The sequence below is a fragment of the Paenibacillus sp. YN15 genome (assembly GCF_003285005.1).
GTDB lineage: Bacteria > Bacillota > Bacilli > Paenibacillales > NBRC-103111 > Paenibacillus_AR.
In genome coordinates this window covers 57672-115342 of sequence record NZ_QMFA01000015.1, presented here as the reverse complement: position 1 = coordinate 115342, position 57671 = coordinate 57672, and the positions used below count along the sequence as shown (strand labels likewise).

Genomic DNA, 57671 nt, shown 5'->3' with positions numbered 1-57671 from the left:
CCGTCATATGCCCCCGGCAGGGAGCGGACAGGCTCTCCCACGCCCAGAAGCAGCGCCTTGCTGCCGTGGTTCAGCCGTCCTCCCGTATAATCCAGGGTATCATGGGAGGTATGGTTGAAAATCAACAGATCGGTAACGGGGTTAAACCGCTCCAGCACCGTCTCCAGAAGCACATCAATCCGCTCCAGCTCCACCGGCCGGTCGGTAACAATCAGGAACTTGGTGAGGGTCAGCTGGCCCTGGCCGAAAATGGCGAAGGCGGAGGCCAGCGCTTCCCGGCGGTAGCTCTCCCGGACCACCGCAGCGGCCAGGGCGTGAAAGCCCGTTTCCGCGTAGGTCCACAGCTCCTTGACCCCCGGCATAGCCATAGGAAAAGCCGGAGACAGCAGCCGCTGGAGGAATTCGCCCAGATAATAATCCTCCTGCCGGGGCTTGCCCACCACGGTAGCAGGGTAAATCGCGTCCTTGCGGTGCCAAATATGGTTTATGTTAAACACCGGAAAATCATGCGTCAGGGAATAATATCCGTAATGGTCGCCAAAAGGACCCTCGGGCCGCCGGACATGGGGCTCGACTCTGCCGGAGATGGCGAACTCCGCCTCCGCCACTACCTTGTGGCCGCCCAAGGGGTTATCCGCCAGCTTCAGCTTGCCGCCCTGGATCAGGGAGGCCACCAGAAGCTCCGGCAGCTGCTCCGGCAGCGGCGCAATGGCCGAGGCGATCAGCGCAGGCGGGCCGCCCAGGAATACCGTTACCGGCAGGGCCTCGCCCCGCAGCTCGGCTTCGTGGTAATGGAAGCCGCCGCCCTTGTGGATTTGCCAGTGCATCCCCGTTGTATCGCTGTCGAACACCTGCATCCGGTACATGCCCAGGTTATGCTGATGGGTTGCGGGATGCTCCGTGTATACCAGCGGCAAGGTCACAAAAGGTCCGCCGTCCTCCTGCCAGCTGGTGATAACCGGCAGCTTGGACATTTTGTCCCTGCGGTCGCAAACCTGAAGCACCGGCGCCGCCGCCTGGCTGACGTTCCGGGTTCCCACCTTGACCAGGTCCAGCAGCAGGGAGCGCTCCTTCCACAAGGCTGCCGGCTTGGGGGGAAGCAAGGTATGCATCGCCTCCACCGCCTGCTGCATCAGCTGCTCCGGGCGTGTGCCGAAGGCCAGATTCACCCGCCGCTGGGTGCCGAACAGATTGGTAACCACCGGGAAAGCGCTGCCCTTCACATTGGTAAAAAGAAGCGCCGGCCCGCCTTCCTCAATGACGCGGCGGTGAATTTCCGCCAGCTCCAGATTGGGGTCCACGGCCGCGTCAATAATGGCAAGGTCCTTTTCCTTCTGCAAAACCTCAATGAACTGTCTCAAATTCTCAAACACCACGGACAAGGGCCTCCCCGCTGATTATGTATAGGGATATTATATCGGCTTTTGCCGGATGAAGCCAATTTTCACTCTGCTTCGCCCATATGCATACGCCAAAAAGCCCGCCTCCAAGGATGGAGACAGGCGCTCATGCCGGCGCATGACAACCGGCGCAGGTTATTTCCCCAAGGCTTCGGCAACCTGCAGGGACCGGTCCAGGAATTCCTCAATTTCCTCCCGGTTTTTCCGGAGCTTGGAGACGAAGCGGGTAATCTCCTGCCCTTGCCGGAACACGATAAAGCTGGGAATGCCCAGAATGTTCAGCTCGGAGCACAGATCCGGCAGATCGTCCCGGTCCACGTGGACAAAATCCAGCTTGCCTTCATATTGCTTGATCAAATCGGGCATAAAGGGCTCTATATAATGGCAGTCCTTGCACCAGGTGGTTTTGAAAACAGCCACCACCGGCAACGCTCCGTTGATGACGCTTCTGAATTGCGCGTCCTCTTTTATTTGCTGCATCTTTCATCCCTCCTGAACGCAGTGTGTGTTTACGCTTCTTTTATAGCACCGGACACCGGCGTTGTCAAATTTGGGTGATTTACAGTATATAGAAAAAGTGATATCATATAAATATCAAAATGATTTAACTTAACAACCATAACGGGAGGAATGTTCAATGACAGAAAGAGCGGCTTGGAAGGGGAACGGGTTTGTTGGTTTGTTGCTTTTTTTCCTGTTGGTGGGAGGCGGGATCTTCGCTTTTGTGGCGGGCTGGATCATTTTGGGTGTTATCCTGGAAGTGGCCGCCTTTGTGCTCCTAACCATGTTCACGGTAGTTCAGCCTAACCAGGCGGAGGTTGTAACGCTGTTCGGCGCTTATAAGGGAACCATCCGCACCAGCGGCATTTGGATTACCATTCCTTTCTCCGCCCGAAAGAAGGTGTCCCTGCGGGTCCGCAACTTCAACAGCGCCCGGCTGAAGGTCAATGATGTGGAAGGCAACCCCATCGAGATTGCCGCTGTTGTGGTTTTCCGCGTGGTGGACAGTGCCAAAGCGCTGTTTGACGTGGATAACTACGAGCAATTTGTGGAAATTCAAAGCGAAACCGCCCTGCGTCATGTAGCCAGCAAATACCCCTACGACAACTTCGAGCTTTCCGGCTACTCCCTGCGGGGCAATGCCGACGAGGTTGCAGGCGAATTGCTGCGCGAGCTGCAGGAGCGCCTGAAGGCGGCCGGCGTGGAGGTCATTGAGGCCCGCCTCACCCACCTGGCCTACTCCACGGAAATCGCCAGCGCCATGCTGCAGCGCCAGCAGGCGGCCGCTATCATCTCCGCCCGGCAGATGATCGTGGAGGGCGCGGTAGGCATGGTTCAGATGGCCATCAAGCAGCTTCAGGAGCAAGGCGTCATTGAACTGGATGACGAACGCAAGGCGGCGATGATCAATAACCTGATGGTGGCGATTGTCTCGGACAGAGCTGCGGCTCCCGTGATCAATACCGGCACGGTTTATTAAGCGGACAACGGCCCTGCCATGGCACCGAAAAAAAGCTTCCCCCTGCGTATTGATCCGAAGCTGTATGAAGCGCTGGAGCGTTGGGCCGCCGACGAGTTCCGGAGCGTAAACGGACACCTGGAGTATGTGCTGCGTGAAGCGCTGCGCAAGGCCGGGCGTCTCCCCGGCCAGCCTCCTGCTCCGGAGGAAAGCGGCGACAACTGAGCCGCCGAAGAAGTGCCGCGCAGCACACAATCATCCCGCGAATGAAAATGAGCCGTATGCAGCATTTTCGTAACAAAAAGCCGGCGCATCCGTCCTTTTTAGAAAGGGCAGGTGCGCCGGCTTTAACGCATAGATGGGGCTTCTTCTCCAAAGTTAGTTGCGGACGATGGTCACCACGTAGGTGTCCTGATTCCAGAGCACTTCCGCCCCGAAGGTTTCGGCGATGATCCGCACAGGGACATAGGTAGTGTCTCCGCCCAGCACGGCGCTGGCATCCAGAGTTTGCTCCACGCCATCCACCAGCACAGTGGTGCTGCCGATTTTGAACACGATTTTTTTGCCGGACCAGATGTCGGTCACCGTCACTTCATACGTGTCGGGATTCCATTCCACCTGGGCATCCAGCTGCTCGGTCACGAGACGCGCCGGCACCATGGTGAAGTCCCCTTGAAGATATGGACGCACTTCAGTTTGGGGCACCTCCGATCCGACGGGAGGAAGCTGGATGTGCTTGCGGTTCACCTTCAGCTCCTCCATGAGGAACTTGTAGGCGGTGGAGCTTTTGTCCAGCGCAAGCAGATACTTGGCCAAGCCGCCGTCTTCGGACAGCTTGATGGCCCCTTCTGCGGACAGCTTGTCAGCCGTTACGGCACCATTGATGTTCCATCTGTCGAAGGAGCCGGTGATGGTCACGCCGCTTACCCCGTTATCCAATTGGGGCAGGCCCTGCAGCCCCAGCTCAAACCCGATACGGCGGATTTGGGAAGCGCCATCCACATACAAATCCAGCTTCAGGACATTGTTGTTGTTCAGATAATCCTCCGCCGGAAAAATAACACCCAGAGCGGAAGCATCCTCAGCGAGACTTCTCAGAGATTCCTTGACCATAGCGAACGTAAAGGCATTGCTGGCATCATAACCCAGGTCTCCGATGATGGAGCGGATCAAGGCATCGCCGTTTTCCTGATCGGCCAGAATATTCGCCAAGGTCTTCTGGATGATCCCCGTCAGCTCGCCGCCCTTGAGCTCCGCGTGGATTTTCTTCAGGCTGAGCGCCTCGCCGTTTATGGTGGCGTTGGCGTCGGACACCGTCAGCGAATCAAGCGTTGGCGCGTAGCTCAATATAGAGCCGAGATGGTTCTGCAGCTTTTCCACATTGAGAGAGGACAAGTCCAGGCCAAAGCCGGGAGCGGCTGCGCTCTCCTTTTGCGCGTGGGCATTCTCAAGCACCAGCGGCTTGGACGCGCCTTCGGCCTGAATCACCCATTCCTTGTTGATTTGGACAGCTTCAAAGGGAATGTTGCCGGAGCTTGTTTTGAATACACCTGTTACGGAGCTGTTGTTCTTGTCCTGCTGCTTCATCTGGGTGAATTCCACCACAGCATTGTTCAGCTTCGCCGCATCGGGATACCCCTTTGCCGCTTCGCCTGCCGTCACCTGGAACGAAAGGGAGCCGGAACCCTCATAAGACGCTACCGCAAAGGCATTCTGCAATACCTTGTCCGGTTCCACACCGCCTGCCGCCACGCAGCCGGCCATAAGAGAGGAAATAAGGGCAATAGAACAGCCCAGGGCCGCAAATCGACGCTTCAACTTAAATCGCTCCTTTACGAATGATTTCATCACTTCTCCTTTATCTTACCACGGGTAAAGCGGGCATTAAAGCGAACCGAAAACCCTACGCCCGTTTCCCGGCGAGACGGCCCAGCTTCCCCAGTAGCTTGCGGACAGCCGGAGGCAGATCATCCGCATTCTCGCGGGTATAGACCCGGCTTACCATCAGCAGCAGCGGATACAGCAGGACAGCCACACCCCCGGTAACCGCGGCGCTGAGAAGCGCGTCCAGCTTGTCCGGGAACCAGGTGATGGTCCGGTGGGTCAGCCATTCCAGAGGCAGACACACGGCTACGATAATGCAGGTGGTGGCGATAATGCCCAGCCATTTGCGCAACGGATAAATGGCATATTTCACTTTCCGGCGCAAAATCCACAGATTCAGCACCATCATCACAATAAAGCAGAGGGCAGTAGCGGACATGATCCCGTAAATCCCGAACCAGGGCGCCAAGAGATAGCTGCCCGCCAGCTTACAGGCAAGGCCGATGAACACACTGACCACCAGCGGCCGCATGTGGCCCATTCCCATGAGAATGGAACCGGAGGTCTGCATGACAATCTGGAACAAGGCCGTAACTGTTAGGAACGCGATGATGCCGTTGCCGTTTTCGTTGAGCAGATATTTGAACTGGTCCATGGGGAACAGCATGGTATTGATGGGGCGGGCGGCAATGGCAATGGCCAGCACCACCGGCAGTCCGGTAATGACCGACAGCTGCAGAGCCTTGGCCGCTTGCTGGCGGACCTGCTCCATATCCTTGCGGGCATATGCCGAGGATACAATGGGCACTATGGACTGGCTCAGCGCTATAGCCAGAATAATCGGGATGCCCGCCAGGGACTGGGCCCGTCCCGTCAGAATCCCCAGCAGCTCCTTGGCGGAGCCGTTGCCCAACTGCCCTTCCAGCAGGGAAATCACCGTAGACGAGTCAATAAAGTAAATCAGCGGCACAGTCATGGAAAACAGAACGATAGGTACAGATACGCGGAAAATATTGGCGTAGATCCGCTTATAGCTGACGGCTTCCGCCGCGGTACGGCCTTCTTTGGCAGCCTCAATAATACCCTCCCGGGCATCCGCCTTGCGGAGTCTCAGCATGTACCAGATCAGGACGGCGACAGCGCCTACGCTGCCCATCACACCGCCGAAGGAAGCGCCGGCAACAGCCCATACATGGCCCCAGCCAATCTCCAGAAGCAGGAACGCCAAGCCAACGCCGGTGATAAGCCGGGCAATCTGCTCCACAATTTGCGACATGCCGTTGGGCATCATCATCTGGCGGCCTTGAAAATACCCCCGCATCATGGCGATCAGCGGGAACAGGAGCAGCGCAGGCGCCAATGCCCGGATGGACATAACCGCATCCGGGTCCTTGGAGACATGCTCCGCATACCAGGGAGCCAGAACAATCAGAAGGGCGGTCATGACCACACCCGCCACCAGCGCAAACCGTACGGCCGCCTGATAAATGCGGTCGGCCTCGGCGTATTGGCCCAGCTCCATTTTTTCGGAGACGAGCTTGCTTAATGCACTGGGGATGCCCGCTGTGGCAATGGTCAACAAGGGCGTATAAATATTAAAGGCAATCCCGAAGGTTGCCATTCCGGTATCTCCAATGAGATAAACCAGGGGAATCCGCTGGACAACCCCAAGAACCCTGGCCACCAGAGCAGCCAGAGCAAGAATCAGGGTGCCTTTTACAAGTGAATCCTTCGACATGTTGGTTTCCACACTTTCTTACCAAATTACCGCAATGATAAAGACAATGATCATCACAAGCTGCAGTACAATCTTGGCCGCGGTGCTGGAGAAGAACCCGACAAGCGCGCCAATGCCGGCCTTAAACGCCGCATTCCAATCCTTGACGACGATAAATTCCCCGATAGCGGCGCCGAGAAAAGGCCCCAGCAAAAGACCAAAGGCAGGGATAACGAAGGGGCCAAGGATAATGCCGATGGTGCTGCCGATGACAGATGCACGGGTGCCTCCGAATTTTTTCACTCCCCAGGCGCTTATGGCATAATCCGCCACAAATACCACTATCACAATGGTGGTCTGGATCAGCCAGAACCAGAAGCCGAAATCGCTGAACCGGATCATAAAGCCGTATACGAAAAACGCGGCATATATCGCCAGCACTCCCGGAAGCACAGGGAATATGGCGCCCGCCAGACCCACTGCAAAAAGCGCCACAATCAGAATCCACGCAATGACTGTCATGGTCATAAGCATCACTCCAGATGGAAGATGTATTTGCGGATAATTTCTGCCACGCCGTCTTCTTCATTGGTGGCGGTCACAACGTCCGCCTGGGCCTTGATCTCCTCCTGGGCGTTGCCCATGGCAACCCCAAGCCCCGCTTCCCGGATCATGGACAGATCATTGTAGCTGTCTCCCATGGCGATAACCTGGGACATATCCAGGCCTAACAGACTGCACGCCTGGCGCACCCCGCTTCCCTTGTCTGCCCCAAGGGGATTCAGCTCAATGTTGCAGGGATGGGAGTTGGTAATGGAAAGATCGCCGCGCTCTTCCAGACTGGTTCGGATGGCGGTCAGCTTCCTTCCGTTCTCCGTATAAAAGCCGAACTTGAGCCACGTCATGTCTTCTTCGGTCTCCGCTTTGGCAGGCCAATTATCCCGGTTCAGAACCCCTTCCACCGTGTAGGCCCAATACCATACGTCGTAGTCCAGCGCCATCTGCCGGAAGGCTCTTACCCAATCCAGCGGCATTTCCGTACGCTTAAACAGCGTATCGGGGGATTCCCAGATTTCACTGCCGTTCACCAGCACCAACGGGCTGTTCAGCGCCAGCTCCTCCACATAATTCATGGTGCTCTGGCGTCCCCGTCCGGTGGAAAGCATCACCGTTACCCCGGCCTTCCGGGCTTCCCCAATCCATTTCCGGTTTTCCTGGGAAATCTCCTTGGCTTCGTTCAGCAGCGTTCCGTCCATATCCAGTGCAATCAACCGGTATGAGCCGAGATTTGTTCCCATACTGCCTCCTTTCTCCATGCCTGTCTGCCCTTGCCCTTACCGCTACACAGCGGCAAAAGAAGCCTTGGGCTGCTCCTGAATATAAGTGGCGTGCCACAGAGCAAACATATAAATGACCCACAGCCGTCTGGCTGAATCCTGGGCGCCGTCCCGGTGGAGCTTGAACAGCTTCTCCACTTCCCCCATATGCACCAGCGTATCGATGCCGCTGGCCTTGATCTCCTCCAGCATCCGGCCTGCGTTGGGGCCCTTCAGCCAGTCGCGCAGAGGCACCGGAAACCCGAGCTTGGGACGGTTCAGGATAAAGTCGGGAATAATTCCCTCCATCGCTTTACGGAACACATACTTGGTGGTGCCGCCGGCAATGCGGTGGCTCACATGAATGCGCCGGGCCAGCTCGAAGAGCTCCTTGTCCAGGAACGGAACCCGCAGCTCCAGGGAGTGGGCCATGGTCATTTTATCCGCCTTCATGAGAATATCCCCAGGCATCCACAGGTTCAAATCAATGTATTGCATCCGGCTAACCGGGTCCAGATGGGCCGTCTTCTTATAATAATCACCGGCAATCTGCACCGGATTCCGGTAGCTGCGCAGAAGCTCGTTGTTCATGCGCACGATTTCGCCTTTCATATCCTCGGAGTAGATTTTGGCATTCCCCAAAAACCGCTCCTCCAGAGGTGTGGTACCCCGCAGCAGATAGTTGCGGCCTTTCATTCCGGCCGGCAGCATGGCGAACAAACGGTGCAGGGAACGCTTCATGCCAAGAGGCATCCATTCCATGGCCCGCAGCGCTTGCGGCTCCCGGTAAATCCGGTAGCCCCCAAACAGCTCGTCCGCCCCTTCCCCGGACAGCACAACGGTCACATGCTCGCTGGCCAGCTCGGCCACATGATACAGGGCGATAGCCGAAGGGTCGGCTACCGGCTCATCCTGATGCCACACTGCCGAAGGAATGGCATCGAAGAATTCCTTCTCCGTAATCACCTTGGAATAATGCTCCGTCCCCAAAGCCGCTGCCGTCTCCCGGGCGATCACCGTTTCGTTGTTGCTCCCTTCGAAGCCCACGGAGAAGGTACGGATCGGCTCGATGGCGCGCATATGGGCGGCGATGGCGGTGGAATCAATGCCGCTGGACAGGAAGCAGCCCCGCTCCACGTCGCTGACCATATGGTGAACCACAGAGTCCTTCAACCGCTCCCGAAGCTCCTCAATGTCCTCCGCAAGCGTTCGCTTGACCGGTTCAAACATCGGGTCCCAATATTTGTTCAGACGGTAGGTGCCGTCCGGTTTTACGGTAATCGTCGTGGCCGGAGGCAGCTTGGAGATGCCCTCGAACATGGTGTCCGGGTCCGGCACATACTGGAAGGTCAGGTAATTCAGGAAGCTCTCCGGACGGATGCTTCTGCGGACCTCGCCGGTGGCCAGAATGCTCTTGATCTCGGAGCCATACAGAAACTTCCCGCCGGAAATATGATAATACAAGGGCTTAATGCCGAAATGGTCGCGGGCAATAAACAGCTGCTTCCGGTTCCTGTCCCAAATGGCAAAGGTGAACATGCCCCGGAGCAGCTTCACGCACTCCTCGCCATGCTCTTCATAAAGATGCACAATAATTTCCGTGTCCGTATTGGTCCGGAAAATATGCCCCCGGGCCACCAGTTGGGCACGCAAAACTTTATAATTATAAATTTCACCGTTAAAGGTGATCCATACAGAGTCGTCTTCATTGGCCAACGGCTGATGGCCTTCCTTCAAATCGATAATGGACAGGCGCCTGAAGGCCAGTCCAATCCCCGGGTCGGTCCAGAATCCCACATCATCCGGCCCACGGTGCACTATACAATCGCTCATCCGGCGCAGCACGCTCATATCGGGAACACTACCATCGAACAGCATCATACCGGCAATACCGCACATGTACGCTTCCACTCCAAACTTTTCTACCGTCTCTTTTGCAGGACCGGTATCCATATTGATACATAAGTATACCACAGTTGAAGGCATACACCAAAGGTCCGGGGCGCCGCTTCCGGGCTTATACGGGGGATAATGGGGCGGGAGCGCGGCGTACCTCCCTCCGCCCCCTGTTTTTATACTATCCCGTCTCCTCAGGTACGGATAAAAACATGCTGTCTAAGAATTTGCCGTTGGCTGAGAAATGGCCTCATCCTTTCCGGCATGGCCTCCAAAGAGCAGGGAGGGGGGACCATTATGTATCGCTTTTGCAGGCCGCCCATATAAATACACACTATCCCCTTACCTCAGGAAATGAAACACAATGATGCGCTTACGCCCCCGCTCCGGCCCTAGGTCCACTGGCCTCGGTTCCACATCTCCTTCAGATCCACATTAACTTCAGCCCGCATTGGCCCCTAAACCCGCAATTAGTCTCGGCCCCGCAACGAACTTAGTCTCGCAAATAGCTTCAGCTCCATAATGAACCTTACTCCCGCAGTTAGCCTCGGTTCCATAATGAACCGTAGTCCCACAAGTAGTCTCGGCTCCATAATGAACCGTAGTCCCACAAGTAGTCTCGGCTCCATAATGAACCGTAGTCACACCAGCGCAGTCCCACATTAACCACTGGAATCAGGTATTCCTCCCGTATAAACACAAATAGCCTCATACCGGAGAGGGGCCATAGGCAGCCATCATCCCAAGCTTGAGGAAAGCAAAGTCCGCCTGATGAGGGGCTCACCAGTAAAAGCGGCAAACACCATCACACACGACCCTGTTATGCGGTGAAACAGCCGGTACAAATCCTGTTACGCAGCAGGATGGTCGACATGAATCCTGTTCGCGCAGAAACGGCTGGCACAAAGCCTGTATGCAGCAGAATGGCCGACATGAAGGCTGTTCGCAGCAGAAACGGCTAGCACAAAGCCTGTATGCAGCAGAACGGCCGACATGAATCCTGTTGCGGCAGAACGGGGCTGGCACAAAGCCTGTTACGCGGCGGAATGGCCGGCACAAATCCGGCTGATGGCCGGGAACAAGGGGGTGCCTGACAGTACCAGATTGGCACGGCAGCAAAATTCCAGAAGGTAGTTCTCCAGATACTTTCTTCCGATGCCATGGAAGGTGGAGTTCAGCCAATAACGCGCCTTCTTGAACAGGGGCATGGCTTTTTTGTTGCGCGGCGAAGTATAACCCCTGAACTGGCGTTCATCCAGCTCCGTATCCTGACTTAAGCGTGTTTCCTTAAAGTGCTTCAACCCCACAGGCAGGATATACCCCTCGGAGAGATGCTCCCGCTTTACCATCTGGAAAGTGACCCGTTCCGGTTCGCCGTTTTCCGCTACAGTCGCGCCAACCAATATCTTGGTTTCTCTGGCATGGGGAATCACTGAATTATGAAACACAGGACAGGCGTATGCAGCCGGATGGACCGCCACAGGCCCCTCAAGCGGAACGTCCAATTCATTCCGGGCCATAGCGGTTCGTATGCCGGTAAGCATACTCCAGGCGGTTTTATATGTGACTTCAAGTATTCGCGATAAAGCCACGGCGCTGATTCCCTGGTCTGTTTGGGACATGAGGCGAATGGCCGTAAACCACTTGACCAAAGGCGTCCGGGTGCCCTCCATCACCGTATCCGTGGTCAGGGAGGTTTGTCGGCGGCAGTTGGCGCATTCATATAGAGGCATGCGGCGGGTGGCAATGGTGTAAGCGCGGCTATGGCCGCAGACAGGACATACAAATCCGTTGGGCCACTTCATTGCGAACAAATAAGAGATACACTTCTCTTCGGTGTCCAACATATGCCCCTCTGCCGATTCGGCTTGTCTGGATGGCGGATTTGCCGGAAGCGAGTCCGTTTGGGCCGGTACGCCCTCGAACATCCTCAACCCTTTTGCCACATGGAAATCAGTCATGCCTCCACCCCTCCATTAGTCCAAACACCTCATTGAAATCGGGCTTATACAGGAACGTTTGTTCTTATTATACAGAACATTAGTTCTCGTTTCAAGTATTTTTTTCCTGTCGCCCATGTTCTCTGATCCTCTGATCATCTGCTCATACCTGAGCATATGGGATAGTGTCAGGATGCAGCGGGAGAGGCATATATCCACCCCAGGCGCCCCCTCCGCATGTAAATTTTTGTAAAACACAAAAAAGACCGGAGCATTCTCCGGCCTCATGATCCGCCAATCTATTGCTGGGGCAATCCCTTGGGGAGGCCGTCCAGCCCTATTTTTGCATCATAAGCATCAAATATCTTGCGGGCAATGGGCGCTGCGCCCCAGGAGCCGAAGCCCCCCTCCGGCACTACCACTGCCACGGCCAGCTTGGGCTTCTCCGCAGGAGCATAGGCGATCAGCACGGCGTTATCCACATTGCTGCCGGCAATGGATTGCTCCGAAGTGCCCGTTTTCCGGACAAAGGTGTAATTGACGCCGTCAAACCCCTGCACATTGGATTGCATGCCTTCCTTCAGCACATTCCAGTACGCTTCGGGGAACTTCACCTCGTCCAGCAGCTCCGGCTGGAAGGCTTTCACCACTTCCTGGTCGTAGGTGGTAATCTTTTCGACAAATTGGGGCTTGTAGCGCTTGCCGTGATTAGCCAGCATAGTCGCATACTGCGCAAGCTGAAGGGTCGTATATTTCCCCTGCTGCCCAAAAGAAGAGTAAATCAGCGTCGGCTGTGGACCGTCCCGCTTGGCGGCGGCAATGTAATCCGCCAGCCCTTCGCTTTCGCCGGGGAAGCCGCTGCCTGTCAGCACGCCCAGGCCGAATTTTTTCATATAGCTGTCCCACACATCCAGGGCGTTGCCGCTTTGCGGGTAAGCGGGATAATTTTTGCTGAAGTACAGCCGGTTTCCGATCATTTCCGCCATATAAGTATTGGATGATTTCTGGATGGCAGTGGCCGCAGTCAGAATGCCGAAGTAGCTTCTGTCCGAGTTGCTGACGCTGGATTTCCGGTCTTTGCCGAAATAAAAGGTAACGGGGTCTGTGTATTTCTCATTGGCTGTGATGATTCCCTCATTCAGGCCAACCAGCACACTCAGGGGCTTCATGGTAGAGCCCAGGTATACCAGGGAGCTGGGATGCTTCCGGAACTCCTCCGGATTGGAGAATTCGCCGAAGCGCTCCCTTACGGCCCCATTGGTGTAACGGTAATTGATGGCCGCCATATTCTCCGGAGAAATGCGCCCGCTCTCCCACAATGCCGGGTCATAGTCCGGGTAACTGGCCATGGCGATAATCTTGCCTGTATCCACCTCCATCGCTACGGCATAACCCGCCACCGCCTTGGCGCCTCTGGCAGGATAAGATCCGGCAGGCGCTTTTTTCATGGCGTCCAGCTGATCCGCAATGGCCTGCTCTGTAATGAGCTGCACATCCTTGTCAATGGTCAGATGGAGGTTATTGCCCTTCACCGGCGCAGTCAGCTCCACCTGCTCCATAATCTGGGCTTTGGAGTTAATGCGGTAGGTTTTTTTGCCGGCCTGGCCGCGCAGCACATCTTGGTACATGAACTCCAACCCGTCGAAGCCCACCAGCTCGTCATTCTGGTAAATATCCTTCATCCCGTCCGCCTTGTAGTAGTCCAGAAACGACTTGGGGAGGGAAGGATTGATGGCGGTGGAAAACTGGCGCAAGTATCCGATGGTTTGCACGGCGATGGTATTGCCGTCGTACTTGCGGGTGCTTTCCTCGGTGATTTCCACACCCTCAAACTCATCCCGGTGCTCGGAAAAATAGGCGATTTCCTTTTGCGTCAGATCCGTCTTAATGCGCCGCGGGCTAAAGGAATAGCCCATGCTCTTGTCGGCGGGGCTGCCGTCCAGCTTGAAGCCTGTATCCATCCGGAGCAGCACTTCTTCCGCGCTGGGCTGCGCCGCTTTTTTGCTATCCTCGGCCAGCATCAGGAAAGCATCGGCCAGCCGCTTGGCCAAATCAATGGTTTCTTCCGGCTTCTTATCCAGCCGGAGCTGGTAAAACAACGACTGGGAAGACATGGAGTATGCGAGGGGATATCCGTCTGCATCATAGATATTTCCCCGGATGGGAGCGATTGGGACATCCTTGTTCTGCCAGATTTTCTCCAGGGCGGAGAGCTCCTCCCCCTGCACAAACTGAAGTGTGGCCAGCTTTCCCAGCAAGGTGGAGAACAGCAGGAAAGTGGCGAAAAAGAACATGTTAATGCGTATAGAAAACTGGTTGCGCCTTTTGCGCTGCTCCAAATTGTCGTTTGTCTCCCCAGTGGTGAGCGGGGTTTTCATGCTTCGACCTCCCTCATAGTAGTGTCACCCTATATAGTGTAACAACTTCAAGGAAGGATTCCAACTGCTTCAAGGACCTACCTCCGGCTGGGAGACAGGTCCTTGAATAGGGCTTAAGGCTTTATTGGCCGTTTTTGGGCACGCCGTACAGACCGTAATGCTCGTCGTAAGCATCGAAAATTTGCCGGGCAATGGGGGCCGCGCCCCAGGAGCCAAAGCCTCCTTCGGGCACCACCACTGCCACCGCCAGCTTGGGCTTGTCCGCCGGAGCGTAAGCGATGAAAACGGCATTTTCCACAAATTGGCCGGCTACCTGCTGCTGGGAGGTTCCGGTCTTGCGCACTACCGAATAGCTTACCCCATCAAAGCCGGTGACGAATACCTGCTTCATTCCGTCCTCCAGCACCCTCCAGTAGGCTGCCGGAAACTCCTCCTGACTGAGCAGCTCCGGTTCTATACGGCGGACCAGTTGCCCGTCATAGGTGGTGATCCGGTCCACAAAGATGGGCCGGTATCTCTTGCCGTGATTGGCCAGCATGGACGCATACTGGGCCAACTGCAGAGTGGTGTAGCGGGCCTGTTGGCCGAAGGAGGCGTAAATCAGCACCGATTGGGCGGATTCCCGCTTGGCTGTTTCAAAGTAATAGGGGTCTCCCGCATACTCCCCCGGCAGTTGGCTGCCTGTAAGCTGGCCCAGACCGAATTTTTTCATGTAGGAATCCCAGACCTCGATGGCATTGCCCGCTTTGGGAAAGGACGGGTACTTGGAGCTCATGTACATGCGGTTGCCCACCATTTCCCCCATGAAGGTATTGGCCGAATACTGAATGGCCAGAGCTGGGGTCAGGATGCCGTAGTTGTGCTTGTCGGAGTTGCTGATGGAGCTTTTGTCCTTGCCGAAAACAAAGGTAGTGGGGTCTGCATACCGCTCATTGGGCCCGATAATGCCCTCGTTCATGCCCAAAAGCACTGTCAGCGGCTTGATGGTGGAGCCCAGGGGAACCAGCGAGCTGGGATGTTTGCCCCGCTCCTTGTTGTCCTGAATGTCGGCATAACGCTCCCGGATGGTGCCGTTGATATACTGGAACTGGATGCTGTTGTACTCCTCTTCGGGAATGCGCTCCTTGGACCAGAGGTTGGTATTGTAGTCGGGCATGCTGGCCATGGCCACCACCCGGCCCGTGTCCACCTCCATGGCGACGGCGTAGCCGGCCAGGGCGTTTTTGCCCAGGGCGGGATATTTCAGCTGCTCCGCTTCCCGGCTTTTCATATACTCCAGCTGCTTGATGATGGCATTCTCCGTGGCCAGCTGGACATCCTTTTTCAGTGTAAGGTACAGGTTATGCCCCTTGTCCGGCGGTGTAATGGTGACCTGCCCGATGATCTGGGAGCGAGAGTTGACGGGATAGGACTTGCTGCCGTTTTTGCCCCGCAGCTCATCCTGGTACAGGAATTCAAGACCGTCGAAGCCCACAAATTCCTCGTTCAGATACTCGCCGGGGTTGTCCTTATAGAAATTCAAGTAGGACTGGGTCTGGTTGCGGGCGGTGGAAAACGGGCGCAAATATCCGACCAGCTGTGCGGCGATGGTATTCTCATCGTATACCCGCGCACTTTCCTCCACAATGCTCACACCGGGCAGCTCATTCTGATGCTCTACCACATAAGCGATCTCCTGTTTGGTCAGCCCCGCCTTCAGCCGCCTGGGCTGGAAGGTGTAGCTGGGGTCCTTGGCAGGATTGCCGGCAATATCAAAGCCCACGTCCATCCGCTTGATAATCTCCGCCGCGTCCAGCGCACCGTATTGGGGATCGCCGTAGGTGGCGGCCAGTTCTGCGATTTTATGGGCGAGGGCGATTTTCTCCTCCTTGGTTTGTCTCGGCACAATTTGGTAAAACAGCGATTCGGCTGAGGTGGTATACGCAATGGGGTAACCGTCCAGATCGTAAATATTTCCCCGGATGGGGGAAATGGTGATTTTCTCCTTGGTCTGGCGGTCCTCCATGGCCGACAGCTCCTCCCCCTGCACAAACTGGAGGAAAGCCAGCTTCACAATCAACAGAGAGAACAGCAGGAAGGTGCTAAAAAAGAACATATTGATCCGGATGGAAAAGCGGGTCCGCCTGGACCGCTCCCGTTTTTCCTTGTTCTCTTCAGACTCATACGAGAAGAAGCGATTCATGGCTCTTAGCCTCACTTTAAAAGTTCCTGCAAACCGGTTATGCCTTCACCTGTCATATAATCGTAGCGTTTGATTTTAAGAGCGTCGATGCCAACCTGCCGCGGCGCCCAAAGGTCGTTCAGGTCATGGTCTCCCACATACAGCACGGCTGAGGGCGCAAGCCCCGCTTCGGCCAAAGCCAGCCGGAAAATGGCGGGATTGGGCTTTTCCAGCCCCACTTCGGTGGAAACAATCACCGGATCGAAATAATGGAGAATCCCCTTATCCCGGAGGATGTCCTTCAATGTCGGCGAGAAATTGGAGACAATGCCCAAGCGGAAGCCCCGCTCCCGGAGGGTATCCAGCGTTTCGACCACATCATCAAACAGCCGGTAATTGGCCGGACTGGTGAACATCTCATACAGCTCATGGCAGGAATGATGGATTTCCTCCTCTGTCCACTCCCCTCCGGCGCCCAGCTCATCCAGCATAAACCGGTATACCCCCGTCCAGAATTGGCGGTCGGATTCCGGCGAGCAGCATTCCTCGGGGTTCAGTTCCCGCTCGTAATAAAACTGACGGAAAGCCTGCTGGAATAGCCTGCCGATCTGCTCCTCCTCCCGAATGAGGGCCCGTTCCGCCAGATGTCTGTGGATCACCGCCTGGGCGGCCGGAATGAACATCAGGGTATCTCCCACATCGAAAAAAACGGCCTGATAACGGCCGGGTGACAACAGCATTGCACACTCTCCTTCATTTTCAATCCCCGAATGAAACCAAGCCAACCGCGGCTTATCCGTAGGCTTCCTTGATATGCGTCTTATAAAAATCGGCGGAATCAAACCAGTTGCCTCCGCTGGATACCCAGGTGGAATCCAGGGGTACCCAGGTTTGCTTTTCCGACAAATAAACCTCGTTCCAGGCATGGGAGCCGGTGCCGCCGCGGCCGTCGGAGCCCAGCCCGGTCACTACCTTCACGTCCAGGCCCACTGACCGGGCCATGGCCGCATACAGCCTGGAATAGTCGATGCAGACTCCTGCCCGGGTAAGAAAGGTATCCTCGGGAGTCTGCTCCTTCCAGATTCGCTTCTCCTCGTACAGCCGGACCTTGTCCCAGTCGTACTTGACCCGGGTGCCCACCCATTGGTACAAGGCTCTGGCCTTGTCCTCATCGGTCTCCTTGCCGGCGGTAATCTCCAATGCCGCACTGGCCACATCCTCGGGCACATGGGCGTCCAGCACCTCATACTTGCGCTTTAGGATCTGGTCGAATTCGGCCTGCACCGACTGTGTAAACACGGGCAGTCTGGAGAGCATATTGCCCGTTAAAGGGGCAATGATCCGCTCCGCCCCCTGGCGGTACAGCGGCGACTTGGCCGCCTGCCCGCTTACCGGCGAATCGGGGAACAGCACCGCCACCACCATCAGCGCGGCGATTACCAAAAGCCCGCGCACCGCACCTGTGGCAACGCCGATGGCTCCGCCCACAGCGGCGCTGGCCCACCGGGAGGCGGGCGAATCGCCGGAGCTGCGCACAGACTGGTCCAGCCGGACGTTCAGAAGCGGCAAGGCGATGCGGTTCAGCAGCCCTTTGATCCCGATATATACGATAGCAAACAGGATTGCCCCCCGCATCAGGGAAAAATCCCGCAGGCTGGTGACAAAGGTGTAATACAGCTGCTGCCATACATTCAGCTCACCGGAAGGGATGGCAATACCCAGGGAGACCAGCCAGTCACCGGCCCGGGGAGAGGCCCACTGGACCAGCCTCCAGGCCACAAGAATGGAGATGGCCGTACCGGCCCCCTCCAGCCCCAACGCCAGCAGCCGGCGGGATGAGCCCGCAGCGCCACGTTTGGCCCCTTGCAGCACAGACAGGCCCAGGACAGCAATCAGAATGACAGTAACCCAGTTCCAGCCGTCCATGGCTCTCCCTCCTCATTCGCAGTTCATGCAGGCATAAGGCCGCTTGGCCGCAGCTTATTGCCTGCTATTGGTTCCCGCGGGCAGCCTCCAGATAGGCATTCACCGCATCCACTGTCTTCATATTAAAGGACTGGCCTGCGATGGTCACCTTGACGGTATCCGATCCCGGCTTGCCGTCTACCTGGATAGTCTTGCTCTTCACCGTAAAGCTGCCATCGGCATTGGCGGTATAGGTGGCATCCTTGGCTTCATTGCGGATGGCCTTGGCCGCCTGCTCCTTCACCGCATCCGTCAAAGCGCCTCCCGCATTCTCCACCACCGCATCCTTGATATTGGTCAGTGTATCCTTGTAATTGGCCCCGTAAACGAAGATGCCCGCTACAATAAGCAGAATAATGGCCCATTTTATTGCGGTCTTCACCAGCTTGACCACCACAATCAGCACAACCAGCGCGATGACGACGATCATCCATTGCTCCTGCAAAAACCCCTGAAGCTGCTCCATTGTTTCCCTTCCCGCCCTTCCCTATGCATTTTTCCAACTTCATTGCACGCACGCTTATTTTACCATATCGGGCTGTCCTGTACAGGACCAACTTGCCGGGAGGAAGGCGGCATATTGGGTGGACAACGGACGTACACATGTACATAAGCAATGCTTGTCAGGAAAGGATGGGGGACCGGTGAAAACCGCTATATGGCTGTACTTGTTTATGTTCGTCGCCTTCTTTGATCTGCACGCACAATATCCGATTCTCTCCCCGTACGCCATTTCGCTGGGTGCTGCTCCGTCCTTCATCGGGCTGATTCTGGGCCTGTACTCCATCACCCATCTGCCGGGAAACCTGCTGGCAGGCATCGGCGTGGACCGCTACGGCAGCAAGGTGTTTATCTGCACCAGCCTGATGGCCGGAGGAGTTCTGCTCCTTCTCCAAGCCAAGGTGGAGGACCCCTGGCAGCTCCTGGTGATCCGCTCCATCAGCGGATTTGTGCTGGCTTTCTTGTCCCCTGCTTGCATGACCCTGCTGGCCAAGCTGGCCCGGGACCGGGTCCATCAGAGCAAGCTTATGTCCGGCAACGGCCTGGTCCATACGCTGGCCTCTGTGGTGTCTCCTGCCGCCGGCGCTTATTTGGTTGCCAAAATCGGGTTTGCCACCTCGTTTACCGTGCTGGGCTGGGGGCTCCTGATCACGGGCATCCTGGCCATCTTCGGCATCCGGGATGTGCGTCTTCCTGCGGGAGGAGCTGCCCTTGCGGCAACAGGCCACGCCCATCATATGGGTCACGGCGGCAGCGGGGGGCAGGTTAAAGGGGGTGGGGCCGAGCAGGGACAGCCTGCGGGCTTGCCTTGGCTGTTTTTTGTGCTGCCTATGGCTATCTCCTGCTCCCAAGGCATTCTCTACTTTGAGCTGCCCATGCTCAACCATCATAACCACGGCCCTGCCTCCGCCTCCGCTCTCACCGGGGCTGTGCTGAATTCGGGAATGCTCTTTTCCCTGGTGAGTCTGGGGGCGCTCCTGTCCCTGAGCATGGTCTTTCTCAACCGGGTTCCTCCTCTTCTGCGCACCATGGCCGGCTGCCTGATGCTGGCAACGGCGTTTTTTGGCATGGCGGTCCGGGCTCCCGTGTCCCTGTATGTGCTGCTCTTCTTCATCGGCATGGCCAAAGGAGTGATCTTCCCGGCTGTGGCCAGCCTGCTGGCCGCCTCCACCAGCGCCTCCCGGTACGGCAGGGCCTATTCCATCCTGTCCATCGCCTACTCTGTGGGCTCGTTCATCGGTCCGGTGGCGGCGGGACAGTGGCGGGGACTGGTTTCACCGTATTTTATCGCGTTTTTTGTGCTGATGGCCGGCCTGTGTTTTCTTCCCCTGAACCGTCTCCGTTGGCAGTCCGCCAAGCTGGATCCTCCCGGATTGTAGCATTCGTTGAAGCCGATGTCGGGACAGCTTCCCATAGGTTGGATGTATGCCTATAGGTATGTGCACAGTCTGAGGGGCGGCATATGCATATACTGCTACTGTAAATGACCTACACGGTCAGGAAAGAGGGGTGTACAACAATGGGCGCTTGCAATCCTTGTGGACCTGGATTCCTCGGCACTTCCACTGCCATGATCCTCGTACTGTATATCCTGCTGGTTATCGTTTTGAAAAGCGGCTGGTTTTAATCGCCTCTTACCCATCGGGAGGGCCGCAAGAAACTGCAATCGGCAAAACAACCTTAGTCCCCTTTCGGCGGGCTAAGGTTGTTTTTTTGGGGGAGGTGCTAACCCAGCTGCATCAGCAGAAACATGGTACCGATGCCAACCACAACGGCCAACAGCAGGCTGCGGGTAAAAAATGCCGCCGCAAAAGCGGGAATGGCCGCCAGCAGATTGTTCGGGCGGAATTCCAGGCTGCCGTCCGGCACGAACAGGGCCTGGGCCAGCAATGCGGCCATCACCGCCACGGGAATATGGCGCAGCCAGCGCATGCTCCATTCGGGCAGCTCCACCCGGCTCAGCAGGGACAACGGCAAAACCCGGGGCACCAGCGTTACAAGGGAGGCGCCCGCAATAACAAGCAGCACGTCCCATCTCATCGGCGCACCTCCGCCAGAAGCCCGGCCGTGGCAGCGATCACAACCGCCGCCAGCACACTCACGCTGGGGGAAAACCACAGGCTTCCAACCAGGGTGCACAGCACCGCAACGGTCAGCACCAGGAGGTCTACCCGCCATTTGCGCCGGGATAACAGTTGAAGGGCCAGAAGGCCGATGAACATGCCCGGCAGGGCAAAATCCAGCCCGAACTCCTGTGGATTTTCAATCCATTGGCCGAATAACGCGCCGATCACGGTGGCCAGGACCCAGTTGGCTTGCGCCGTCATATTCAGCCCCAGCATCCACCGGCCGCTGCCTTTGCCCTCCTGCTCCAAACGGGTGACGGCGACGCCGAAGGTTTCATCCGTCAGCTGCGCGCCGAGAATGGCATTTTTCCACATGGGCAAATGCCGGAAGTAAGGCGCCAGGGATGCGCTCATGAGCAAGTGCCGCAGATTAACAAGAAAGACAGTGAGCACCACCGCAATGCCCGAGCTGCCAGCCATAATCATGCCCGACATAATAAACTGGGCGGAGCCGGCATACACAAACAGGGACATGCAGACAATCTCCAGAATGCTTAACCCGGACGTCCGTCCGATGACGCCGGCGGCGAAGCCGATGCTTAAATATCCTAATACGGTAGGGAGGCAATCCTTCACCCCTTCGGCAAAAGGTCCGAGCCTCCATGCCGGATTGCTCCGGCTTTGCGGGACAAGCTTTTCCATGCCATTTCTCCTATGTCATATGATTATTTCTATATATTTTACCTGCCGCTGGGCGGGAACGCTACAGTTTTCTGCCGGATTCGAGTTCCATTGGCGATTGATGCGCGGGAACGGCCTGTGCTAAAATGGCTTTAATCAACTGAACCGGCAAAGTGCAGCCATTATTTCCCCGGAAATATGCCAACTTTCGAGAGATAACGAAACTGTGGTCCGGATAAACGGGAAAAGCCGACTTTTGCTGAAAATAAGGTATTCTGTGTCCGTTTGAGATTGTACAAGCTTACGATCCAGCTTTCCCTGCGGAAAGCATGAGGAGGTAGTTCTTTTGTCTATTGAGAATGTTAAAGCCCATTTCCGTGCCTATAATAAGGAAGGAGATATTCTGGAGTTCGACACCTCCAGCGCTACCGTAGAGCTGGCTGCCCAGGTGATCGGCACCATCCCCGCGCGGATTGCCAAAACCCTTTCCTTTCGCAGCGATGACGGCGGAGCCATTCTGGTGGTTGCAGCCGGCGATGCACGGATCGACAACAAAAAGTTCCGTGACGCCTTCGGCTATAAAGCCCGGATGCTGACACCGGAGGAGGTTGTCCATTTTACCGGACATGAGGTTGGCGGGGTCTGTCCCTTCGGCCTGGTCCAAACTCTTAACGTCTATCTGGACGTGTCCATGAAACGCTTCGACACCCTGTTCCCCGCCTGCGGCAGTCTGAATTCCGCCATTGAGCTGACCTGCGAGGAAATCTATCAATATGCCAGAGGGACAAGCTGGGTGGATGTCTGCAAGGACTGGGACGCGGACCAGCAGTCTGCTTGAGTTCCGTTCGACAAGATACCGCGGGAGGAGGATCAGAATGTGCGGCAGATATACTCTAATCGTCACCTGGGAGGAACTGATGGAGATGTTTGGCATAGAGGATGCCATGGATTATCCCCTCATACTCCCCCGGTTCAATATGGCCCCCACCCAAATGGGCCCTGTCATTATCTCCCACGGCGGCCGCAACCGCATGGGGCAGCTCCGCTGGGGGTTGATCCCTGCCTGGGCCAAGGACGAAAAAATTGGCTTTCAAACCATCAACGCCAAAGCCGAATCCCTCCGGGACAAGCCTGCTTTCCGCACGCCCTTCCAGAGGAAACGCTGCCTCATTCCGGCTGACGGCTATTATGAATGGCAGCAGCAGGGCAGCGTCAAACAGCCCTACCGCATTGTGGTGAAGGACTGCCCGGTTTTTGCATTCGCCGGACTGTACGATACCTGGCTATCCCCGGACGGGAAGAAAATCTCCACCTACACCATCATCACAACAGCCGCCAATTCCCTTACGGAAAAGCTGCACCCCCGGATGCCGGTCATTCTCCCGCGGGAGCATCAGAAGGACTGGCTGGACAGCTCCGCATCCCCTGCGGACTTGACGAGCCTGCTTGTACCATACGACTCCTCCCGTATGGACCTGTATCCCGTCTCGCCCGCCGTCGGCAACGTCCGCAACGAAGGGCCGGAGCTCATCCATTCCTATCAGCCCAACAAAGAAAAAACCGATCCGCCTCCCGTGCAACTAACTCTTGATTTATAAGGCGCCTTCGGCTATAATCATTACTTGTCGGCATTACGAAGCAACTTCGCGCCGCCACATATGTTCCAGTAGCTCAGCTGGATAGAGCAACGGCCTTCTAAGCCGTCGGTCGGGGGTTCGAATCCCTCCTGGGACGTTAAAAAAACCCGCAAACCCTTGCTGTATAAAGGGGTGCGGGTTTTCTTATATACACACTTTTAGTAATATTTTGTCCTCACAAACCTTTCTATAGCTTCGGTTTTGTTTTTTGCCCCCAACTTGTCGAATATCCTTCTCACATAATTGTCCACTGTCCGCCTGCTCATATGAATCAATTCAGCAATCTGATTGTAGGTTGTCCCACGTATAAGCTTCTTCATAATTAAAATCTCTTCTTGGTTTAAATCCGCTATAACCTCATTGGGAGAAGCCGTTTTCTCTATGATGGGCGGAAACACCGTTAGACCTGACAAAATGCAACTCACTACATTTTTGATGGTCGAAGGATCGGCATCTTTGGTAATTGCTCCATGAGCTTTCGTATCCATCATTTTCTGCAATAACGGATTAATATCCAGACCAGTCACAAAAAGAATTTTGGTGTCTGGGAAACCCTTTAAAATCGCACTAGCCGCCTCTATTCCCGTCATATCCGACAAATGGTAATCCATGATGACAAGATCGGGACGATAAAGTCCTGTTTTCTCGATTCCTTGCTTCCCATTTCCCGCGGTTTGGATTTCCCCGACTTGATCAATGTTTATTAATAATTCCCGTGTTGCGTTTCTCATTAACGGGTGATCGTCTACAATCAGGATATTATGCATACTTCCCCCGCTCTTCCTTTACTTGCAAGAATGTTGCATTGATTTTTGCAGTCCTTTGCGCTTTCATGCAATTAATATAGCATAAATTTTCCATGCTGTATCGTACCAACTTACCATGGTAAATTGGTTATTGACAAATGCAAGACAACATGATAAAGAGCCGTCCTTTTAAGAAGGCGGCTCCGGCAAATGTTTCACTTTTATTCTGTTCCTTCTTGAAACTTGTATCAATTCACCATTCTCTAATCTTACCAAATCATCTTCTCTATTATAAAACCTCAACGCCTCCATACGAACAAGCGTACCGGCATTTATTTCTTCTATGCCAAATTGCGCAAAAAATTTGCTTGCACTTTCCAACGATCCACGCAATAAAAATAAATATTTTGCTGTTTTGGTTGTTAAAATGATGGTTTGCTTTTTGTTGTCGTCTTGTCCGACTGTCCAAACGTCATTAACCGGGACATAGCAGCATTCTCCCGATTGATCCATACATGGTAACTGCAGACTGTTTAGGTCCTTCATTTCTTTTTTTGAGGAAGTCCGAAAATAAGCTTCGGGGCCTCTTTTTGAGCAGGTGCTGCAATGATTTGAGCGATGATTTTTTTCATTTGGTGTCACCTCCCTGTAGAGTTAATAACTGCACCAAGATGACGGAGCCAACCACAGATGATAAAAACAAAGCGTTTGCAGAGATGATTATCCCTATATATATACGTCCTTGATCGCCAGTTTCTAGCCTTCTTTTATTATACCAAATCAACAATCCGCAATTAATAATATTTATTAACTGCAACAAAATATTGGGCATATCCATTGAGGAACAAACAGTGATCACAAAGATACTGAAAACAAAGCAAGCCGAAAGTGTTGGGGCATGAGCTCCTCCGGTATAAAAACGTGAAATCCATAAGGTGAAAATCGCTATGATCGTTCCTGGCAATGTCCCGGTAACCGCTCCAATAGCCGCGGAGATCATAACAACTCCCCAGAAATTAATTTCGATGGCCAGGTAATATGCAATATCATCATCGGAGGCGGTAATGCGGTCGTCCCATGCTTTGGCCTTACGAGCCAATTTTAATGCTATTGCCTCAATAGGGTCTGTCATGGGTCATATCTCTTTTGTACGCCAAGTAAAGCAATGCTGCATAAAGAAAAATGACCACAGGAAAACCTGCAAATGTCTTGTTCTGGGTAATGAGCAATACGGTCATAAAAAACACCAGAAAGGACGCTCCCACAAGCAAAATCACCCTCATTTCCTGGGCGCTTATTTTGGATTTCACGAATGTGTCATGGGGAGGGCGGATTATATAACTGAATCCCAAATTCCGTTTGTAAATGAGATAGGCAACCACTGCGGCGATGACTGAAGAAGTAAATTGCACCGCATAAGCCGCTAGGCTGGAAGAATCGTTAATGACCGCATCGGAGTTAAGTCCGAAGAGGGAATAGATAAGAAAAGTGCCGGTATTGATGATGGCATATGCAAAATAGGTTAATGAAATCATGATTGCTCTGAACAGTTTGATCCTTATCATATACCGCATAAAGAGAATCAGCATGACAAAGGAAACGGTCATATCCACAATCATATCGATTCCCAAATAAACCCTTAGCAAGTATGAGCTCAAAGTAACCAGCGCAGACATGATGCCAATCTCTTTCAGGTACTCTCGATAGGGCAGTGAAAACACTTTGAACATTAAAGCAAACACTGAAAATATTTCTATTGCTCCGAATATAACATACAAAACAAAGCTCATATTATCGCTCCTTGGCCGGACAAAGTCTATGTCTTAAATATATCTTAGATTTAGGTATGAAGCCATATGCGAATTGCAATTTCGTGTCGAATCGTTAACCAAAAGGAGGAGATGAATAGGCAAAAGAGAATTGTATTTAGAGGTACATACGGGGAGTGACTGAGGTGAGGACAATTTGAATGGAGTGGGTATGGAAGTGGACATAGGGCTCAATAGTACATCCGAAAAAATAACGTTCTGGTTAACGTACTCTCTGGTCGCCTTTCTGTTGTATTTTGGTATCCCATACGCGATCGTCTTCTTGGTTTCTCGACGCTTTGGCCTTTCTCGGAAAAAAGCGCATGCACTGGCCGCATTAGCGGGAATTTTAGTGGTTTTAACGCTGGGGTCCTCAAAGCTGTTTCTATAATTAGGAAGCAGACGCCATCATATTCTAAATCATCCGATTCCGCGGGATAATTCTTTCAATGCTCTTCTGTATAATTCCGGTTGTATCGCCGGATACGTCAATTCTTCCGGTAACTCATTCAAAAAACAGATTTCCCCAATTTCACTATCGGACATGAGTTCTCCGATCTCCGTCACTTCGGAATAATATAAAGCGCCAAAGGATTCCTCGCTGCCGTCATGTGTAACGGAATAAATCGACAAAGGAATCATGCTGAATGAACGAGCGCCTGTTTCTTCATATAATTCACGACGTGCTGTCTCATCAATGGCCTCGTTCAGTTCCCTTCTTCCCCCCGGAATCTCCCAAGTGCGTCTTGCCTTATGTCTTACATAAATATCCATACCTTGATACTTAGCGAAAATTACTGCAAATTTTAATAAAGAATCCTCCACTGTATTCGATTCATAAAATTGTACTTGCATATGCCAACACCTTTCTATTTCGATTAAAGGGGGATTGTGCATCAGTCGCGGCGGCTCGGAGCAACTATCGGTCCGTCAATCCTGGTTCCGGTTACCGTAAACCCCTTTAGTGTCATACTTACATTGATATTGAATGAGAACACTACCTTGCTGTCCATGAAGCGAAAACGATACTCCCCGACATACGGCGTTTCAATATAATACACCGTTACCATCAAATCCCCTTGGTCCGCCCATCTGGCGAACAAACAATGCTCCTGCGGGTGCACATGAAGGTCTTTTATGAAATGGGACTGCCCATAAACGGGGCCTGTAAAATCTAAATCAAGCTCATCCTCCAATCCATCTAAAAATTGTATCCGTAGCGTGCTTGCCGATAACCCGACTTCCTTTATATTCAGTTCGTTGTCTTCTAAAGCATAGGAACATGGGACAAAAGGCTCTCGTTTTCCTTCCTGGGGAGGAAGCGCAAAGGAAAGACCCGACAAATAAACACGCAGCTGCTGCAAGGAGATTGTGTCCGTGTCCGTATCCCTTTCATGCTGAATAAAATACTTATCCGCCAGAGCCAAAAAGCTCTCCGCTTTTGTATATTGAGAGACGGCGACAATTGCTAAGTTCCGTTTGGGGCAGACCACACAGAATTGCCCGAATGCACCGTCAGCCCTGTAGGTATGATTGGGGGAAATATGAAATTGGAAGCCATATTGATTGCCGGAGTAGAACTTTTCCAACGCCTCATCCTGCTTGATTGCCTGTGAAGAAACAGCAAGCGTTATATATGCTTCCGGCACAATCCGCTTTCCCTCAAATACTCCTTTGTTAAGCAACATCCGGGCAATTTTAATTAGGGACGACGGTTGCAAGCTAAGCCCCATTCCTCCTGCCGTCAATCCCTCCGGAGAATGCTCCCATTGCGCTTTGGAGATGTCCATGGGCAAAAACAGATGCTCCTCCAAAAAATGCTCAAGACTTGCGCCGGATACTTTTTTAATAACCGCAGAAAGCATGTGTGTGGCATGAGTGCTATTAAGGCGAATAATCCTTTATCTATTGCTATTCCTGTAGCCAACGAAGTAAAGGACTTTGTCATCGAAAATAATAACTGAAGCCCGTCTTCTTTATATGGTTTTTTGCAAAATCTGGCCAATACTTCATCATTATGAATGAGCGCAAAATGAGTGAGGTTGATCTGCCTGCTGGCTTCACATTCCGAAACGAATTTCATTATTGCCGCGGGCGATATGGTTTGGCTGCATTCCATGCTTCCACTCCTTAGAAAGGCTTTCCCCATAGTTTATTCCAAAAATATACGGAACTCCATATGCAACTGGGACAAGGAAAGACCATTCTTATGATCATGACTTATGATCTAATTCCGGCTCGCATTTCCGGACTATCCGCCTCATTTAATTGGGACTTTCTGGGGATATGAAAAAACCTCGCCTTGTGTGTGGGGTTTTTGTTATAGTATTGATTGGATGTTTACCTTTTGAATGCCCCCGTATAAGGAGTTACCGTATGAGAATAATCCATATATCCAAATATGACCACAACACCATGCAGCTGGCCAAGCCGATCTTCGATCATCACCGCCGGGTGCTGCTGGCAGCCCGTCATGTGATCCATCCCAAATACTTGGAGAAGCTGCTGCAAATCGGCATACGCCAACTGGTTGTGGAGGATTCGGAGAGCCGCGGCATTACCTTGGAAGAGATGATCGACGTGCCAACATGGATGGATGTGGTTGCTTTGGTCCAAGAGTTCTTTAGCGCGCCCCTAAAAGGCGTCCCCTTCCCCATCAAAAGCCTGCTGGCAGCCGTTGGACGGCTCCTGATGGAAATCCGCAATCATCCGGTTCTGCTCCCGGTTCCCGAGCAGACGCTGCCCGATCCGCTGCGGCCTTACGCCCGTTCAGTGAATGTTGCCCTGCTTGCTCTACAAGTGGCGCGGAATTTGGGCTACAATGAGATCATGATGCGGGATTTGGCCGTAGGCTGCCTGCTGCACAACATCGGGTCGGTTATCGTGAAAGATCCTGCCGAATTTCCGGAGGTCGGGTTTAATCTGATTCGGAGCATTCGCGAATTCAGCCTGCTCTCCGCCCATGTTGTGTTTCAGCACCGGGAAAAAATGGACGGCAGCGGCTATCCCCGCAGACTGTCGGGAGACACCTTCCACGAATATGCGCAAATCTGCGGCATCTGCAATCTGTACGAAGAGCTGATTTCCGCGAAGGACATGCCCCCGCATATGGCAATGGAACATATTATGACGCTTAGCGACAGCGCTTACCGTGTGGATATTGTGCGGGCCTTCGTCAACGCAGTCCCTTCCTATCCGCCGGGCACGAAAATTTGTATGCAGGACGGCCAGGAGGCCATTGTGATCAAAATCGCCGAACACATGCAGCGCCCGGTTATCCGCTACCTCTCGTCCGGGGCAGAAGTGTCATTGGCGGACAATCCCACCCTGATTATTGCCAAGAGCTGCTAAAAAAGTCCCCTTCTTTTTGAAGGCTATATATTGGAGGGAAATAATGGTACACCCCTATACAATCATTCAATCCGCCACCCTCGATGAGTTTGAAGTGGCCGCCGCACAACCGGAGGATACCGAAGAAGTGATGTCCCTGTTGGTCGGAATCGCAGAGTGGCTGAAAAGCCGCGGTTCACCCCAATGGGCAGGCTTGCTGGAAGGCAAGGATTCCCACAACACCATAGACGCCATACGGCGTGGGGATGTATTTGTCTTTAAGCAGAGGCCGGAAATTGCCGGGATAGTCATGCTGTTGAGCAAACCAAGCCAATGGGACCGGGAGCTGTGGGGAGACAAAGCCTTTGATGGCGATGGAGCCGTCTATTTGCACCGTTTGGCTGTTCACCGTAAATTTGCCCGCACCGGATTGGGCCGGACCATCCTGGACTGGTGCACCTCCGGCATCCGCTTCCCCGGCAAACAATGGATGAGGCTGGATTGTATTGCGGACAACCCTACCCTCAATTCCTTTTACGCCGCAAACGGTTATGTGTATGACGGGGAAAACGGCGGCTTTCGTATGTACTATAGAGCGTTGGATTGAACCCAATTGGGAATATGGTGCGCAAAATATTGGCCCACCTTGGTCAATTCGCTCATGACCTTTTTGATTGTTTGCTCCTCCAAATACCAGTTGTTTTTGGTTATGCCTGTTTTGTCCGTCACCGGACATACCATAAACTTGGTTGACCGCGGGAAAACGGTCTGATAGGTCAGTAAGGACCTCCGGGCATGGTAGGATTTGCATACCAAGATTACCTTTTGGGGAAGGATGCCGTGCTGTTGGAGAACGTTCCAGGAAAGTCTGGAGTTTTCGAAGGTATTGGTGGCCTGGTCTTCCTTGAGGATGGCTTCTTCGGGGACACCGAGAGCGATCCCCACCTCCCGGAGGAATTCCCATTCCGTAGATAAAACGTTTTTGGTTGGGCCGCCTGACGGCAAAATGTACGGAGCCATTCCCTGATGGTATAATTCGGCCGCCTTTTCCATGGGCTGAGGATGACTTCCGCCAGGAATCAGAATCACATCCGCAGGTTCAAGCCCGGTTTCAAAAAACATAAACTCCGTAATGCAGTCAAAGGGATTGTCCATGTTTTGGTTCCTCTCTAATTTTTTCTGACACTCTCCAACACCCAAAAACCCCGCCGGGAGCGGGGCTACTCTATACCGTTATTTCACCAAGCTTGCCAAGGGCTGCAATTGAAGCTCCTTTATTCCTTCGACGACCAATCGTGCCATCTCCTTGGCTCCCTGTTCCGAGAAGTGGGTATTGTCTTCCAGGCCGTTCGGGTAATTGGGGGTTTCGCCCGGTTTTAACCACAGGAAGAAGTCCTTGCTTGGCTCCGCTCCCGTCTTCTCCAGAAGCCCCCGGCTCCGCTCCGTCATATCGATAAAAGGCACCGAAAGCTCGGCGGCCAGCTCCCGTACTGCAGGAGGATAGCTTCCGTGGCTGTCCTTGATGCGCCCCTCTTCGTCAAAAGCCCTTCTGTGAATGGAATTAAGCAGCACCGGATAGGCTCCGGCCTTTCTGGCCACCTCGATGTATTGGGTCAAATAGGACTTGTAGGTGGTATCCGGCTCCGTATGCAAATCCTCATTGGGCTTCTCGTCATTGTGCCCGAATTGGACAAACAAATAATCGCCTTCCCGGATGGCCTCGGCGACCTGCTGAAGACGTCCCTCGTTAATGAAGCTTTTGGAGCTGCGGCCATTTATGGCCCTATTGTCGACCTCCACCTGATCCGTAAAAAAATCCGGCAGCCGCTCCCCCCAGCCTGTTTCCGGTTTTTTGTCCGGCTGCTTGGTGGCTGCGGTAGAATCCCCGGCAATGAAAATGGTTATGTTTCTGCTCATATAATCTGGCTCCCTTCCCATGGCTCAATCTGATATACAGTTTACCGCTTCTCCCAATGAAGGGTAAAGCTTTATTTCCGGAATGATGTCCCGTTTCTCGGCCTCCGACGCGCCCATTATCCCGTTGCAAGCAGGAATACCGCGCACGCCGTCGAATTGTGTTCTCATACATACATTTATCAGAGAGGGGACTCGACTCTTGCGATTGCGGCATCATTTTCTGTGTGGAATTGTCGTTGCCGGACTATTGTGCGGATCATTGTACGGCTCCCAGTGGGCAGCCGCCGCAGGCGCTGTCCGGATGCCTTCCGCTGCTTCGGCTTCATCCGGGGACATATCCGGAACGGCCGCTGAAGCCTCCGCCGCTCCCCAACGGCTGGTCCGGATCACCGACGTCACCAATATACGCCAAAGCCCCAGCCTGGAGGCGGCTGTGCTGAAGAAGGCCCAGCCAGGGCAAACCTACGCCATTCTGAAAACTGTGGCAAAGCCGGAGGGCGACTGGCATCAGGTTTTATTGGCCGAGGATAAAACGGCATACATAGCCAGTTGGGTGGTGGAGACTGCCGAAAGCCAGCCGGAGGAGAGCCCGGCCATCGCTCAGGAGCAGCCGGAGCAGCAGTCCCGCATCATCCTGAACATTATCGATGTCACCAATGTCAGGGCGGAGCCGAGCCTGGAGGGCGCCATCCTGGCAAAAGCCCAGCCCGGCCAAACCTATACCGCCATCGGCACCGAAGGAGCCTGGTACAAGGTGGCCCTGGCCGACGGAAAACCCGCCTACATTGCCGGATGGGTGGTAACGTCCACAACCTTGTCCGGCAGCGCAAGCCAGAGTGCAGACAGCCAGGTTTACATCTACCACACCCACAACCGTGAATCCTGGAAGAGTGTAGCCGCCAACAAATCCGGCACCTCGGTGGACGACGCCAAAACCAATATTACCCTGGTAGGCTTGGAGCTGGGGCAGATTCTCCAGCAGAAGGGAATCCCCGCCATCACCGCCAATGACGACATTGCCGGGCGGCTGGTTCTGAAAAATCTCTCTTATGCCCAAGCCTACTCCGAGTCGCGCAAGACCATTCAGGAGGCCATAAAAACAACTCCCTCCCTGTCCTACTTCTTCGACATCCACAGGGACGCGGATGTGCCGTACAGCCAGACCACGGCCACCATCAACGGCAAAACCTATGCCCGGATCATGTTCGTTATCGGCACGGGCAATCCCAACTATGCGGACAATGCCGCTTTCGCCGAAGAGCTGAACCAGCTGCTGGAAAAAAAATACCCCGGTCTTTCCCGGGGCGTTCTGGTCAAGAACGCGCATCAGGGGAACGGGGAATACAATCAGTCTCTTTCGCCCCACAGCTTGCTTCTGGAATTTGGGGGCGTCAATAATACCTTGGAGGAAAACAAACGGACGGCGGCGGCTTTCGCCGATATTTTCGCCGAATATTATGCCTCTGTGCAAAGCCCGTCCAAGCAATAGCCGCCTGCCTGACACGAAATCCGCTTTGGTCCATTCCGGCCCGAGCGGATTTTTATTCTTCAACGGTTATCCGGAAGGATACCCGCCCAATCCGTTCGTTTGTACGATTAGCCAGCGTCAGCCGGTAAAGCTTCGGTCCCCATACGTTATTCAGCTTGGGATCATCCAGCAGAATGACATCGGATGAGGCCTCGAGAAGGGAAGCATCATAAGCAACCAGCAGGCTTCTGCCCAGCTCCGGATGACGCAGCCGGATTTGGCCGGGTGCAAGCTGCGGCGGAGCGGTGCAGATAAAGGTCCATAATACCGGACCGGCAACCTGCTTCAGCTCATAGTCATCCGTCAGCTCGATGCAGGCGACCGCTCCGCGGCGAAGGGCTGCCCTGCGCCGCCAGGAGATGATTTCCGCTTGCGCCGGATAAGCCCGGGCCAGCTCCAGCTCCACAAAAGCCCCGTCTTCACCGCAAAAGCAATCCAGCACATCGGCCTTGTACTGCCTGCCCGCCTGCTGCTCTGTTCCGTTCACAACCGGCACATTATGATAGCCCGACTGCATCGTCCAGATTTCATACCGGCTTGGGCTAAAGGTTTGGGCCGTGTACGTTCCCACGCCCGCATCGGCCAAAATGGGCATTCCGTCCAGAGCAACGGAAATGTGGCCGATATCGTTATGGTTGTGGCTTTCATCATTATGTCCGCCCTTTATGGCCAGATGCAGGCCATCCGCGCTTCCCCCCTGCTCTCTGGCCGTGAGCACCTGAAGCGCGGGAAGCCAGGATTCCCGGAGATACATCTGCTGCTTTTCCCCCGCATCCGGCGCCTCCGGATTTTCTTCGGGGAATATGGCCGCCAGCTCCCGGAAGAGAGGAATCCTCAATTGGCTGCCGCCCGCACTGATCCTGCGTAAAGGCTGGCTTTCCAGTCCGCACAGGCCCAAGGCCGCCAAGGCTGCATCGCCGATCCGGCGGCCATACCGATAGACAAGCGAGAAATCCATGTTCACCTTGGCAGCGCCGTCGGCAAAGTTGACGAACCTGTTCCCGTCAATAAACATCTTCGTAACATACTGCCCCAGCTTTGCGATGAGCGGCTGGTCATACACCGATAATTCCCCGGCAGTGGCGGCAAACAGAAGCTCCAGACAGTCAAAAAGACTTCCGGCCGCAACTCCCCAGTATTGGACGCCTTCATCGCAGCCTCCATCCTCATATTGCACCTCCACATACCGGTCCAGAGTAACAACGGCCTTCCCGATCAGCTCCAGCCGCCGCTCCGGCTCCTCCTCCAGCAGCAAAGCCGCCGCCAGGCAGTTGGAATTGCACCAGGGATTCCAATTATTCGGCTCCCGCCCGCCAAAGCCCATCCACCAGAAATCATCCCTGGACAGATACGGCGTCAGAATCCTGCGGTTTACCTCGCGCTTGATTCTGTCAACAATAACCGGGCTGATCCCGTTCAGCTGATCCCGAAGCAGATAAACCACCCAAGCCAGCAGCGCTCCCGTATCTGCGGCAAAAAGATCGACCAGCGGCTCGTCGGGATCGGGAAGACCCGCCTCTCCCTGCTTCGGGGACAAATACAGATGGGCGGGAACACACCATGAGCTTTCCTCGCAGACAGCCCATACCCCATTCGCCAGTTCTTCCAGAAACCGTCCCTGACCCTCCATACACTCCGCCAGCGCCAAACAGGCCACAGCCCCCCGCCGCCGGAAATACATGGTTTCAAAATCAGTCCGGTTGCCCTCCCGGTTGAATTTCAGCCAAGCGGCAGCCGGCAGAGGCGCCCATACAAGGCCAAGCAGCGTATTGGCCTCCCTGATCCATTCCCCCTTAAGCTCGGGAGAAAGCTTCTCCCAGGCCTCCCGCTCCCCGGCTCGCGGAAAAGGAGCGAAGCGGCCCATAAGAGCCTTCTTCGCTTCCTCAGACAACCTATCCAATCGGCTTGCCAACAATTGCTTCACTTCTTCCACTCCTTCTGAAGTCGTTATCCCTACCCTTTCACTGAACCCAGGGTTAGACCCTTCACAAAGTATTTTTGCAGAAAAGGGTACAAAATGACAATAGGCAGGGAGGCCAATACCACGGTAGCCATCTGGATGGTCACCGGCTGGGGAATCACCTCGTCATTGGCCATGGTCGAGTAGATATCCGACTGTCCCACCAGCACCACCTGGCGCAGCAGAATCTGCAAGGGCCACAAGCCCGATCTGTTCAAGTACAGAATGGCGGAAAAATACTGGTTCCAGTTGCCCACGGCGTAGAACAGGGTAAAGGTCGCCAGCGCAGGCAGGGATAGAGGCAGTACAATCCGCACGAAGATGCCGAAGTCATTGCAGCCGTCGATGGTGGCCGATTCAATGATGCTTTCATGGATGGACTCGAAAAACTCCCGCATCACCAGAATGTTGAAGGCGGAGGCGGCAGAGGGAATCACCAGCGCCCACAAGGAGTTCATTAGCCCCGTTGCTTTGACCACCAGGAAGGTGGGAATCATGCCGCCGGAGAACAGCATGGTGAACAGAATCATCAGGAGCACCAGTCTTCTGCCGCTGAAATTCCCTCTGGAGCACACATATGCTGTAAGCGAGGTCACGATCATATTCACCATCGTTCCCACCACTGTAATCCATATTGTGTTTTTCAATGAGGTGAAAAAAATCCCCGTATTAAATATATAACTGTACGAGGATAAATCAAAGGTCCTGGGCCAAAAAATCAGCCTTCCCGACACCACTTCCTCCGTGCTTGCCAGGGATTGGGCAACCACATTGACAAAGGGAAGCAGCGTCAAGAGCGAAATCAATCCTAACACAAGATAATTGAAGCTGTTAAAAAAAAGATCAAATCTTCTGGATTGAGACATCTCTGCCACCTTACCTTCCCGGGCTGCGGCAGGCGGAGCCGACACATAAAGCACGGCCACCGCTGCCGTTTTCCCCGTACTTTCGCTTATTTCCCGGCTTTTCTGGCCTTCCAGGCCGTGGTATATTCCTCCATCACCTGGCTGCCTCCCCGCGCCTTCCACTCCTCGAATAATTTGTCGATGCTGTCCACGGGTGCTTCGCCCATGATGATCTTGGCGATTCTGTCGGCAACAAACTTGTTTAGGTCCGCACCCTTTTCGGCCATGGTTTTCGAGTAGAGACCTTCAATCGGGTTCAGAAAAGGAGAGCCTTCCATCGCCACTTTAAAGGAAGTATCCCGCATCTTCCGGGTTTCCTCCGTATCCGTACCCCCGTATATCCATTCCCCCGCTGCCGGAGGATTGGTAAGTCCATAGCCGCTTGGTCCCTCGGCCTTGCCCAGGTCGGTGAGAGTTTTTACTCCATTCTCAGTTTTATGGTGAGTTCCCTCAATCCCCCAACGCATAAACGTTGCTCCTTCATCACCGATCATATCGTCAAGCATCTTCAGAATCCTTTTCACCTTCGCCTCATCCTTGCCTGCTTCGGTGGAGATGGTGAACACGCCGAAGTACCCGGGGAACTTCAAATAACCCTGTGTGCCGTCTGCATTCTTCAGCGGAGGCAAGGCAACCAGTTCGAATTTGGGATCAACCGCTCTTGCCTTTTCATAACGTGAAGTGGAGTAGAACGTATAGGTGCTGCTGCCGTTGGCCGCGGCTTTTCCCAGGATGAAGTCATCCTCCACCTGCTGATCCTTCTTGATGGCGAAATCCTTGGCGATGATGCCTTCCTTGTACAGCTTGGCATAGAAGCTGTAGGATTCCTTTGCCTTCGGGGCAAATTCCAAGGGGATAATTCCCCCCTTGCCGTCCTCGATCCAAGTGTTGGGAGCGCCGGAACCGCCATGCATGCCCGTGGTAACAGCGTTTACCCCGATTAAGCCGTTGTCGCCCATTCCCATCGCCAATCCATAGGTATCCGTCTTGCCGTTGCCGTCAGGGTCCTTCTCCCTGAATGCCTTCAGCACTGTATACAGTTCGTCATACGTGGTCGGAACAGAGAGCCCCAGCTTATCCAGCCAATCCTTGCGCATCACAATGGTATGGCCGGGTACCCCTCTCAACCGGGGAATGCCGTAGATATGGCCATTGTAAGTTAACACCTTTTTGAGATCCTCCGGTATTTTGGCGAAATTGGGATATTCCTTGGTATCCTCCAGGTATTTTTCCAAAGGAATAAATTGGTTGTTGTCAATGGCGTTGAAGTAGATATTATCCAGGCCGGGAAACAAGAGCGTATCCGGAATATCGCCCGATGCCAGCGTTACCCCCAGCTTGTTGTTGTACTCTGCGGCCGCTACAGGAATATATTCATATTCGATGTTGTAGCGTTCCTCCAGCGCTTTTTTCCCGGAGCCGTTCTCCGGCGGTGCTGTGCCGTAGAGGATATTCATCGCCCGGATCTTCAGCTTTTTTTCCGCTGCGGGAGAGGCTTTGCCGTTGGCAGGGGAAGCCGCGGACCCGCTAGGTTCGCTGCCGCCACCGTTGCCGGAACAGGCAGACAACACGGATAGGGAGAGAATCATACTGAGACCGATTTTCAACTTTTTATACAAAATGGACACCCGCTTTCACAAGTTATACTTATTAATAGATGCCTTTCTCGCCAATTCGCCGCGCCAGAGTATTGGCCGAAACAATCAACACCATCCCCACAACACCCTTCAACAGCCCCACCGCCGTAGTAAAGCTGAAGTTGCCGTTCACCACGCCCACTCGGTAGACATAAGTCTCCAGCACCTCGCCCACCTGGGATACCGAGGAATTGAGCATCAGGTACACCTGCTCGAAGCCCACATCCAGCACACTGCCCAGCCGCAGTATGAACAGCATCACAATCGTTGATTTAATGCCCGGCAGCGTAATGTGCCAGATCTGCCTAATCCTCCCCGCTCCATCGATCTTCGCTGCCTCATACAGCTCAGGGTCAATCCCGGTCAGGGCGGCCAGATAAATAATCGTGCCCCAGCCGGATTCCTTCCAGATCACCTGCAGCACCAGCATCCCCCGGAACGTGTCCTTGTTGGACAAAATATTGATAGGGTCCAGCCCCCAGGATGCGAGCATCGTATTGATCGAACCATCGCTTTTGAACAGCAGATAGAAGATGCCCCCAACAACCACCCAGGACAAAAAATGCGGCAGGTACAAAGCGGTTTGAATGAACCGTTTGATCAGCGGACTGGCTATTTCGTTGATCATGATTGCGATCACAATCGGAATCGTGAAGGCAAATACAATCTGGTAGAAGCTGATGATGATCGTGTTCATAAAATAGCGCCCCACATCGGGACTCTCAAAGATGCGGCGGAAATGATCCAGCCCAACCCAGTCGCTCTGCAAAAAACCCTTGGATGGCACATATTTCTGGAATGCAATGACCACACCCAGCATGGGCACATACTTATATATCAGCAGATACAGGATGCCGGGCAGTGCCATTAGCCACAGATACCGCTCCTTTAATATGCGTCTGGCCAGTCGCGTTCTTTTACCCGCCGCCTTTGTTTCAACAAGGCAACCGATCTGATTTTGCGCTTCCATGTTTTCTCCCCCCCTTCTGTGGACTCATCGTAACGGATGGGGGAGATGGGCTCAATACACCATATTTACAGTAATCCCCCAGAAGTGAAGCGAAGCTCTGAAGCGGATTTCGGGTACTTTTCGGGGAACCTCCTGCAAAAAAAGGGTGTTTGGCAGCCGGGAGGGTTGCCTATTTTGCAATATTTATTCTTTCTCCTGCAAAAGCTGCTTCCTGTAGCTGCCCGGCGTGATGCCGGTTACTTTTTTGAACAGGCGGATGAAGCTCTTCACCGAGCCGTACCGCAGCTTATCCGAGATGTCCAGCACCTTCAGCTCCGGGTTGGCGAGAAGCTCCTTGGCAATGCCTACCCGGTAGTCGATAACATAGTCGACGAAATTGACGCCCTTTATCTTTTTGAACAAACGGCTGAGCTGGAAGGTATTCAGGGAAACCAGGTCCGCGCACAGCTGGAGGGATAAATCCTCGTCATAGTGGCCGTGAATATAATCCGTCACCTGGGCAATCAGCTGCTCCTCATGGCTTTCCTTGGCTGCTTTGCCTGCAACGGTGCGAAGACGCTGGAACAACCCGGTGCGGAAGAAGGCCTCCACCTCCTGAAGGGTCCGCTGCTTGGCCAGCTCCAGAATCCACTCCTTCACCGGCGCGTCCGCCAGCGCCCGCCCATCATGCTTGTCTGCCGCATTCCACAATTTCCCGGACAGGCCGGCGAAATATCCGAACATCTCCTCGGGCAGCAGGGAATAATTGTCCCGGATCAGCTCTATCAGCTGCCTGAAGCGCTCCTCCGAGGCCTCGGGACGTCCGGATTCCAGTTCATGCAGAATATCCGCTTCATAAGCCTCCAGCTCATCGGCCTCGGCAGAGTAGGAGGGGTCCAATTCATTGCACAGGATCACCTGGTTATGTCCGTAAATAAAGCTGTAGGTAAGCGCCTTTATCCCTTCCGAATACGCGTCGCTTAAGCCCGTCAGCCCCCCGGGGGAATAGCTGGCGGAGATGACGCAGGGCAGCTTCAGATAGGTGCGGATGGCATCCAGCACCGCTTCTCCCCGGCTGCGGAGAGCCGCTGTTCCGGAGGAGTCCCCGGTCTCATGAATAACGGCAAACAAACCAGGCCGCATCATCATGATTTTCACGCGGCCATGGCTGCCAAGGACTTCCTCCGTAATATTTTGCACCGCAAAATAGTACAGAAACTGATCATTCCGGGAGAACTGCTGCTCCAGTTGGAGCTGGTCCAGCTCCACCAGATAAAGAGCGATTTCCCCTCTATTGCCGAAATCCAACTCTCCATGATAGTGGGAATCCTTGAGGTTGCCCAGCAGAAGCTGGAACAGCGCATGATTCTGCATCTCCGCCATGGATGCCTGGAATCTCTCCTGGAGGGCTTCATTGTCCTCCTCCACCGAATCGATATAGCGGGCAATCAGCCGGAACTCATTCTTTTCCTTCCAGGGTTTGCCGTGGCTGAAGATCCTTTTGGTCAGCCGCTGGATGGGTGAATAGAGGCTTTTGCTGGCGGCCACCGCCAGGGCCAAGGCCAGGATCACCAGCCCCAGGCTGATGAAAAGCAGGATATTGCGCAGATGTACCGACGGCTGGGTCAAAAGCTCCAACGGCACCGCGGACACATAGAACCAATCGCGGTACGGGGAATACTGGCCGTTAATCAGCGACCGGGTGCCGTTCAGGTCAATTTCAAACTCGGCTTCCTGCGCCCCGTCGCCGGAGGGCAGAGCCTCCAGAAGCCGGGAGGAGGTTTCGACGGTCCGCCCGATCCGCTCTGTGCGGGAGTCCATCAGCACAGTCCCCTGACTGTCCAGCACGAAGTATTCGGTCCGCGGGTCCTTGGCATTTAGCATGGTCCGGCTGATGGCCTCCGCATCCAGATAGACAATAATCGCTCCTTCGATCTTCCAGGTTTGTTTGTTCTGGATGGGGCGGGTATACGCCAGCATCCGTCCCGGCAGCCGCCCGTTAATATTGACTCTGGTGTTGACCCAGGTGCCGTTGACGGCATCGCGGGCATTCTTCAGCACCTCGGGGTCTTGAAACTCCTGCTCGCTCAACACCCCCTGGCCGGGTGTAAGCAGCTTGCCGTAGGTGATGTTATAAAAATCGATCTCGGCCACATGATTCAGCCCGCTGCGCAGATTGTTCAAGGTATTGTACAGATCCCAGATCATGGAGTAATTTTCATAGCTCAGATCGGTCTTTACAATCTGGTTGAAAATCGAATTTTGATAGGAGTATTGCAATAACAGATTGTCGATTTTCTTAAACTCGCCGTTCATTTCCTTCTCCAGGTTTTTGAGGATGGAGGCATTGCTGGAAAAGGTCATCTCCGTCACGGTTTGGCTGCCGTATGCCGCCGCGAACCAGCCCATCAGGGCTACCGGCACACTGGACAAGAGCGCCAAATAGATCAGGAATTTCATTCTGACAGATACCGAATAGGCAAATTTGCGCTTCATTCTATTCTCCCCTTATGAGCGTTGCAGTCTCCTACACTTCTCTTCTGCTGCATGCATCCGCTTTTATTGTAGCCAATCCCTTCCGGATTGGGCACCCGTCTCCACGCAAAAAAGCACTCCCACTTCTTGCAGGAGCGCCAAAAAACCCGTAAATATTGGGTATTGCACGAAATAGGGAGCGGGAGGAGAGCTACAAGGCCTCCAAAGGCTGCCGCAGATGATCCCAGTCCGCAGGCAATTCTTCGTCCGCATCCGAGTAAACGGCACGCAGCAGCTGCGAAACTCCGCTGACCTGGCCGTCCACCAGCACCTCCTTGATTTCCGGAACGGAGGCAGGTGTATCCGTCCTGACGCTGCTGCCGAACCGGTCCAGGGGCAGGAACATTTCCGGGCTTTTGCGGTAGGAGCACCGGTGGGGGAAGCGGGGCGAGCTTCCGGAGTCGTACTTGGTAAGCCGGGCGGAAGCGGAATGGGCAGCCAGCAGCAAGCGAGTGTCCAGCGCCAGCACGCAGAAGCGCCCGGCAGGCTCACGCCGTCGGTATACCTGCAGCATCTGGCGGCAATCCCTGGCAGTCGGCCAGAAAAATACATGCCGGTTCAGCCACCAGCGGAACTCCTCCTGGCTTACCCCCTCTGCCATCATGCTGTCGGCAATGCGCAGATGGGGATTCAGGACGGCCGAGGCCTCCCCGTTGTTTGGGGGAACCTCCACGGGGCTTGTGCGCCGCTCGCCAGTGGATTGGGGATGCAGGACACTTGCGGACAACAGGCTGTTGGTCCGGATGATGGAGGCCAGGTTGGCAATCCGGGTGAAATGATAAAGAAGCGGCCGCAGCCGGGTGATCTTTTCAATGATGGCTTCGCTCATGTTGTCCCCCTCCCGCCCTCTTAGAATACACAGCTGCAATAGCGGAAATAACGGAAGCAAGTTTCCGCTATGCTCCGGTTTTGGGTGCTCATACAGGAATAACGGAAGCAGGCTTTCGCTATTCCTGCCATCCCCCCACTTTTTCGGAGCATCCGGGAGGTTTAGCGGAATTTCCTTTGCGTTATTCGCCGCATAACCCCCAGCAGAGCAGCAATAATGGAAATTCGCTTCCGTTATTCTGTCACATCCTCGCAACACGTACCCGCGCAAGCCGCGCCTTCATCATCTCTGCGCTGAAACCCGCCATTGAATCGCCAGCTGCTCAATCATTCCGCCTGTGCCGGAACGACCTTGCGTTTGCGCTATTCCAGCAGCTCCCGCAGCATACGCTGCCGGTTATTGACGAACTCTTTTGTAATCAGGAAATGGTCCGTCTCCTCCAGCGTCTTGACCTCAATGCCGTTCTCCCCCAGATCATAGAGGATGGAGTCGGGATAAGCCATCAGAATGGGGGAATGGGTGGCAATAATAAACTGCGCGCCCTGCTGCACCAGCTGGTGGATGCGGGAGAGCATGGACATTTGCCGGGAGGGGGACAGGGCAGCCTCGGGCTCGTCCAGAATATACAGGCTGTTGCCGCGGAAGCGGTGGAGAAAAGTGGCGAAGAAGGATTCCCCATGGGACTGGCGGTGCAAAGAGGTGCCCCCATAGGATTGGATGATGGGCGGTCCGAAGGAGGGCTCCCGGTCCAGCTCCTCAATGTGAGTGGCTACATTGTAGTAGCTCTCCGCCCGGAAGAAAAAACCGTCCTTGGCCTGCCTGGCGCTGCGCACCAGACGGATACGGTCATACAGAGACGAATGGCTATCCCAGGTGGAAAAGGTAAAATTGCGCGTCCCGCCCTCCGGGTTAAAGCCCCAGGCTGCCGCAACCGCCTCCAGAATGGTGGACTTGCCCGACCCGTTTTCGCCGACAAGATAGGTCACTGCCGGATGGAATTTCAGCTTGCCCATCTGCCGGACGGCAGGCAGGTGATACGGGTAGCTCCGTTCCGAGGGCGCCTGCCCTGTTTTCCATTCCACCGCCCGCAAAAAAGCATCCCTGTGTGCCACCAACTCCAACTCCTTTTTACCTGAAAAATAAGGCCGCCGCTGCGCCGTGCTCCACCTCTACGCCAGCAGGGGCGATATATGCTGCTCTGATCAACCGTTGCTCTATGCTGCATAATGAATGTCTTCCCATCCGCTGCGGAGCGCAGCGGTTCTTCGCTTAGAACCGAGCGGTCCTTCGCTTACGGAACTCAGAGGCTCTTACACGCCAAAATTCGGCCTTCCTGCGAAATAACGGAACTGAAACACCCTTATACAGCCTTCGAATCGCAAAATGGGGGCAAATACGGGTTCTGGAAACTTTAAGGGACTCACAGTTCCGTTAATTTCAAATTTGTGCCCAAACGCGCTCCTAAGAGCTTCTGAGTTCCGTCCCCATCCTACCTCTGCATTCTGCCTCCTACCTTCCGCGTCCTATCGTACACCTACATCCTGTCTCCTGCATCCCCCGCTCTGCCTCTCGCCTTCCTCATCCCGCCCCTCCATCCTGCATCCTGCCTCTGCATTCTGCCTCCTACCTTCCGCTTCGCCCATCGCATCCTGCCTACCACATCCTTCATCTTTCATCTCGCAGCCGTTAGCCATAAACCCTGTTGGATTCCATTGTACGTCAATTCCCGCAACCGTGCCAATCAGCTCTCCGTGCCGTAACCGTGCTCCGCCAAAAACCCTGCGGTCAGCGTCATAATCCCCTCCACTACCTCGTCGGGAGACTTGTAGTTGGTCAAGGCAAAAGCATGCTGGAAGCCGGGATGCATCACCAGCCGCGCCTCCACTTCAAGCTCCTGCAGGCGCGCAGCATATTCGGCGCTGTCCTCCGGAGGAACCACCGTATCCTCCAGCCCGTGCACCGCCAAAGTGGCAGGATGCGCGCCGGTCAGATGGAGAAGCGGCGACAGCTCCCGGGCCCGAAGATGCCGCGCCAGCCACCGGTCTGCCGTCGAATCATCGCCGGAAACAGATTCGCCGGGCTGCTCCACTCTCATTTTCCACTTGGAGAGCAGTTGGGTAATGGGATTGTACACCACCAGCAGCTCCGGCACACAGGAAACGGCCACATCGGCTTCCGCCTCCTCCACATGGCCAAGAGCCGTTACGGCGCAAGCCAAATAACCGCCTGCGGATTCGCCGGACAGAACGATCCGGTCCGGATCGCCGTTCCATTGGCGGGCATGGCGGCGCACATAACGGACAGCGGCCTTGCAATCCGCAATACATTCCGCAAGCGTCGCTTCTCCGTAAAGAGGCGCACCGTCCTCCCCCGTTTTCATCAGCCGGTAGTCTACGGTGAAGCAGGCAAACCCTCTGCGCACAAAATAGCGGCAGTAGGGCAAGAGCATCTCCGCGCTCCCTCCCGTAAACCCGCCGCCATGAATAAAAATCAGGCACGGCGCAGGAACTGCCACTGCCGCATCCGCCGATGCAGGCTTCATCGCCAGCATACGCAATGCCGTCCCGTTCCGCGTGCCATAGATGACGGTTTCCGCTTGGTCTTCGGGCAAAATACTCCAATCCTTCGCAATTTCCATGGGCTTGTTCGGACTCCCTTTCGTTGTAGCAGACTAAGGGTTATCGGTAACCCTGATATGTCTACTATAGCATACGGGTTCTATTCATGGCGGAAATTTTCACCGGACCTAAAGACTGCCCACCGACCGCCACTCCTCACAAATCAGGTTACGCCCGGAGAAAACCGCGCTATTGGCGCATCCCGCAAGCACCTCTGGCCGGGTGGCCGGAAGCGCTGCGTCATGACCAACCTTCATCCGGATTATCCCCGCTTCCGCCACAGAGAGGCTGACAGGAAAGGCACACCAAACATCCTCTCGGCTCCATCGCATTCCTTCATCGCCCTAAATTCAACAAGCTCGAAAGCATCTCCCATGATCTGCAGCAGCTTCTCCCGGCTGTATGCCTGGCCGCCCTTCATGCTCCGCTCCCGGTAAACCTCCCAGTCCGAATGGTCAAGAGCCCCGCCCATCTCTGTAAACCCGGGTGCAAAGCAGGTTAATCCGAAATATCCCTGCGGCTTGAGGGCTTGGCGGATCATCTCTATGTACCCCACTCTCCGGTGCGGCCACAGATGATGCAGGCAGCCTGAGTCATAAACCAGATCATAAACCTCTTCCACCTGCATGCCATAGACCGACTTGCATTCGAACCGGATACGGACCTGCCGTTCCGCCGCCCGTTCCTTGGCCCAAGCTATTGCCTCCTCAGAAATGTCCACGGCATCCACCTCGTATCCGCGCAGGGCTGCGTAGATGGCATTCCGCCCCGGCCCACAGCCCAGCTCCAGCATCCGTCCGCCCTTCAAGCGGCCGGACTCGGCATAAGCCACCAAATTTTCATCCGGATGCTCCACAAAAAAAGGAATCTTCTTGGCCCTGTCCTGATAGAACCGGTCCCAAAACGGCGCAGGCTCCCGCATAAGCGAATCCAGCATCAACAGCACATCTTCGGAACTGCAAATCATTTCTGCGGACATGTGCAAACAGCCTCCTACTTCAACAGCATAATAGCGGAAAACAATAGCATACCCAGCATCACAGCCATAAAAAAATAGTTTCGGATACATACATATCTCTATTTTACCACATTGATCCATTCCTGAAGTAAAAAACGCCTGCGGCGTCCTTTGGGGCTGCGCGTTTATCCAGACATTTGAGTTTGACGGACTGTGGTTCCGCTAATTCACTAAAATCCGCCTTTTTTTCTCCCCCGCGGACTCACGATCCGTTAAATCTGAAAAAGCGGGGGATTCCACGCTTCCGGAGCAAAATAGCGGAACGTCTGTCCGTGTAAATCCGAAAACGGACCATATTAGGAAAATAATGGATTATCTGTCCACTCAACTGTGACGAAAAAAACAGCACTCCAGCAGCCCGTCAGGAGCTGAAGTGCTGTCCGGCTTTCTCTGCCTCCCCCTTACTCCGGGGCGGACTGGCGGATATCCAATCTGGCGGCAACCCCGGCAGGACTGGCAGCTGTTCTCGCCCCTTCAAAGTTAAAGGCGATGATCACCACATCATTCCGGCCTCTGCGCAGGAAGCTGGCAATGTTGAAGGTGCGCCCCGGATTAAAGTTGGAGGTCTGATTGGTCGGCCCGTCATAGACCAGCGGCACGCCGTTGATGATGACTGTGGCGTAATTATCCACGGCAAGAAACAACGATGCGGAGAGAATCCTTCTCTGCTGGGAGAGGGTGAACCGGGTGGAGACAATGGCATTTTCCCGGCTCAAATTGCCGGAATACCAGACGTAATTGGCATTGGCTACGGCCACCCAATCGGGATGGCGCTCGATTACCGCCGCATTAAACCAATTGCCGTCCGTGCCGATGGATATCGTCCGCTGGGTAATAACCGGCGTGCGGGCGGTGTGGAATTTTTTCACCTGGTTCCGGTACATCTCCATCAGTTGACTCTTGGGCAAGCCTGCACTGCGGGGCCTGCGGATGATTTTCCTGGCAATGGCAGTGCCTGGACGTGCTTTCATCTCAACCACTCCTATCATTATATGAATGCAACACATAGCATCATATGAACGATAGAAGCCAAACGAACATGCGTTAGCCCGAAGGCTCCTCCTGAGCCCTCGCCTTTTTCCATTGCAGCAGATGGGTCAGCACAATCTTGAAGACGGCATACACGGGTACGGCAAACAACAGCCCCAACGGCCCCATAAAAGCTCCCGCCGCCAGCAGCAGCAGAATGATGGTCAGGGGATGGATATTCAGCCCTTTTCCCACAATCCACGGGGACAGGAGATTCCCTTCCAGCTGCTGGGCGATAATCGTGACGATCAGCACCTTGAGGGCAAGGCCGGGCGAATGGGACAGGCCCACAAGAACGGCCGGAACCGCGGCCAGAAAAGCCCCGATATAGGGAATTACATTGGTCACCATGGAGATCAAGGCCAGAATAATGGCAAACTTCAGGCCAATAATCTGGTACCCGATCCACAACAAAATCCCCACGCATACTGCCACCGTAAACTGGCCGCGGATAAACAGCCCGATGGTTCTGTCCAGATCCTCCAGCAGATGGCGCATCCGCTCGCGGCGCTTCTCCGGAATCACACGGAGGAAGCCCTGAAACATTTTGTCCCCATCCTTGAGAAAATAGAACAGGATAAACGGCACCATCACCAGCACCAGCACAAAGTTCACCACAACCCCCAGAAAACGGGAGAGATAGCCGCTGGTCAGATTAAGCAGGCTCATCCCGATTTCCGAGGCCCGGGCCGCCAGCTCATCAATGTTAATGTTGGAGCTGTTGAGCAGGCTGGCAAACCGCTCCGATTGAATAAGCTCGTAGCTGCCGGTGACCGCATTCTGGATAAAGCCCGGCAGGCTAGCGGTCAGTTGGCCGAATTGCGCCTGAATTTTGGGCCCGACTGTAACCATAAGCAGGGTCAGCAGTCCGATCAGGACCAGATACACAATCAGAATGGCAATGACCTTGGGCACCTTGCGGGCTGCCAGCAGCTTCACCGGAGCGCGCAACAAGAAGAACAGCAGTCCGGCAATAATCAGCGGTGTCAGCAGGGTTTGAATAATCGTGATCAAAGGGCTGAGGAACACATAGTTGATCTGGGAGCCCACCCATATCAACAGAAAGGCCAGCAGGAGCCAAAGCCCTGCCCGAAACAGCTTATGGTCCGGCATAGATGCGGTTCTCCATTTTCGTTTATTTGGGTAAAAACACAGTCTGTGCTATTTTACGTCTTTTCGGGGAAAAAGGATTCAAAAAAAAGGAACAACCCTAGCAGCGGTTGTCCCTTCACATGATGAAAGGCTAGATGGCGCGGGCCACTTCGTTGGCTTCCGCCACAGCGTTCAGCGCTCTGCGGGCGCGAACCGCATCGCCGATGACATGGCACGGGATGCCCTTGGCGTTGCAGTAGGAGGAAATTTCCGCTAAATTCCGGGATCTGGCGCCGATGGCCACCACCACCGAATCACAGGGATACTCCGTCAATTGCCCCTTGCTCTCAATAACCACCGCATTGTCTTTGGATTCGTCTGTTCCATATTATAAAGACTAGCGCCGCCTTTCACAATGGAGAGCTCTTTAGTCGCAGCGCACCTCCACCCAGCCTCCGGCCCGGTGGCTGGCCAGCACCGCCTCCGTAATGCACATGGCCCGGTGGCCGTCCGCAAAGGTGGCGAAATCCCCCTGATCCCGCAGCGGGTCCTTCCCCTCCCGGATAAAGGAATAGAAGTGGAACATCATATTCCGCAGGGAATCGGGCCAGCCTTCGTTATGGCCGCCTGGATAATGAGGGGAGGCCAGGGCCTCCGGGGCGAACAATGCCGGATCGGACAGGAGAATTTCATTGGGCCGGTCACGATGCCCCACCCACAGCTTCTCCGGCTCCTCCTGGTTCCAGAAGGCGGATTTCAGACTGCCCGCCAGCTCGAAGGTCAGGCGGTTTTTGCGGCCGGCGCTGACCTGGGAGACAGTAAAGGCACCCTTCCCCCCACCGTCAAACTGCAGCAGGACGGAGGCATAATCCTCGGTGGACACCGCCACCGTTTCCCCCGCTTCGTCCATATCCGGCGCGCCATCCTCTGCCGCTTCCGGACGTTCATAAGTATCCCGTTTGCGCGCCGGTTTGGTCCGTACCGGAAGCACAGTGGACAGATCCGCACAGACCCGGGTAATCTTCTGGCCGGTGACGTATTGCACCGTGTCGCACCAATGGGACCCGATATCCGCCACAGCCCGGGATTCACCGCCGATGGCCGGGTCCAGCCGCCAATTATAATCCGTGGGAAGCAGCAGCCAGTCCTGGAGATAGCTGCCGTGCAGGAGATGAACCTTTCCCAGCTCCCCGTTTTGGACCATATAGGCCAGCTGCTTGATAATGGGATATTGCCTGTAATTGAAATTGACGCCATGCGCCACCTTGTTCTCCCGGGCCAGCCGCAGCAGCTCTTTGGTTTCCCAGGTTGATATGGCCAACGGCTTCTCCGACAGAATATGCTTGCCGCTTAGGATCACTTCCCGGTTAATGGGAAAATGCAGATGATTGGGGGTACAGTTGTGGACCACCTGGATGTCCCGGTCCTGGAGCATCTCCTCGTAGTGGGTATACCAGCGGGGAATGCCCAGCTCTCTGGCATTGGCCTCCGCCGACTTGGCATTAGGCTCCACCAGGGCGACCACCTGAACAAAGCCCAGCCTCCGGACAGCCTCAATATGAGCCAGACCAACGAAACCGGTGCCAATTACACAAGCTTGAATAGGTTTCATGACAAAAGGCCTCCTTGTGGCAAGATAGGAATCTTTACCCCAAAAAGGCTGCGTTGGAATCTCGGGCTGTATCCGCCGCGGAAACCGGCTGTGTATGGGTAAACGCCAGCAGGCAGCTTAGCCGGACACAAGGATGACGTTGGCGTAAGGGATTGCGTCCCCTGTCTTGATGACGGCGCGGGATTCCGGAGCGATCTGCTTAAACTCCAGATGCGGGACAGCACGGATATGCACATGGGGAAACCGCTCCTGCAGCTCCCGGTAACGCCCGGGGCTGGCCCCTTTCATCTCCTCTGCAATAATAACCGTGTCGATGATGAATTCCCCGTCGATGGCTGCCAGCACATCCATCACGGTAGGAATCCCCGCTACCAGCCCCAGGTCGATCCGCTCCACGCCCATAGGCACCGGAAAGCCCCGGTCGCTGATGGTAATCAGGTCCGTATGTCCCGTCTCCGACAAAAGCCTGCTTATACCGGGATGAAGAATGCCGCCTTTTCTCATGCCTTCCGTCCCTCCTGCATTACCCTGGACCGCTGCTCCAGCGTAATACTCTCGCTTACTGTAGGCGCCGGGCGCTTGTAATAGAACCTGTCTGTCCCGTTAGCCGCGGGCACAACGGACACCAGCTCCCAGCCCTCCTGTCCCAGCTGCGCCAGCTCCTCTTCGGTATGGGAGACGAGATACTCCCATTTCAAACGCTTCATCATGTATCCTCCTCCTGCTTTCCTGGTTCCCGCCCTGTTCACTCTTTACGGACGGTTCGCGTTGAGTTATCGGTAACTCCAGCCTAGCATCTGGTTGTCCGTTATGTCAATGGCTATCGGCCGCTGGGCAAACGGATTGAGGTTCCGTTATTTCGCGAAAAACCGGCGTTTTGGTCTCTACGCGGACAGACGATCCGCTAAGAGTCGCAAAACAGCCGGTTTGGTCGTGCAGTAGGGCAAATAAGGAATCCAGGGTCCGCGAAATGCTCAAAATGATGAAAATGCGGACAATAACGGATCGTCAGTCCGGATAGCAGGCATCGGCTGCTTCAAACGTGGGAGCTGCCCCAAACTTCACCGGGAAGGAGCTTCCGGAGCATGTCCGCCGTTGCCTACGCTTCGGGTATACGCTGGCGCCGCCTGGCTGGGCTGCTGCCCGGCCCCGGCGGCCTAAAAGCGCCGGTTGGCCTTATGCGGCACAGCATCGCAAGTCTCCTGATAAAAACTCAGGAGCCGCTCCTTCAGCCCGGCCAGCACCTCCGCCAGAGCCGGATCGCCGATCCGGTTTACCGTCTCGCCGGGGTCCTGCTCCAGATCGTAGAGCTCATCCTGCTCATAGACCCGGCGCACATACTTGTACCGGCGGGTGCGGCACATCACCGCCTTGGTATGCTCCGGCCCTTCCTCCCGCTGGAGCTTCAGCCTGGGCCAATACAGCCCATGGGAAACCTCCAGCCCGCCTGACGATGTGCTCTCCAGCTCCATGGCCTGGGTTTCGCCGTGGAGACGGCCTCCCTCGCAGAACACCGCATCCCGGTGCTCCGACCTTTCCCCGGCCACAAGCGGTCCCAGGGAACGCCCGAAGTGGGTATGGGCCGGCGCAATCCCGGTGAAATCCTCCACGGTGGCCGGGAAATCGATCAGCTCCACCAGGGCGTCCCGGACCCCGGGTTTCACCTTCCGGGAAGCGGGCGGCTTCACGATAAACGGCACCCGGGTCAAGCAGTCCTCGAAGGTGTTCTGCGTTTTTTCCACCAAACCGAAATCTCCGGTAAAATCCCCGTGGTCCGAAAAGAAGAACACCGCCGTGTCGTCATAAATCCCCGCCTCCCGCAGCGCCTCCAGCACCAGGCCAAACTGGGCGTCCACCCGGGAGCACATGCCGTAATAGGTGGCGCGCAGCTCATCCCACCGCTCCTCGGTCCAGCCCTGGAGACCCTGCCCCTGGCTGATTCCCTTCAGGATGCCGGGTTTGCCCTGCCAGTCCTCCGGGGCGGGAATCCGCGGAGGCAGCTTGCTACGGTCGGTCACGCTGAACCACGGCTCCTCCACTCCATAGGGCGGATGGGGATACAACAGAGGAAGATACAGGCAGAGGGGCTTGTCCTTGGGGCTCTCCCGGATGAAATCCGCCGCTCCCCGGACAAGCGCCCAATCCATGTCATAGTAGCTTTCCTCGTCCTCCCCTTTCTCCAGCCGCCCGGCATAGAAGGAGTAGTAGTTGTCCCCGTCGGGGGCTCCCCGCCAGCCATCCGCCCCGTGCAGATTGGTTTCCGGGCGGGGCAGCCGCTCCGGCCTGTACTTGATGTCGCAATAAGCGTCAAAGCCGGTTTCCGCCGGGACCAGATCATTTTTGCCGCCCCACCAAACGGTGTAGCCCGCCTCCTTCAGCGTCCGCAGCAGCACCGGCTCATCCGGCTGCATCATATGGTACATGGTGCGGTGGCCCCGCACATGGGGATACCAGCCGCTCATGAAGGAGCAGCGGCTTGGGGTGCAGACCGGATTCTGGCAGAAGGCGCTGCTGAAGGAAACGGCGTCCGTCTCCACCAGCCGGTCCAGATTGGGCGTCACCGCCGCCGGATTGCCCAGATGCCCCATGACGTCGCTGCGCCATTGATCCGGATTGAATATCACAATATGGGGTTGTTTGCCCATGTTCTTTTTCCTCCCCCGGCCCCCGGTTTCAGCCCTTAACGGCTCCCGAGATGCCCTCGATAAAGTAGCGCTGGAACACCACAAACACCAGCATCACCGGCAGCAGGGAAATGGAGGCCCCGGCGGTCATTCCCGACCAATCCACCGTATGCTCCCCCGCAAAGGAAAACATGCCCACCGCCAGCGTTCGCAGCTCCGGCTTGTTCAGCGTAAAAATCAGCGGCACAAAAAATGAATTCCACGTCCAAATGGCCTGCATAATGGCCGTGGTAGCGATAATCGGCTTGGACAAGGGCAGCATGATCCTGGCGAAGGTCCCCACAAAACCGTTGCCGTCCATTTCCGAGGATTCCTCCAGCTCCTTGGGCAAACCCTGAAAATACGACATGTACAGCAGAATAAACAGCACATGGGCTCCGGAGGATTCCGCCAGTATCACCCCGGGCATGGTGTTCAGCAGCCCCAGCCCCTTGATGATCTGATAGATGGGGATAATAGTGTAGCCCTTGGGAATGAACATGGTGGCCGTCAGCACCGCAATGCACACCGTCCGTCCGGGAAATCTCACCCGCCCCAGGGCATACCCGGCAAGCGCGCATAAGATGACCACGATGGCAACGGTGGCTCCCGTGACGATAACCGAGTTCAGGAAATAATCGGAGAACCCGCCCACCCGCCAGGCCCGGGCATAATTTTCCCATTGGGGGGAGGCGGGCAGGAGCCGGATGCCGGCTGTCAGGTATTCCGTATTGGTTTTGAGCGAGGAGAAAATCATCCAGACAAAGGGATAAATCCACACCGCCCCCGCAAGCAGCAGCAGGAGATGGGTCAGAGCCTTTGCGGAAAATACTTTACGAGTAAGCATGGGCCAGCCAGCATCCTTTCTTTTTTTCTTCACTGTCCTGCAATACCTCTATACGCCCCTTCTCCGCGCCGCCCGCACAATCCACGAAAGCGCCAGGGTCAGCAGGAAAACCGTCAGCCCGAACACAATCCCCGCTGCGGAGGCAAAGCCGATCTGGGGGAAGCCGCTGGTGTTAAAAGCGTAATTATAGATATAAAGATCCACCGTTTCCGTGGCAAAATAAGGGCCGCCGCCGGTCAGTGTTTTTACCAGGTCGAACACATGCATGCTGTTCACCACCGCCAGCAGCAGAATGACGGCGCCTACGGGAGCCAGCAGCGGCAGCGTAATGTAGCGGAAGGTCTGCCAGGGTCCGGCCCCGTCGGCCCTGGCCGCCTCGAAGGCATCCTTGGGCAGGGACTGCAGCCCGGCCAGCCAGTATACCATCATCATGCCGAAGAATTTCCATGAGCCGATCAGAATCAGCACCGCCATGGCCGTGCCGGACTGGCCCAGCCAGGGTACGGGCCGGTCAATCAGCCCCAGCCGGAGCAGCACTCCGTTCACCAGGGCATCCTCATTGCCGAAAATAAACTTCATGATAATCCCCACTGTGGAGGTGGTGGTGACCACCGGAAGAAAATAGAGGGTCCGGTAGAACACCTTCCCCTTGAACCGCGCCTGATTCAGCACCAGCGCCAGAAGCAGGGTAGAGGGCAGGAGCAGGGCCGTTTGAGCTGCAATATAGACCAGGCTGTTGCCCAGAGCGTTCCAGAAGGGGGCCTCCTTCAGCAATCTGATGAAATTGGCCGCTCCCACGAAATTTTCCAAAGGCCCGATGCCGCTCCATTCATAAAGCGCGTATACGTAGCTCATCACAATGGGATACACCGTGAATACGAAGAAGAATACCAGCTGGGGCAGCAGAAAAAGATACGCCCACAGATAGCGTCTCCTTCTGCGCCTCAGGACTCCGGCGGTGGCCGAAGCGGCCGGAAGCCCCCTGGAGGGGGCATAGGGCATGCGGATGGACATATCAGTTTCCTCCGTTTATTGCGCCAATTCCTTGTATTTGTCCGTGGAGTAGGGAGTGAAGGGTGTCCAATTGGGGAACCGGTAGTCTCCGGCATCAATCTTCCCGCCGGATTGCTTCACCTTGTCCAGGGATTCCTGCAGCCCCTTGTTGTAGCCTGTGGACAGCTTGGCCAGCTCCGCCTTTACGTCCTTGATTTGCCCGGCCAGATATCCCTCCAGAATTTTGCCCACCGTTTCCTTGGGCTTCCTGCCGTTCAGCTCCGTATTCACCTGCACCGCCGCCGGATTCCGGGTATAGGGATGGGGCGACAGAATGAAGGTCTGGTTCTGGATCGCCTGGGCCTGGACAAATTGCGGATTATCCACCTTCACCGATTGATTGTGCTCCACAATAGGCGAGCCCTCAATCCCCATCTCAAGCTGCTTCACGTAGTAGCGGTCCATATAGAACTTCAGGAACAGCTTAACCTCCTCGTAATGCTTGGTGTTTTTGCTCACGTGGATGGTGGCCTTGGTCTCCCCTTGGAAGGCGTAATATTGGGGATTGCCGTTTTTGGTGGGCAGGGGCGCAACGCCAAATTCATTGAACTTGTTGTTCTGCTGCAGCTCCGAGGACAGGAAGGTGCCGTCGATGACAAAAGCGGCCTTGCCCCCGGCAAACAGGCTGGAGGCTTCCCGGTAGTCGATGACCAGACTGTTGGGATGCAGCACCTTATCATCCTGCAGCTTCTTCAGATATTCGATGGTTTCCACATAACCCGGAGAATCAAATTCATATTGGCCGGTCTTCAGATTAAAGCCGTCATTGGGCACCACCTCCGGCTTGATGGCGGTTGCCATCTGTCCGATGTAGCCGGTAGCCAGCCAATCCGTCTTGATCCCCAGAATCAGCGGATACACATCGTTTGCCGACTGCCTGATTTTTTCGCCGACGGCCTGCAGCTCCTCCCAGCTTTTGGGCACATCCTGCTCCGTCAGACCGGCCTTGGCCAGGACGTTTTTATTGTAATAGAGCACATGGGCATAACGGCGCGGGGTAAAATGAGGCAAGGCATAAATGCTTCCGTCCAGGGTAGTGAAGCCCTCCGTCCAGGTGCCTTCATAGAACTCGTCCTTTTTGCCGCCTTCAAAGGCATCGTCAATCGGGCGGATCAAATCCAGACGCTTCAACTGATCCACCGGCACCGCATTGCTGTTGGCAAAAATATCGGGCAAATCATTGCTGGCGGCTGCCGCCTGAAGCTGCGCCCCGTATTGGGAGGAGGCAATGGACGGCATCTCGATGCGGATATAGGGATACTGCTCGGAGAACTCCTTGACCATTTGCTCCAGCGCCTGCTGGGATTCGGGCCACCGGTGCCAGAACTTGAGGGTGACCGTCTCCTTGTTTCCCGCACTCTGCGCTGTACTGTCTGCCGGTGCAGGGTTGCTCCCGTTGGAGGAGCAGCCGGCCAGTGTGCCGATAGCCACGGCGGATGCCAGAAGGGCTGCGGTGATTTTGTTCATGATTCATCTCTCCCTGGATAAAAAAGTAGTGGGGATGGCCCATGCTCTCCGGTTATCCGGTGGATAATGGTGATTATGCCAATGAAAATACTTGGTTTTGATAATAAAAAACTGGCTGCCATGTATAACATCCACTATAGCTTTTTCAGAGGGAAAAAACAGCGGGAAATTTTTAGCCTGATTGTCGAAAAATTTAGCCCTCCCGATGGCGGGCCTTGCGGAACTCGCCGGGCGTCTGCCCAAATTCCGCCTTGAACAGCCGGTTGAAATGCCGCAGATCGGCATATCCGGCTTGGGCGGCCACTGAGGCTACCGGTTCGCCGGTTTCCAGGAGAAGGGTTTTGGCCCGCTCCAGCCTGCGGCTGATGAGGAAGCGCACGAAATTAACGCCTGTGCGGCGCTTGAACAGGCGGCTTAGGGTCACGGGATGAAGGCCGATGGCCTGGGCGGCGGATTCCAGGGTAAGCCCGGCATTGGCCGGGGAATCCATCAGGGAGAGAGCCTGCCGGAACCATCTGTCCCCGTTGTCGCCGCTGCCGCCTCCCTCCGCCCCGCCGTCCCGTTCCCGAGCGGCGCAGCCCTCCAGAAGGCCGCGGACTTGCCGCCGCAGCTCGTCCCAGGTGGAGACGGACTCCACCCACCCGGTCCAGCCGCCGGAGGCGGCGGGCGCAGCCGTTCGTTTGCCCAGCCCCTCCGCAAGCCCGGACGGCTCCAAGAGAGCCAGAAGCTCGGCGCATTCCCGCCGGGCCTCCTCCGGAGACAGCAGCTCCGCCTGGGCGCTCCATGCGGTGAACAGCTCCGCCAGCTCCCGGCCGTCCGTTCCTGCTGCTCCGGCAAGCCGCTTGCGAAGCGCGGCGGCCTTGCCCGCAGCTCCTGGGATCAGGCCGGAGGACGGGGAGGCCGCCCCTCCGAAGAAGCGGCTGCGCCTCCAGGAGGCCTGCTCCTTTGCCCACACCCGGGCGGCATCCCTGCCTTCGTGGAATACGGCCCCAAGAGCGTCGCGGCCCGCCTCCTCAATCCGGATGATTTCCCTGCCCGCGCGCACGCTTGCGATAAGTCCGTCTGAGCCGGGGACAGCCATGCCCGGCGGCTCGGAGGCCCGCCCCTGGGGCTGCTCCTCCGCGTCCGGTGCCGCTGCCGGTTGCCCCGCCGCCGTTGCCGCCGCTTCCGCTTCTGCATAACGGACCCGCTTGGCCACCCTTGTGTCGTACCACAAACCCGCCATATGGGGGTTGATGTCCACCTGCACACCGGACCGGCCGCCTTCCTCCATGCAGCCGTATAGCCAGAGCAGCTCCTCCCGCAGGCGGGCGGCCAGCCCCTCCGCTACCCTCAGCACCACCCCGTTCAGCTCCTCCCGGTCCACCGGCTTAAGCAGATAGTCCATGGCGCCCAGATGAATCGCCTCCTTGGCGTAAGCAAAATCGCTGTAGCCCGTCAGCATCGCCACCTGGATGCCCGGCTCCCTCCGCTTCACCGCCTTCAACAGCGACAGGCCGTCCATTTCCGGCATGCGGATATCCAGAATGGCAAGCTCCGGGCGTACAGCCAGGATACCCTCCAAGGCCCCGCTGCCAAAGCCAACGTCAAACACCTCCGCCTTGACTCCGCTGCCGTTGAGCTTGGCGATAATGCTGCGCCGCACCTCCTGCTCGTCATCCGCCACACAAATTTTCATCTCCGTCCCCTCCTCCCGCCAGTACATTCGTTGTATAATGTACAGTAAACCTATCGGATATTAAATAAATCATACGGGAGGATGCCGTTATGCGCAACCCCTTCACCGCTTTCCGGCCCTCGCTGAAGCTGAAGCTGCTGGCGGTGCTGGCCGCCATTTCCATTATTCCGGTAGCCCTGGCCAGCCAGGCCTGGTACCGCGTCATGCTGCGCTCCAGCATCGCCCATTCGGAGAACATTTCCTCGCAATACGCCCGGTTTGTGGCCGGCAACATCACGGCCTACCTGAAAAGCGTCAGCCAGGCTCTGGACCCGCTGCTGACGGACCCCAGCTTCCAGCATTACCTCCAGGTGCCCAAGGAGGAGATTGTCACCCAGGCCGGGCTGGCTCTCCAGTTCCGCCCCCAGCTCCAATCCCTGCTGAAGGCCTACCCGGAGCTGCTGGGGGTATTGTATATGGACTCCAGAGGCAAGGTGATGCACGAGTCCTATCAAAAAAGCATCGACTACGCCTATGACTTTCAGGCGGACAGCCTGTTCGGCCGGCTGGGCTCGGTCCGTCTCCCGGTGCTGAGCAGCATGTTCTCCACAGCCTACATGCTGGGAGCGCCGGAGAACGGGATGGCCCTGACCCGGCCGGTAAACAGCCTGCTTACCGGGCGGACGGAGGCGTGGCTGTTGGTGGAAATCCGCGCGGAATATTTGCGCCGGCTGCTGACCCCGCCCCGGGATGGGGAAGGCCGCCTGCTGCTGTACCATACCGGCTCGGGGGCGGCCATCCTGGATGACGTAGACGGTCCGCCCTTAAGCGGAGAGCTGCGCCGGGCGGTGGCCAAAGCGGCGGCGGGCGGCAAGGAGCAGACCTTTACGGAAGGGGACCTGGGCTATGAGCTGGCCGTCCAGGACCTGGCCTTCGGGGATTGGCGGCTGGTTCTGGTTACGCCGCTGGAGGAATTGACCCGGGGCGTCCGGGAATCCCAGCGCTGGACCCTGGTGATTGCCGGACTCAGCCTGCTGGCGGGCGCCATTATCGCCTTCCCGGTGATGGGGCTGGTGACCCGTCCCCTAACCCTGCTCACCAGAAGCATGAGAACCGTGGCAACCAAGGGTTACCAGCCCTTGAACATCACGGCGGGACAGGACGAAATCGGTTATCTGATCCGCTCCTACAACGGCATGCTGGCGGATCTGGAGCAGATGAAGCATGAGGTTTATGAAGCCCAATTAAGGGAAAAGGAACGGGAACTGCTCCAGCTTCAGGCGCAGATCAACCCCCATTTTTTATTCAATACGCTGGAAACCATCGATTCCTATGCCGGACGGGATAACAGCGCCGCAGTAGGGGATATGGTGCAAAGCGTCGCCCGGATGATGCGGTACAATGTCCGGCAGGACGGCGGCTGGGCCACTCTGGGGGAGGAGCTGGCCTACATCCGGCATTTCCTCAATATCCACAGGTACCGCAACGGAACGGAGGTCGCCTGCCCCATAGAGGTGGAGCCGGAGCTGT

52 protein-coding genes and 1 tRNA gene (2 of these 53 cut by a window edge) are annotated in these 57671 nt (G+C 55.4%); 10 read left to right on the top strand and 43 right to left on the bottom strand.

Going from position 1 to position 57671, the window contains the following annotated elements:
• Both DQG13_RS14210 and DQG13_RS14205 read right to left on the bottom strand, forming a co-directional pair.
• A protein-coding gene (locus DQG13_RS14210; RefSeq protein WP_113020430.1) for a UbiD family decarboxylase crosses the window boundary here: on the bottom strand, positions 1 to 1376 show its 5' portion. It extends 385 nt beyond the left edge of the window; 1376 of the gene's 1761 nt are visible here — the first part of the coding sequence; the start codon lies at positions 1374 to 1376; its stop codon lies off the left edge, out of view.
• 159 nt (positions 1377 to 1535) lie between these two features.
• Positions 1536 to 1880: a thioredoxin family protein gene (locus DQG13_RS14205; RefSeq protein ID WP_113020429.1), complete on the bottom strand. Its 345-nt coding sequence runs from the start codon at positions 1878 to 1880 to the stop codon at positions 1536 to 1538.
• Between the two features lie 157 nt (positions 1881 to 2037).
• Between DQG13_RS14205 and DQG13_RS14200 the strand changes: the two genes are divergently transcribed.
• A complete protein-coding gene (locus DQG13_RS14200; RefSeq protein ID WP_113020428.1) occupies positions 2038 to 2880 on the top strand; it encodes an SPFH domain-containing protein in 843 nt (280 codons plus the stop codon).
• Between the two features lie 18 nt (positions 2881 to 2898).
• A complete protein-coding gene (locus tag DQG13_RS14195) occupies positions 2899 to 3084 on the top strand; it encodes a type II toxin-antitoxin system antitoxin (protein WP_113020427.1) in 186 nt (61 codons plus the stop codon).
• Between the two features lie 153 nt (positions 3085 to 3237).
• Here DQG13_RS14195 and DQG13_RS14190 read toward each other — a convergent pair whose 3' ends face one another.
• The 11 genes from DQG13_RS14190 to DQG13_RS14140 form a co-directional block, all read right to left on the bottom strand.
• A complete protein-coding gene (locus DQG13_RS14190; protein WP_181592750.1) occupies positions 3238 to 4677 on the bottom strand; it encodes a stalk domain-containing protein in 1440 nt (479 codons plus the stop codon).
• Positions 4678 to 4762: 85 nt separating this feature from the next.
• Positions 4763 to 6421 carry a putative polysaccharide biosynthesis protein gene (locus DQG13_RS14185; RefSeq protein ID WP_113020425.1) on the bottom strand — a complete coding sequence of 553 codons (1659 nt, stop codon included), beginning with the start codon at positions 6419 to 6421 and terminating at the stop codon, positions 4763 to 4765.
• An 18-nt stretch (positions 6422 to 6439) separates the two neighbouring features.
• Positions 6440 to 6922, bottom strand: a complete 483-nt coding sequence (locus DQG13_RS14180) for a DUF456 domain-containing protein (RefSeq protein ID WP_113020468.1) — start codon at positions 6920 to 6922, stop codon at positions 6440 to 6442.
• Positions 6923 to 6933: 11 nt separating this feature from the next.
• The gene (locus DQG13_RS14175) at positions 6934 to 7698 is read right to left on the bottom strand and encodes a Cof-type HAD-IIB family hydrolase (protein ID WP_113020424.1); all 765 of its coding nucleotides are present in this window, start codon (positions 7696 to 7698) and stop codon (positions 6934 to 6936) included.
• A gap of 42 nt (positions 7699 to 7740) precedes the next feature.
• Complete coding sequence (gene asnB, locus DQG13_RS14170; RefSeq protein ID WP_113020423.1) at positions 7741 to 9615, bottom strand: asparagine synthase (glutamine-hydrolyzing); 1875 nt, start codon at positions 9613 to 9615, stop codon at positions 7741 to 7743.
• A 1031-nt stretch (positions 9616 to 10646) separates the two neighbouring features.
• Positions 10647 to 11573, bottom strand: a complete 927-nt coding sequence (locus tag DQG13_RS14165) for a transposase (protein ID WP_113020422.1) — start codon at positions 11571 to 11573, stop codon at positions 10647 to 10649.
• 278 nt (positions 11574 to 11851) lie between these two features.
• Entirely contained in the window at positions 11852 to 13930 is a 2079-nt protein-coding gene (locus DQG13_RS14160; protein WP_113020421.1) for a peptidoglycan D,D-transpeptidase FtsI family protein, read from the bottom strand.
• Positions 13931 to 14051: 121 nt separating this feature from the next.
• On the bottom strand, positions 14052 to 16112 hold the full coding sequence (locus DQG13_RS14155; RefSeq protein WP_113020420.1) for a peptidoglycan D,D-transpeptidase FtsI family protein: 2061 nt from the start codon (positions 16110 to 16112) through the stop codon (positions 14052 to 14054).
• An 11-nt stretch (positions 16113 to 16123) separates the two neighbouring features.
• A complete protein-coding gene (locus DQG13_RS14150; RefSeq protein ID WP_113020419.1) occupies positions 16124 to 16831 on the bottom strand; it encodes an HAD-IA family hydrolase in 708 nt (235 codons plus the stop codon).
• A 52-nt stretch (positions 16832 to 16883) separates the two neighbouring features.
• Positions 16884 to 18017: a transglutaminase domain-containing protein gene (locus tag DQG13_RS14145; RefSeq protein WP_113020418.1), complete on the bottom strand. Its 1134-nt coding sequence runs from the start codon at positions 18015 to 18017 to the stop codon at positions 16884 to 16886.
• Between the two features lie 64 nt (positions 18018 to 18081).
• Positions 18082 to 18522, bottom strand: a complete 441-nt coding sequence (locus tag DQG13_RS14140; RefSeq protein WP_113020417.1) for a hypothetical protein — start codon at positions 18520 to 18522, stop codon at positions 18082 to 18084.
• A gap of 178 nt (positions 18523 to 18700) precedes the next feature.
• On the opposite strand from DQG13_RS14140, the gene DQG13_RS14135 reads away from it, so the two are divergent.
• Positions 18701 to 19936: an MFS transporter gene (locus DQG13_RS14135; RefSeq protein ID WP_397333972.1), complete on the top strand. Its 1236-nt coding sequence runs from the start codon at positions 18701 to 18703 to the stop codon at positions 19934 to 19936.
• A gap of 346 nt (positions 19937 to 20282) precedes the next feature.
• Here the strand turns inward: DQG13_RS14135 and DQG13_RS14130 are convergent, their stop codons facing one another.
• Together DQG13_RS14130 and DQG13_RS14125 are read right to left on the bottom strand one after the other, a co-directional pair.
• On the bottom strand, positions 20283 to 20597 hold the full coding sequence (locus DQG13_RS14130) for an AzlD domain-containing protein (protein WP_113020416.1): 315 nt from the start codon (positions 20595 to 20597) through the stop codon (positions 20283 to 20285).
• A complete protein-coding gene (locus DQG13_RS14125) occupies positions 20594 to 21325 on the bottom strand; it encodes an AzlC family ABC transporter permease (RefSeq protein WP_113020415.1) in 732 nt (243 codons plus the stop codon). The genes DQG13_RS14130 and DQG13_RS14125 overlap by 4 nt, the downstream gene beginning before the upstream one ends.
• A gap of 325 nt (positions 21326 to 21650) precedes the next feature.
• On the opposite strand from DQG13_RS14125, the gene DQG13_RS14120 reads away from it, so the two are divergent.
• The 3 genes from DQG13_RS14120 (at position 21651) to DQG13_RS14110 (ending at position 23038) form a co-directional block, all read left to right on the top strand.
• Positions 21651 to 22142, top strand: coding sequence for a YbaK/EbsC family protein (locus DQG13_RS14120; protein ID WP_113020414.1), 492 nt, complete (start codon positions 21651 to 21653; stop codon positions 22140 to 22142).
• A 37-nt stretch (positions 22143 to 22179) separates the two neighbouring features.
• The gene (locus DQG13_RS14115; RefSeq protein WP_113020413.1) at positions 22180 to 22902 is read left to right on the top strand and encodes an SOS response-associated peptidase; all 723 of its coding nucleotides are present in this window, start codon (positions 22180 to 22182) and stop codon (positions 22900 to 22902) included.
• A gap of 62 nt (positions 22903 to 22964) precedes the next feature.
• Positions 22965 to 23038 (top strand) — tRNA-Arg (locus tag DQG13_RS14110).
• Between the two features lie 61 nt (positions 23039 to 23099).
• Here the strand turns inward: DQG13_RS14110 and DQG13_RS14105 are convergent.
• The 6 genes from DQG13_RS14105 to DQG13_RS14080 all read right to left on the bottom strand — a co-directional run bounded on the left by DQG13_RS14105 (position 23100) and on the right by DQG13_RS14080 (position 27360).
• Complete coding sequence (locus tag DQG13_RS14105; RefSeq protein ID WP_113020412.1) at positions 23100 to 23708, bottom strand: response regulator transcription factor; 609 nt, start codon at positions 23706 to 23708, stop codon at positions 23100 to 23102.
• 168 nt (positions 23709 to 23876) lie between these two features.
• Positions 23877 to 24200 (bottom strand): hypothetical protein, encoded by a 324-nt coding sequence (locus DQG13_RS30550; protein ID WP_146767152.1) that lies wholly within the window; start codon positions 24198 to 24200, stop codon positions 23877 to 23879.
• A 115-nt stretch (positions 24201 to 24315) separates the two neighbouring features.
• A complete protein-coding gene (locus DQG13_RS14100; protein ID WP_113020411.1) occupies positions 24316 to 24819 on the bottom strand; it encodes an accessory gene regulator B family protein in 504 nt (167 codons plus the stop codon).
• On the bottom strand, positions 24803 to 25477 hold the full coding sequence (locus tag DQG13_RS14095; RefSeq protein ID WP_113020410.1) for a hypothetical protein: 675 nt from the start codon (positions 25475 to 25477) through the stop codon (positions 24803 to 24805). The genes DQG13_RS14100 and DQG13_RS14095 overlap by 17 nt, the downstream gene beginning before the upstream one ends.
• Before the next feature lie 438 nt (positions 25478 to 25915).
• The gene (locus tag DQG13_RS14085) at positions 25916 to 26350 is read right to left on the bottom strand and encodes an NUDIX hydrolase (RefSeq protein WP_113020408.1); all 435 of its coding nucleotides are present in this window, start codon (positions 26348 to 26350) and stop codon (positions 25916 to 25918) included.
• 41 nt (positions 26351 to 26391) lie between these two features.
• Positions 26392 to 27360: a serine hydrolase domain-containing protein gene (locus DQG13_RS14080; protein WP_113020407.1), complete on the bottom strand. Its 969-nt coding sequence runs from the start codon at positions 27358 to 27360 to the stop codon at positions 26392 to 26394.
• A 511-nt stretch (positions 27361 to 27871) separates the two neighbouring features.
• Here DQG13_RS14080 and DQG13_RS14070 point away from each other — a divergent pair.
• The gene (locus DQG13_RS14070) at positions 27872 to 28846 is read left to right on the top strand and encodes an HD-GYP domain-containing protein (RefSeq protein WP_113020405.1); all 975 of its coding nucleotides are present in this window, start codon (positions 27872 to 27874) and stop codon (positions 28844 to 28846) included.
• A gap of 43 nt (positions 28847 to 28889) precedes the next feature.
• The gene (locus DQG13_RS14065) at positions 28890 to 29432 is read left to right on the top strand and encodes a GNAT family N-acetyltransferase (RefSeq protein WP_113020404.1); all 543 of its coding nucleotides are present in this window, start codon (positions 28890 to 28892) and stop codon (positions 29430 to 29432) included.
• Here the strand turns inward: DQG13_RS14065 and DQG13_RS14060 are convergent.
• Both DQG13_RS14060 and DQG13_RS14055 read right to left on the bottom strand, forming a co-directional pair.
• Positions 29414 to 29980 carry a YdcF family protein gene (locus DQG13_RS14060; protein WP_113020403.1) on the bottom strand — a complete coding sequence of 189 codons (567 nt, stop codon included), beginning with the start codon at positions 29978 to 29980 and terminating at the stop codon, positions 29414 to 29416. The two genes, DQG13_RS14065 and DQG13_RS14060, sit on opposite strands and share 19 nt — an antisense overlap.
• 78 nt (positions 29981 to 30058) lie before the next feature.
• The gene (locus DQG13_RS14055; RefSeq protein WP_113020402.1) at positions 30059 to 30742 is read right to left on the bottom strand and encodes a rhamnogalacturonan acetylesterase; all 684 of its coding nucleotides are present in this window, start codon (positions 30740 to 30742) and stop codon (positions 30059 to 30061) included.
• Positions 30743 to 30941: 199 nt separating this feature from the next.
• Here DQG13_RS14055 and spoIIP point away from each other — a divergent pair, with 199 nt between their 5' ends.
• The gene (spoIIP, locus tag DQG13_RS14050; RefSeq protein ID WP_181592748.1) at positions 30942 to 32231 is read left to right on the top strand and encodes a stage II sporulation protein P; all 1290 of its coding nucleotides are present in this window, start codon (positions 30942 to 30944) and stop codon (positions 32229 to 32231) included.
• Between the two features lie 52 nt (positions 32232 to 32283).
• Here the strand turns inward: spoIIP and DQG13_RS14045 are convergent, their stop codons facing one another.
• The 20 genes from DQG13_RS14045 to DQG13_RS13950 form a co-directional block, all read right to left on the bottom strand.
• Positions 32284 to 34194: a heparinase II/III family protein gene (locus DQG13_RS14045; RefSeq protein WP_146767151.1), complete on the bottom strand. Its 1911-nt coding sequence runs from the start codon at positions 34192 to 34194 to the stop codon at positions 32284 to 32286.
• Between the two features lie 29 nt (positions 34195 to 34223).
• Positions 34224 to 35096 carry a carbohydrate ABC transporter permease gene (locus DQG13_RS14040; protein WP_113020466.1) on the bottom strand — a complete coding sequence of 291 codons (873 nt, stop codon included), beginning with the start codon at positions 35094 to 35096 and terminating at the stop codon, positions 34224 to 34226.
• An 86-nt stretch (positions 35097 to 35182) separates the two neighbouring features.
• On the bottom strand, positions 35183 to 36754 hold the full coding sequence (locus DQG13_RS14035) for an extracellular solute-binding protein (protein WP_397333971.1): 1572 nt from the start codon (positions 36752 to 36754) through the stop codon (positions 35183 to 35185).
• Between the two features lie 31 nt (positions 36755 to 36785).
• Entirely contained in the window at positions 36786 to 37742 is a 957-nt protein-coding gene (locus DQG13_RS14030; RefSeq protein WP_113020399.1) for an ABC transporter permease, read from the bottom strand.
• A gap of 183 nt (positions 37743 to 37925) precedes the next feature.
• Entirely contained in the window at positions 37926 to 40217 is a 2292-nt protein-coding gene (locus tag DQG13_RS14025) for an AraC family transcriptional regulator (protein ID WP_113020398.1), read from the bottom strand.
• A 190-nt stretch (positions 40218 to 40407) separates the two neighbouring features.
• Positions 40408 to 41085 (bottom strand): DUF7002 family protein, encoded by a 678-nt coding sequence (locus DQG13_RS14020; RefSeq protein WP_113020397.1) that lies wholly within the window; start codon positions 41083 to 41085, stop codon positions 40408 to 40410.
• A 362-nt stretch (positions 41086 to 41447) separates the two neighbouring features.
• On the bottom strand, positions 41448 to 42206 hold the full coding sequence (locus tag DQG13_RS14015) for an AAA family ATPase (RefSeq protein ID WP_397333970.1): 759 nt from the start codon (positions 42204 to 42206) through the stop codon (positions 41448 to 41450).
• 620 nt (positions 42207 to 42826) lie between these two features.
• Complete coding sequence (locus DQG13_RS14010) at positions 42827 to 43723, bottom strand: alpha/beta hydrolase (protein WP_113020396.1); 897 nt, start codon at positions 43721 to 43723, stop codon at positions 42827 to 42829.
• A 242-nt stretch (positions 43724 to 43965) separates the two neighbouring features.
• Complete coding sequence (locus DQG13_RS14005) at positions 43966 to 44682, bottom strand: class I SAM-dependent methyltransferase (RefSeq protein ID WP_113020395.1); 717 nt, start codon at positions 44680 to 44682, stop codon at positions 43966 to 43968.
• A gap of 440 nt (positions 44683 to 45122) precedes the next feature.
• Positions 45123 to 45692: a hypothetical protein gene (locus DQG13_RS14000; protein WP_113020394.1), complete on the bottom strand. Its 570-nt coding sequence runs from the start codon at positions 45690 to 45692 to the stop codon at positions 45123 to 45125.
• Between the two features lie 73 nt (positions 45693 to 45765).
• Entirely contained in the window at positions 45766 to 46863 is a 1098-nt protein-coding gene (locus DQG13_RS13995) for an AI-2E family transporter (RefSeq protein WP_113020393.1), read from the bottom strand.
• A 130-nt stretch (positions 46864 to 46993) separates the two neighbouring features.
• Complete coding sequence (locus DQG13_RS13990) at positions 46994 to 47176, bottom strand: hypothetical protein (RefSeq protein ID WP_113020392.1); 183 nt, start codon at positions 47174 to 47176, stop codon at positions 46994 to 46996.
• A gap of 93 nt (positions 47177 to 47269) precedes the next feature.
• Positions 47270 to 48454 carry a Gfo/Idh/MocA family protein gene (locus DQG13_RS13985; RefSeq protein WP_113020391.1) on the bottom strand — a complete coding sequence of 395 codons (1185 nt, stop codon included), beginning with the start codon at positions 48452 to 48454 and terminating at the stop codon, positions 47270 to 47272.
• A 117-nt stretch (positions 48455 to 48571) separates the two neighbouring features.
• Positions 48572 to 48958 carry a D-ribose pyranase gene (gene rbsD / locus DQG13_RS13980; RefSeq protein WP_113020390.1) on the bottom strand — a complete coding sequence of 129 codons (387 nt, stop codon included), beginning with the start codon at positions 48956 to 48958 and terminating at the stop codon, positions 48572 to 48574.
• Positions 48955 to 49164, bottom strand: coding sequence for a hypothetical protein (locus tag DQG13_RS13975; RefSeq protein WP_113020389.1), 210 nt, complete (start codon positions 49162 to 49164; stop codon positions 48955 to 48957). The genes rbsD and DQG13_RS13975 overlap by 4 nt, the downstream gene beginning before the upstream one ends.
• Before the next feature lie 447 nt (positions 49165 to 49611).
• Positions 49612 to 51099 carry a sulfatase family protein gene (locus DQG13_RS13970; protein WP_113020388.1) on the bottom strand — a complete coding sequence of 496 codons (1488 nt, stop codon included), beginning with the start codon at positions 51097 to 51099 and terminating at the stop codon, positions 49612 to 49614.
• Positions 51100 to 51127: 28 nt separating this feature from the next.
• Positions 51128 to 51964: a carbohydrate ABC transporter permease gene (locus tag DQG13_RS13965; protein WP_113020387.1), complete on the bottom strand. Its 837-nt coding sequence runs from the start codon at positions 51962 to 51964 to the stop codon at positions 51128 to 51130.
• A gap of 48 nt (positions 51965 to 52012) precedes the next feature.
• Complete coding sequence (locus DQG13_RS13960) at positions 52013 to 52978, bottom strand: carbohydrate ABC transporter permease (protein WP_113020386.1); 966 nt, start codon at positions 52976 to 52978, stop codon at positions 52013 to 52015.
• Positions 52979 to 52993: 15 nt separating this feature from the next.
• Positions 52994 to 54484, bottom strand: coding sequence for an ABC transporter substrate-binding protein (locus DQG13_RS13955; RefSeq protein WP_113020385.1), 1491 nt, complete (start codon positions 54482 to 54484; stop codon positions 52994 to 52996).
• Between the two features lie 193 nt (positions 54485 to 54677).
• Complete coding sequence (locus DQG13_RS13950; protein WP_181592747.1) at positions 54678 to 56162, bottom strand: response regulator transcription factor; 1485 nt, start codon at positions 56160 to 56162, stop codon at positions 54678 to 54680.
• Positions 56163 to 56251: 89 nt separating this feature from the next.
• Between DQG13_RS13950 and DQG13_RS13945 the strand changes: the two genes are divergently transcribed.
• Positions 56252 to 57671, top strand: the 5' portion of a protein-coding gene (locus tag DQG13_RS13945; protein WP_113020383.1) for a sensor histidine kinase. 395 nt of this gene lie beyond the right edge of the window; the window shows 1420 of its 1815 coding nt (coding positions 1-1420); its start codon is at positions 56252 to 56254; its stop codon lies beyond the right edge, outside the window.

Bases quoted from the DNA above. Each gene is read 5' to 3' on its own strand.
- DQG13_RS14205 (WP_113020429.1), bottom strand. From the start codon at position 1,880: ATGCAGCAAATAAAAGAGGACGCGCAATTCAGAAGCGTCATCAACGGA.
- DQG13_RS14200 (WP_113020428.1), top strand. From the start codon at position 2,038: ATGACAGAAAGAGCGGCTTGGAAGGGGAACGGGTTTGTTGGTTTGTTG.
- DQG13_RS14195 (WP_113020427.1), top strand. From the start codon at position 2,899: ATGGCACCGAAAAAAAGCTTCCCCCTGCGTATTGATCCGAAGCTGTAT.
- DQG13_RS14185 (WP_113020425.1), bottom strand. From the start codon at position 6,421: ATGTCGAAGGATTCACTTGTAAAAGGCACCCTGATTCTTGCTCTGGCT.
- DQG13_RS14180 (WP_113020468.1), bottom strand. From the start codon at position 6,922: ATGACAGTCATTGCGTGGATTCTGATTGTGGCGCTTTTTGCAGTGGGT.
- DQG13_RS14175 (WP_113020424.1), bottom strand. From the start codon at position 7,698: ATGGGAACAAATCTCGGCTCATACCGGTTGATTGCACTGGATATGGAC.
- asnB (WP_113020423.1), bottom strand. From the start codon at position 9,615: ATGTGCGGTATTGCCGGTATGATGCTGTTCGATGGTAGTGTTCCCGAT.
- DQG13_RS14165 (WP_113020422.1), bottom strand. From the start codon at position 11,573: ATGACTGATTTCCATGTGGCAAAAGGGTTGAGGATGTTCGAGGGCGTA.
- DQG13_RS14160 (WP_113020421.1), bottom strand. From the start codon at position 13,930: ATGAAAACCCCGCTCACCACTGGGGAGACAAACGACAATTTGGAGCAG.
- DQG13_RS14155 (WP_113020420.1), bottom strand. From the start codon at position 16,112: ATGAATCGCTTCTTCTCGTATGAGTCTGAAGAGAACAAGGAAAAACGG.
- DQG13_RS14150 (WP_113020419.1), bottom strand. From the start codon at position 16,831: ATGCTGTTGTCACCCGGCCGTTATCAGGCCGTTTTTTTCGATGTGGGA.
- DQG13_RS14145 (WP_113020418.1), bottom strand. From the start codon at position 18,017: ATGGACGGCTGGAACTGGGTTACTGTCATTCTGATTGCTGTCCTGGGC.
- DQG13_RS14140 (WP_113020417.1), bottom strand. From the start codon at position 18,522: ATGGAGCAGCTTCAGGGGTTTTTGCAGGAGCAATGGATGATCGTCGTC.
- DQG13_RS14130 (WP_113020416.1), bottom strand. From the start codon at position 20,597: ATGAGATGGGACGTGCTGCTTGTTATTGCGGGCGCCTCCCTTGTAACG.
- DQG13_RS14125 (WP_113020415.1), bottom strand. From the start codon at position 21,325: ATGGAAAAGCTTGTCCCGCAAAGCCGGAGCAATCCGGCATGGAGGCTC.
- DQG13_RS14115 (WP_113020413.1), top strand. From the start codon at position 22,180: ATGTGCGGCAGATATACTCTAATCGTCACCTGGGAGGAACTGATGGAG.
- DQG13_RS14105 (WP_113020412.1), bottom strand. From the start codon at position 23,708: ATGCATAATATCCTGATTGTAGACGATCACCCGTTAATGAGAAACGCA.
- DQG13_RS30550 (WP_146767152.1), bottom strand. From the start codon at position 24,200: ATGGATCAATCGGGAGAATGCTGCTATGTCCCGGTTAATGACGTTTGG.
- DQG13_RS14100 (WP_113020411.1), bottom strand. From the start codon at position 24,819: ATGACAGACCCTATTGAGGCAATAGCATTAAAATTGGCTCGTAAGGCC.
- DQG13_RS14095 (WP_113020410.1), bottom strand. From the start codon at position 25,477: ATGAGCTTTGTTTTGTATGTTATATTCGGAGCAATAGAAATATTTTCA.
- DQG13_RS14085 (WP_113020408.1), bottom strand. From the start codon at position 26,350: ATGCAAGTACAATTTTATGAATCGAATACAGTGGAGGATTCTTTATTA.
- DQG13_RS14080 (WP_113020407.1), bottom strand. From the start codon at position 27,360: ATGCTTTCTGCGGTTATTAAAAAAGTATCCGGCGCAAGTCTTGAGCAT.
- DQG13_RS14070 (WP_113020405.1), top strand. From the start codon at position 27,872: ATGAGAATAATCCATATATCCAAATATGACCACAACACCATGCAGCTG.
- DQG13_RS14065 (WP_113020404.1), top strand. From the start codon at position 28,890: ATGGTACACCCCTATACAATCATTCAATCCGCCACCCTCGATGAGTTT.
- DQG13_RS14060 (WP_113020403.1), bottom strand. From the start codon at position 29,980: ATGGACAATCCCTTTGACTGCATTACGGAGTTTATGTTTTTTGAAACC.
- DQG13_RS14055 (WP_113020402.1), bottom strand. From the start codon at position 30,742: ATGAGCAGAAACATAACCATTTTCATTGCCGGGGATTCTACCGCAGCC.
- DQG13_RS14040 (WP_113020466.1), bottom strand. From the start codon at position 35,096: ATGTCTCAATCCAGAAGATTTGATCTTTTTTTTAACAGCTTCAATTAT.
- DQG13_RS14030 (WP_113020399.1), bottom strand. From the start codon at position 37,742: ATGGAAGCGCAAAATCAGATCGGTTGCCTTGTTGAAACAAAGGCGGCG.
- DQG13_RS14025 (WP_113020398.1), bottom strand. From the start codon at position 40,217: ATGAAGCGCAAATTTGCCTATTCGGTATCTGTCAGAATGAAATTCCTG.
- DQG13_RS14020 (WP_113020397.1), bottom strand. From the start codon at position 41,085: ATGAGCGAAGCCATCATTGAAAAGATCACCCGGCTGCGGCCGCTTCTT.
- DQG13_RS14010 (WP_113020396.1), bottom strand. From the start codon at position 43,723: ATGGAAATTGCGAAGGATTGGAGTATTTTGCCCGAAGACCAAGCGGAA.
- DQG13_RS14005 (WP_113020395.1), bottom strand. From the start codon at position 44,682: ATGTCCGCAGAAATGATTTGCAGTTCCGAAGATGTGCTGTTGATGCTG.
- DQG13_RS14000 (WP_113020394.1), bottom strand. From the start codon at position 45,692: ATGAAAGCACGTCCAGGCACTGCCATTGCCAGGAAAATCATCCGCAGG.
- DQG13_RS13995 (WP_113020393.1), bottom strand. From the start codon at position 46,863: ATGCCGGACCATAAGCTGTTTCGGGCAGGGCTTTGGCTCCTGCTGGCC.
- DQG13_RS13985 (WP_113020391.1), bottom strand. From the start codon at position 48,454: ATGAAACCTATTCAAGCTTGTGTAATTGGCACCGGTTTCGTTGGTCTG.
- rbsD (WP_113020390.1), bottom strand. From the start codon at position 48,958: ATGAGAAAAGGCGGCATTCTTCATCCCGGTATAAGCAGGCTTTTGTCG.
- DQG13_RS13975 (WP_113020389.1), bottom strand. From the start codon at position 49,164: ATGATGAAGCGTTTGAAATGGGAGTATCTCGTCTCCCATACCGAAGAG.
- DQG13_RS13970 (WP_113020388.1), bottom strand. From the start codon at position 51,099: ATGGGCAAACAACCCCATATTGTGATATTCAATCCGGATCAATGGCGC.
- DQG13_RS13965 (WP_113020387.1), bottom strand. From the start codon at position 51,964: ATGCTTACTCGTAAAGTATTTTCCGCAAAGGCTCTGACCCATCTCCTG.
- DQG13_RS13960 (WP_113020386.1), bottom strand. From the start codon at position 52,978: ATGTCCATCCGCATGCCCTATGCCCCCTCCAGGGGGCTTCCGGCCGCT.
- DQG13_RS13955 (WP_113020385.1), bottom strand. From the start codon at position 54,484: ATGAACAAAATCACCGCAGCCCTTCTGGCATCCGCCGTGGCTATCGGC.
- DQG13_RS13950 (WP_181592747.1), bottom strand. From the start codon at position 56,162: ATGAAAATTTGTGTGGCGGATGACGAGCAGGAGGTGCGGCGCAGCATT.